Source organism: Cohnella thermotolerans DSM 17683 (assembly GCF_000429825.1).
GTDB lineage: Bacteria > Bacillota > Bacilli > Paenibacillales > Paenibacillaceae > Cohnella > Cohnella thermotolerans.
This window is the reverse complement of record NZ_KE386955.1, coordinates 174,204-230,887: the sequence shown is the minus strand read 5'-3', so window position 1 is coordinate 230,887 and position 56,684 is coordinate 174,204. Positions and strand designations below refer to the sequence as shown.

General features: G+C 61.2%; 59 protein-coding genes (1 of these 59 only partly in view). 50 read left to right on the top strand and 9 right to left on the bottom strand.

Features of this window, described 5'->3' with window-relative positions:
* Nucleotides 1-650, top strand: the 3' portion of a protein-coding gene (locus G485_RS0118780) for a cytochrome c biogenesis CcdA family protein (protein WP_027093788.1). 61 nt of this gene lie to the left of the window's left edge; the window shows 650 of its 711 coding nt (coding positions 62-711); its start codon lies off the left edge, out of view; its stop codon occupies nucleotides 648-650.
* A gap of 28 nt (nucleotides 651-678) precedes the next feature.
* Here G485_RS0118780 and splB read toward each other — a convergent pair whose 3' ends face one another.
* Nucleotides 679-1,755, bottom strand: coding sequence for a spore photoproduct lyase (gene splB, locus G485_RS0118775; RefSeq protein WP_027093787.1), 1,077 nt, complete (start codon nucleotides 1,753-1,755; stop codon nucleotides 679-681).
* A 154-nt stretch (nucleotides 1,756-1,909) separates the two neighbouring features.
* On the opposite strand from splB, the gene mntR reads away from it, so the two are divergent.
* The 3 genes from mntR (at nucleotide 1,910) to G485_RS0118760 (ending at nucleotide 4,588) form a co-directional block, all read left to right on the top strand.
* Nucleotides 1,910-2,332, top strand: coding sequence for a transcriptional regulator MntR (mntR, locus tag G485_RS0118770; protein ID WP_027093786.1), 423 nt, complete (start codon nucleotides 1,910-1,912; stop codon nucleotides 2,330-2,332).
* Between the two features lie 145 nt (nucleotides 2,333-2,477).
* On the top strand, nucleotides 2,478-3,461 hold the full coding sequence (locus tag G485_RS0118765) for a patatin-like phospholipase family protein (RefSeq protein ID WP_027093785.1): 984 nt from the start codon (nucleotides 2,478-2,480) through the stop codon (nucleotides 3,459-3,461).
* Nucleotides 3,462-3,601: 140 nt separating this feature from the next.
* Nucleotides 3,602-4,588 carry a globin-coupled sensor protein gene (locus tag G485_RS0118760; protein ID WP_240489203.1) on the top strand — a complete coding sequence of 329 codons (987 nt, stop codon included), beginning with the start codon at nucleotides 3,602-3,604 and terminating at the stop codon, nucleotides 4,586-4,588.
* Nucleotides 4,589-4,645: 57 nt separating this feature from the next.
* Here G485_RS0118760 and G485_RS0118755 read toward each other — a convergent pair whose 3' ends face one another.
* Both G485_RS0118755 and G485_RS0118750 read right to left on the bottom strand, forming a co-directional pair.
* Complete coding sequence (locus G485_RS0118755; RefSeq protein ID WP_027093783.1) at nucleotides 4,646-4,975, bottom strand: hypothetical protein; 330 nt, start codon at nucleotides 4,973-4,975, stop codon at nucleotides 4,646-4,648.
* 86 nt (nucleotides 4,976-5,061) lie between these two features.
* A complete protein-coding gene (locus tag G485_RS0118750; RefSeq protein ID WP_420805803.1) occupies nucleotides 5,062-5,946 on the bottom strand; it encodes a DUF1385 domain-containing protein in 885 nt (294 codons plus the stop codon).
* 247 nt (nucleotides 5,947-6,193) lie between these two features.
* Here G485_RS0118750 and G485_RS27310 point away from each other — a divergent pair, with 247 nt between their 5' ends.
* The 5 genes from G485_RS27310 to G485_RS0118725 all read left to right on the top strand — a co-directional run bounded on the left by G485_RS27310 (nucleotide 6,194) and on the right by G485_RS0118725 (nucleotide 10,424).
* Nucleotides 6,194-6,790: a YqhR family membrane protein gene (locus tag G485_RS27310; RefSeq protein WP_051318401.1), complete on the top strand. Its 597-nt coding sequence runs from the start codon at nucleotides 6,194-6,196 to the stop codon at nucleotides 6,788-6,790.
* A gap of 115 nt (nucleotides 6,791-6,905) precedes the next feature.
* The gene (gene aroQ / locus G485_RS0118740; protein ID WP_027093781.1) at nucleotides 6,906-7,355 is read left to right on the top strand and encodes a type II 3-dehydroquinate dehydratase; all 450 of its coding nucleotides are present in this window, start codon (nucleotides 6,906-6,908) and stop codon (nucleotides 7,353-7,355) included.
* A gap of 19 nt (nucleotides 7,356-7,374) precedes the next feature.
* Nucleotides 7,375-8,448, top strand: coding sequence for a M24 family metallopeptidase (locus G485_RS0118735; protein ID WP_027093780.1), 1,074 nt, complete (start codon nucleotides 7,375-7,377; stop codon nucleotides 8,446-8,448).
* 34 nt (nucleotides 8,449-8,482) lie between these two features.
* A complete protein-coding gene (gene efp, locus G485_RS0118730) occupies nucleotides 8,483-9,040 on the top strand; it encodes an elongation factor P (protein WP_027093779.1) in 558 nt (185 codons plus the stop codon).
* 130 nt (nucleotides 9,041-9,170) lie between these two features.
* Nucleotides 9,171-10,424 (top strand): aspartate kinase, encoded by a 1,254-nt coding sequence (locus G485_RS0118725; protein WP_027093778.1) that lies wholly within the window; start codon nucleotides 9,171-9,173, stop codon nucleotides 10,422-10,424.
* Nucleotides 10,425-10,587: 163 nt separating this feature from the next.
* Here the strand turns inward: G485_RS0118725 and G485_RS0118720 are convergent, their stop codons facing one another.
* Nucleotides 10,588-11,046: a DUF441 domain-containing protein gene (locus G485_RS0118720; RefSeq protein WP_027093777.1), complete on the bottom strand. Its 459-nt coding sequence runs from the start codon at nucleotides 11,044-11,046 to the stop codon at nucleotides 10,588-10,590.
* Nucleotides 11,047-11,169: 123 nt separating this feature from the next.
* Nucleotides 11,170-11,988, bottom strand: a complete 819-nt coding sequence (gene comA, locus G485_RS0118715) for a phosphosulfolactate synthase (RefSeq protein ID WP_027093776.1) — start codon at nucleotides 11,986-11,988, stop codon at nucleotides 11,170-11,172.
* Nucleotides 11,989-12,195: 207 nt separating this feature from the next.
* On the opposite strand from comA, the gene G485_RS0118710 reads away from it, so the two are divergent.
* From G485_RS0118710 to spo0A, 26 genes are all read left to right on the top strand, one after another.
* Nucleotides 12,196-12,459, top strand: coding sequence for a YqhV family protein (locus G485_RS0118710; RefSeq protein ID WP_027093775.1), 264 nt, complete (start codon nucleotides 12,196-12,198; stop codon nucleotides 12,457-12,459).
* A gap of 98 nt (nucleotides 12,460-12,557) precedes the next feature.
* Nucleotides 12,558-13,694, top strand: a complete 1,137-nt coding sequence (spoIIIAA, locus tag G485_RS27305; RefSeq protein ID WP_051318400.1) for a stage III sporulation protein AA — start codon at nucleotides 12,558-12,560, stop codon at nucleotides 13,692-13,694.
* Nucleotides 13,687-14,205 carry a stage III sporulation protein SpoIIIAB gene (spoIIIAB, locus tag G485_RS0118700; protein WP_027093774.1) on the top strand — a complete coding sequence of 173 codons (519 nt, stop codon included), beginning with the start codon at nucleotides 13,687-13,689 and terminating at the stop codon, nucleotides 14,203-14,205. The genes spoIIIAA and spoIIIAB overlap by 8 nt, the downstream gene beginning before the upstream one ends.
* Before the next feature lie 15 nt (nucleotides 14,206-14,220).
* On the top strand, nucleotides 14,221-14,424 hold the full coding sequence (spoIIIAC, locus tag G485_RS0118695) for a stage III sporulation protein AC (RefSeq protein ID WP_019007235.1): 204 nt from the start codon (nucleotides 14,221-14,223) through the stop codon (nucleotides 14,422-14,424).
* Nucleotides 14,425-14,456: 32 nt separating this feature from the next.
* Nucleotides 14,457-14,846: a stage III sporulation protein AD gene (gene spoIIIAD / locus G485_RS0118690; protein ID WP_027093773.1), complete on the top strand. Its 390-nt coding sequence runs from the start codon at nucleotides 14,457-14,459 to the stop codon at nucleotides 14,844-14,846.
* Nucleotides 14,847-14,876: 30 nt separating this feature from the next.
* Complete coding sequence (spoIIIAE, locus tag G485_RS0118685; protein ID WP_027093772.1) at nucleotides 14,877-16,130, top strand: stage III sporulation protein AE; 1,254 nt, start codon at nucleotides 14,877-14,879, stop codon at nucleotides 16,128-16,130.
* Between the two features lie 22 nt (nucleotides 16,131-16,152).
* The gene (locus tag G485_RS28585) at nucleotides 16,153-16,863 is read left to right on the top strand and encodes a stage III sporulation protein AF (protein WP_027093771.1); all 711 of its coding nucleotides are present in this window, start codon (nucleotides 16,153-16,155) and stop codon (nucleotides 16,861-16,863) included.
* Nucleotides 16,864-16,879: 16 nt separating this feature from the next.
* Nucleotides 16,880-17,536 carry a stage III sporulation protein AG gene (spoIIIAG, locus tag G485_RS0118675; RefSeq protein WP_027093770.1) on the top strand — a complete coding sequence of 219 codons (657 nt, stop codon included), beginning with the start codon at nucleotides 16,880-16,882 and terminating at the stop codon, nucleotides 17,534-17,536.
* A 36-nt stretch (nucleotides 17,537-17,572) separates the two neighbouring features.
* On the top strand, nucleotides 17,573-18,394 hold the full coding sequence (locus G485_RS0118670) for a SpoIIIAH-like family protein (RefSeq protein WP_027093769.1): 822 nt from the start codon (nucleotides 17,573-17,575) through the stop codon (nucleotides 18,392-18,394).
* A gap of 583 nt (nucleotides 18,395-18,977) precedes the next feature.
* A complete protein-coding gene (gene accB, locus G485_RS0118665; protein ID WP_027093768.1) occupies nucleotides 18,978-19,469 on the top strand; it encodes an acetyl-CoA carboxylase biotin carboxyl carrier protein in 492 nt (163 codons plus the stop codon).
* 62 nt (nucleotides 19,470-19,531) lie between these two features.
* Nucleotides 19,532-20,899, top strand: coding sequence for an acetyl-CoA carboxylase biotin carboxylase subunit (gene accC / locus G485_RS0118660; protein WP_027093767.1), 1,368 nt, complete (start codon nucleotides 19,532-19,534; stop codon nucleotides 20,897-20,899).
* A 117-nt stretch (nucleotides 20,900-21,016) separates the two neighbouring features.
* Nucleotides 21,017-21,424, top strand: a complete 408-nt coding sequence (locus G485_RS0118655) for an Asp23/Gls24 family envelope stress response protein (protein WP_027093766.1) — start codon at nucleotides 21,017-21,019, stop codon at nucleotides 21,422-21,424.
* 154 nt (nucleotides 21,425-21,578) lie between these two features.
* Entirely contained in the window at nucleotides 21,579-22,145 is a 567-nt protein-coding gene (gene amaP / locus G485_RS0118650; RefSeq protein WP_027093765.1) for an alkaline shock response membrane anchor protein AmaP, read from the top strand.
* 15 nt (nucleotides 22,146-22,160) lie between these two features.
* Entirely contained in the window at nucleotides 22,161-22,391 is a 231-nt protein-coding gene (locus G485_RS0118645; RefSeq protein WP_027093764.1) for a DUF2273 domain-containing protein, read from the top strand.
* A gap of 48 nt (nucleotides 22,392-22,439) precedes the next feature.
* Nucleotides 22,440-22,937 (top strand): transcription antitermination factor NusB, encoded by a 498-nt coding sequence (gene nusB / locus G485_RS27295; protein ID WP_051318399.1) that lies wholly within the window; start codon nucleotides 22,440-22,442, stop codon nucleotides 22,935-22,937.
* Nucleotides 22,934-23,791 carry a bifunctional methylenetetrahydrofolate dehydrogenase/methenyltetrahydrofolate cyclohydrolase FolD gene (gene folD, locus G485_RS0118635; protein WP_027093763.1) on the top strand — a complete coding sequence of 286 codons (858 nt, stop codon included), beginning with the start codon at nucleotides 22,934-22,936 and terminating at the stop codon, nucleotides 23,789-23,791. The genes nusB and folD overlap by 4 nt, the downstream gene beginning before the upstream one ends.
* 50 nt (nucleotides 23,792-23,841) lie before the next feature.
* Nucleotides 23,842-25,206 carry an exodeoxyribonuclease VII large subunit gene (gene xseA, locus G485_RS0118630; RefSeq protein WP_027093762.1) on the top strand — a complete coding sequence of 455 codons (1,365 nt, stop codon included), beginning with the start codon at nucleotides 23,842-23,844 and terminating at the stop codon, nucleotides 25,204-25,206.
* Complete coding sequence (gene xseB / locus G485_RS27290) at nucleotides 25,196-25,504, top strand: exodeoxyribonuclease VII small subunit (RefSeq protein ID WP_027093761.1); 309 nt, start codon at nucleotides 25,196-25,198, stop codon at nucleotides 25,502-25,504. The genes xseA and xseB overlap by 11 nt, the downstream gene beginning before the upstream one ends.
* A gap of 9 nt (nucleotides 25,505-25,513) precedes the next feature.
* Nucleotides 25,514-26,428: a polyprenyl synthetase family protein gene (locus tag G485_RS0118620; protein WP_027093760.1), complete on the top strand. Its 915-nt coding sequence runs from the start codon at nucleotides 25,514-25,516 to the stop codon at nucleotides 26,426-26,428.
* A gap of 374 nt (nucleotides 26,429-26,802) precedes the next feature.
* Entirely contained in the window at nucleotides 26,803-28,692 is a 1,890-nt protein-coding gene (gene dxs, locus G485_RS0118610) for a 1-deoxy-D-xylulose-5-phosphate synthase (RefSeq protein ID WP_027093758.1), read from the top strand.
* Between the two features lie 10 nt (nucleotides 28,693-28,702).
* On the top strand, nucleotides 28,703-29,551 hold the full coding sequence (locus tag G485_RS0118605; protein ID WP_027093757.1) for a TlyA family RNA methyltransferase: 849 nt from the start codon (nucleotides 28,703-28,705) through the stop codon (nucleotides 29,549-29,551).
* 189 nt (nucleotides 29,552-29,740) lie between these two features.
* On the top strand, nucleotides 29,741-30,208 hold the full coding sequence (locus G485_RS0118600) for a hypothetical protein (protein ID WP_027093756.1): 468 nt from the start codon (nucleotides 29,741-29,743) through the stop codon (nucleotides 30,206-30,208).
* A complete protein-coding gene (ahrC, locus tag G485_RS0118595) occupies nucleotides 30,205-30,654 on the top strand; it encodes a transcriptional regulator AhrC/ArgR (RefSeq protein WP_027093755.1) in 450 nt (149 codons plus the stop codon). The genes G485_RS0118600 and ahrC overlap by 4 nt, the downstream gene beginning before the upstream one ends.
* Nucleotides 30,655-30,690: 36 nt before the next feature.
* A complete protein-coding gene (gene recN, locus G485_RS0118590; RefSeq protein ID WP_027093754.1) occupies nucleotides 30,691-32,376 on the top strand; it encodes a DNA repair protein RecN in 1,686 nt (561 codons plus the stop codon).
* A 144-nt stretch (nucleotides 32,377-32,520) separates the two neighbouring features.
* Nucleotides 32,521-33,837, top strand: coding sequence for a SpoIVB peptidase (spoIVB, locus tag G485_RS0118585; RefSeq protein WP_035157213.1), 1,317 nt, complete (start codon nucleotides 32,521-32,523; stop codon nucleotides 33,835-33,837).
* Between the two features lie 257 nt (nucleotides 33,838-34,094).
* Complete coding sequence (spo0A, locus tag G485_RS0118580; RefSeq protein ID WP_027093752.1) at nucleotides 34,095-34,910, top strand: sporulation transcription factor Spo0A; 816 nt, start codon at nucleotides 34,095-34,097, stop codon at nucleotides 34,908-34,910.
* A gap of 115 nt (nucleotides 34,911-35,025) precedes the next feature.
* Here spo0A and G485_RS0118575 read toward each other — a convergent pair whose 3' ends face one another.
* Entirely contained in the window at nucleotides 35,026-35,754 is a 729-nt protein-coding gene (locus G485_RS0118575; protein ID WP_027093751.1) for a FadR/GntR family transcriptional regulator, read from the bottom strand.
* Nucleotides 35,755-35,912: 158 nt separating this feature from the next.
* Between G485_RS0118575 and G485_RS0118570 the strand changes: the two genes are divergently transcribed.
* The 8 genes from G485_RS0118570 to G485_RS0118535 all read left to right on the top strand — a co-directional run bounded on the left by G485_RS0118570 (nucleotide 35,913) and on the right by G485_RS0118535 (nucleotide 45,410).
* Nucleotides 35,913-37,328 (top strand): FAD-linked oxidase C-terminal domain-containing protein, encoded by a 1,416-nt coding sequence (locus G485_RS0118570; RefSeq protein ID WP_027093750.1) that lies wholly within the window; start codon nucleotides 35,913-35,915, stop codon nucleotides 37,326-37,328.
* Entirely contained in the window at nucleotides 37,321-38,709 is a 1,389-nt protein-coding gene (locus tag G485_RS0118565) for a (Fe-S)-binding protein (RefSeq protein WP_027093749.1), read from the top strand. Before G485_RS0118570 ends, G485_RS0118565 begins: the two co-directional genes overlap by 8 nt.
* A gap of 387 nt (nucleotides 38,710-39,096) precedes the next feature.
* The gene (ggt, locus tag G485_RS0118560) at nucleotides 39,097-40,647 is read left to right on the top strand and encodes a gamma-glutamyltransferase (protein WP_051318409.1); all 1,551 of its coding nucleotides are present in this window, start codon (nucleotides 39,097-39,099) and stop codon (nucleotides 40,645-40,647) included.
* Nucleotides 40,648-40,664: 17 nt separating this feature from the next.
* Complete coding sequence (locus tag G485_RS0118555; RefSeq protein WP_027093747.1) at nucleotides 40,665-41,852, top strand: amidase; 1,188 nt, start codon at nucleotides 40,665-40,667, stop codon at nucleotides 41,850-41,852.
* Nucleotides 41,849-42,067, top strand: coding sequence for a hypothetical protein (locus tag G485_RS0118550; RefSeq protein ID WP_027093746.1), 219 nt, complete (start codon nucleotides 41,849-41,851; stop codon nucleotides 42,065-42,067). The genes G485_RS0118555 and G485_RS0118550 overlap by 4 nt, the downstream gene beginning before the upstream one ends.
* Nucleotides 42,068-42,180: 113 nt before the next feature.
* Entirely contained in the window at nucleotides 42,181-43,344 is a 1,164-nt protein-coding gene (locus tag G485_RS27285) for a peptidylprolyl isomerase (protein ID WP_051318398.1), read from the top strand.
* A gap of 250 nt (nucleotides 43,345-43,594) precedes the next feature.
* The gene (locus tag G485_RS0118540) at nucleotides 43,595-44,290 is read left to right on the top strand and encodes a response regulator transcription factor (protein ID WP_027093745.1); all 696 of its coding nucleotides are present in this window, start codon (nucleotides 43,595-43,597) and stop codon (nucleotides 44,288-44,290) included.
* Entirely contained in the window at nucleotides 44,280-45,410 is a 1,131-nt protein-coding gene (locus G485_RS0118535; protein ID WP_035157186.1) for a sensor histidine kinase, read from the top strand. Before G485_RS0118540 ends, G485_RS0118535 begins: the two co-directional genes overlap by 11 nt.
* 91 nt (nucleotides 45,411-45,501) lie before the next feature.
* Here G485_RS0118535 and yicI read toward each other — a convergent pair whose 3' ends face one another.
* Entirely contained in the window at nucleotides 45,502-47,826 is a 2,325-nt protein-coding gene (gene yicI / locus G485_RS0118530) for an alpha-xylosidase (RefSeq protein WP_027093743.1), read from the bottom strand.
* A gap of 130 nt (nucleotides 47,827-47,956) precedes the next feature.
* On the opposite strand from yicI, the gene G485_RS0118525 reads away from it, so the two are divergent.
* On the top strand, nucleotides 47,957-48,874 hold the full coding sequence (locus G485_RS0118525; RefSeq protein ID WP_027093742.1) for an AraC family transcriptional regulator: 918 nt from the start codon (nucleotides 47,957-47,959) through the stop codon (nucleotides 48,872-48,874).
* A gap of 58 nt (nucleotides 48,875-48,932) precedes the next feature.
* On the opposite strand, the gene G485_RS0118520 is transcribed toward G485_RS0118525, so the two are convergent.
* Nucleotides 48,933-49,253, bottom strand: a complete 321-nt coding sequence (locus tag G485_RS0118520) for a DUF2627 domain-containing protein (RefSeq protein WP_027093741.1) — start codon at nucleotides 49,251-49,253, stop codon at nucleotides 48,933-48,935.
* Nucleotides 49,254-49,438: 185 nt separating this feature from the next.
* Between G485_RS0118520 and lpdA the strand changes: the two genes are divergently transcribed.
* The 5 genes from lpdA (at nucleotide 49,439) to lipB (ending at nucleotide 55,368) form a co-directional block, all read left to right on the top strand.
* Nucleotides 49,439-50,875 carry a dihydrolipoyl dehydrogenase gene (gene lpdA / locus G485_RS0118515; protein ID WP_027093740.1) on the top strand — a complete coding sequence of 479 codons (1,437 nt, stop codon included), beginning with the start codon at nucleotides 49,439-49,441 and terminating at the stop codon, nucleotides 50,873-50,875.
* Nucleotides 50,876-51,025: 150 nt separating this feature from the next.
* Nucleotides 51,026-52,057, top strand: a complete 1,032-nt coding sequence (locus G485_RS0118510) for a thiamine pyrophosphate-dependent dehydrogenase E1 component subunit alpha (RefSeq protein WP_027093739.1) — start codon at nucleotides 51,026-51,028, stop codon at nucleotides 52,055-52,057.
* Nucleotides 52,057-53,043 (top strand): alpha-ketoacid dehydrogenase subunit beta, encoded by a 987-nt coding sequence (locus G485_RS0118505; protein WP_027093738.1) that lies wholly within the window; start codon nucleotides 52,057-52,059, stop codon nucleotides 53,041-53,043. Before G485_RS0118510 ends, G485_RS0118505 begins: the two co-directional genes overlap by 1 nt.
* A 21-nt stretch (nucleotides 53,044-53,064) precedes the next feature.
* Nucleotides 53,065-54,441, top strand: a complete 1,377-nt coding sequence (locus G485_RS0118500; protein WP_027093737.1) for a dihydrolipoamide acetyltransferase family protein — start codon at nucleotides 53,065-53,067, stop codon at nucleotides 54,439-54,441.
* Between the two features lie 219 nt (nucleotides 54,442-54,660).
* Nucleotides 54,661-55,368, top strand: coding sequence for a lipoyl(octanoyl) transferase LipB (gene lipB / locus G485_RS0118495; RefSeq protein ID WP_027093736.1), 708 nt, complete (start codon nucleotides 54,661-54,663; stop codon nucleotides 55,366-55,368).
* On the opposite strand, the gene prli42 is transcribed toward lipB, so the two are convergent.
* Nucleotides 55,331-55,426, bottom strand: coding sequence for a stressosome-associated protein Prli42 (gene prli42 / locus G485_RS30125; RefSeq protein ID WP_156922479.1), 96 nt, complete (start codon nucleotides 55,424-55,426; stop codon nucleotides 55,331-55,333). The genes lipB and prli42 overlap by 38 nt on opposite strands.
* Nucleotides 55,427-55,510: 84 nt before the next feature.
* Between prli42 and G485_RS0118485 the strand changes: the two genes are divergently transcribed.
* Entirely contained in the window at nucleotides 55,511-56,644 is a 1,134-nt protein-coding gene (locus G485_RS0118485) for a M20/M25/M40 family metallo-hydrolase (protein WP_027093735.1), read from the top strand.
* The last annotated feature ends 40 nt before the right edge of the window (nucleotides 56,645-56,684 follow it).

Below are 56,684 nucleotides of genomic sequence, written 5' to 3'. Positions count from 1 at the left end.
GCTGCTTGCCCTTGTATCCGTCCTATTTATCGTACATAACCGGGATTTCGGTGGCCCAGCTCAAGACGGACACGAGCCGCGACGTCCGGGTCAAGACGATGGCGCATACGTTTTTCTTCATCCTCGGGTTCTCCTTCGTTTTCTTTACGCTCAGCTATACGGCCAACGCGTTCGCTTCCACGTTCCGCGAATACCAGGACCCGATTCGCCAAATATCCGCGGTGCTGATCATTCTGATGGGCTTGTTCCTGCTCGGCGTGTTCCAGCCGCAGCTGCTCATGAAGGAGCGGAAGATGAACATGAACTGGCGCCCCGCGGGCTACCTCGGTTCCTTCATCTTCGGCGTCGGCTTCTCGGCGGGCTGGTCGCCCTGCGTCGGTCCGATTCTCTCGTCGATTCTCGCGCTCGCCGCAAGCCATCCCGGCACCTGGGCGCAGCTTACGGCGGCGTATTCGCTGGGCTTCGGCGTGCCGTTTTTCGTGCTCGCATTTTTCATCGGGACGACGCGGTGGATCCTGAAATATTCGGGCACGCTGATGAAGATCGGCGGGGCGCTCATGATTTTGATGGGCGTGCTGCTGTTCACCGACCGGATGACGTACATTACGATCTGGCTCAACCGGATTACGCCGGAATGGCTGAAGTTTTAACCGAAGCCGATTGTCGGCAAACCGGAGCTTAGGTGAAATACTCGATTTTGGCCGCCGGAAACGTCTCGAAGATCCGCTCGGTCAGAAATTCCCTCAATGCGTCTGCCTGTTCGTCCGGGTAGACGTATTTGTGCTGTCCCCAACGCCCCCACTTTTTCTTCCGGATCGCTTCGTCCATTTCCAGCTTCGTCTTCGGATAGCGCTTCTCGATGATCGACTTGGCCGTTCGCGTAAACCGGTGCTGGATCAGCTCGAACGTCAGATCGGCCGCCGCTTCCGGAGGCAGCGTCAGGCCGAGCTTCTCCAGCAGCTCCGCGTAGCCTTCCCGCCAGCCGTCGTACCAGATGATCGGCGCGACGATGAAGCCGAGCGGATAGCCGGCTTTCGCGACGCGGCCCGCCGCTTCGATTCGTTCCGCGAAGCGGGAGGTGGCCGGCTCGAAGTTGCGGATGACGTAGTCGGCGTTGACGCTGAACCGGATGCGCGTATGGCCGCGATGATCGAGCCCGAGCAGCGGGTCGACGTGGTGGAATTTCGTCACGAAGCGCAGCCGGCCGAGCGGCTCCTTCGCCATGAACGCGATGGCGTCGGCGAGCGAGCCGGTCAGGTGCTCCAATCCGACGGGATCGGACGTGCAGGCCGCTTCGAACCGGGTGATCTCGGGCGCGCGCTCCTCGATGTACGTTTTGGCCGCCCCAAGGATGTCCTCCATATTGACGTAAACGCGCACGTAAGGCTTCGCGCCCAGCGTCGTCTGTAAGTAGCAGTAATGGCAATGCCCCATGCAGCCCGTCGACAGCGGCAGGGCGTACTCCGCCGACGGCTTGGACGTGTCGAATTTCAACGTCTTGCGGACGCCGACGACAAGCGTTCGCTTTGCGATTTTGTATTGCTCGAGCTCCGTCTCGCCGGGAAGCCCCGTAATCCGGTTATGCGAAGTCGTCATCCGGTAGGGAAGACCGCGTTCCCGAGCCCAGTCCATGATGCGCCGTCCCTTCGGATAATCGAGTGAAGCGGGCTCGAAATAGACGAGCTCCGGTACGAACAGCGGCGTTTCTCTAATCTTCCTCGGAGGCTCCGTCGTCTGCGTCGTCTGCGTGGTCATGCGGTTGTCCACTCCTTTCGTACCCGTAGTTTGCGTTCCGCGCCTCCCCGGCAATCCGACGTAATTTGCCAGATTAAGACTTGCCCCTCTTCCTCGGCTCGGTGTATGATACTAAGAGTTATGACCGCGAGGAAAGAGGAAAGGGGGAGCCGCTTTGCCGACCCCGAGCATGGAAGATTATTTGGAACGCATTTATCGCCTGATCGATGAGAAGGGGTACGCGCGCGTCTCGGACATCGCCGAAGGGCTCGAAGTGCATCCGTCTTCCGTCACGAAGATGATTCAGAAGCTCGACAAGGATAATTATTTGATCTATGAGAAGTATCGCGGTCTTGTCTTGACGAACAAGGGCAAGAAGATGGGCAAGCGCCTCGTCGACCGGCACCATCTGCTCGAGACGTTCCTGAAGATGATCGGCGTCCAGGAAGAGAACATTTACCGGGACGTCGAAGGCATCGAGCACCATCTGAGCTGGGACTCGATCACTTGCATCGAGACGCTGGTCGAATATTTGAAGCGCGACGAGAACCGGAGCGAAACGATGCTTCGGATTCGGGCCGAGCTCGATAACGAATAAGTCATATCCGCGAACGAACGTCTGCCTGCCGGCAGGCGTTTTTCATTGGTTTCGGACAGACGGCTTCCGGCGTTATGGGAAAAGCCGCGCCCCGCATAAGATGCATCGATGAGCGATGCGGCTTTTATCGAACGGGGGAGTCCGGATGAAAGTGAACGGGGTGTTCGAAGGCGGAGGGGTGAAAGGCATTTCCTTAGTGGGAGCCGTGCGGGCGGCGGAGCTGAACGGCGTGTCGTTCCACAAAGTGGCGGGCACGTCCTCCGGCGGCATCGTAGCCGCCCTGCTTGCGACGGGCTATACCGCGGAAGAGATGAAGCGGGCCATTCAAGCGGTGCCGTTCACTTCTTTTTTGCGCCGTTCCCGTTTTTTCAACGTTCGATTCATCGGTCCGGCCGTGCGCCTGCTTCTCAAAAAAGGGCTCTATTCCGGCGACGCCCTGGAAGAGTGGGTTCGCGGCTTGCTCGCGGCCAAGAACGTCCGGACGTTCGCGGACCTGCCGCTCGGCAAGCTGCGGATCATCGCTTCGGACATTACGAACGGCAAAATTCTCGTGCTGCCCGACGGTATCGCGGAATACGGCATCGATCCGCTTCGTCTGGAGATCGCCAAGGCGGTCCGCATGAGCGCAAGCATCCCGTATTTTTTCGATCCCGTCATCCTCCTTCAGTCCAACCGGCACCGCTATTTCAAGCGGCGGCGGAAGGCCGAAGTCAAATCCACCTACATCGTCGACGGCGGACTGCTGAGCAATTTTCCGCTGTGGGTGTTCGACCGGGACAACGACTCGGGCAAGGAGCCTCCGCTTCCCGTCGTCGGGTTCCAAATGGTCGGCCGGCGCGACGCCAAAGCCCGCCGGATCGGAGGGCCGATCTCCATGTTCCAGGCGATGTTCGAAACGATGCTGAACGCCCACGACGAACGGTATATCGAGGAGCATAACCGGATTCGGACGATCAAAATCGCCACGCTCGGCGTAGGCACGGCGGATTTCTCCTTGTCGCCGGAGATGAGCGAGAAGCTGTACGAGTCGGGCTTGGAAGCGGGGGACCGCTTCTTCAAGCAATGCGACCGCCAGACCGGCACGCTGCCGGTTGCCGGCTCTTCGTCTCCGCAAATCCGTCTCAAATAGAGGCTCTTAGGAAAATATTTCTTCCTTGCCACTTGAATAGAGAATATAATATTTGTTATGGCCCTGAGCCGCAAACGTCATCCTTATCGAAGAGAGGTGCCATTGTTTTGATCTCCTTAACTCCACGGCGACAACAGCAAGTGAATTACATCGGCATAACCGAAGAGGATTTGGCCCGGCTTCGGCAGCATAAGGAAGCTTTCGAGCGGATCGTCGATCGACTCGTCTCCGACTTGTACGAGCATATCACGTCGTCCGAGGAACTGATGGCCATTATTGCGCGCCACAGCACCGTCGAACGGCTGAAGGAGACCCAGCGTTGGTACTACATGTCGATGACCGACGGCGTTCTGGACGAAGATTATATCCGCAAGCGTTTGTTCGTCGGACAAGTTCACTCCCGCATCGGCTTGACGACCGACTGGTATTTGGGGACTTATTTGAAATATTTGGACTTGTCCGCTTCCTATCTCCGGACCGTTACGGAAGATTGGCCGTCCGTCGTCCATTCGCTCACCAAGATGTTCAACCTCGATTCCCAGCTCGTTCTTGAGGCGTACGAGCACGACGAGAAGCAAAAAATCCAGACGCTGGCGAACAACCAGACGACGCTGCTGCAAGGGATCGGCGTTGCCGTCCAGGATTTGACGAAGATGATCGCGCGGCTTGCCGACAACAGCGGGAAAATGGCCGAGACGACCCAACTGACCGCGGTTACGCAGGAGGAGTCTCACCGGCAGCTTCTGGAGCTGGGCAGCGAAGTGGAGAACATCCAGCAGCTCGGTTCGCTGATGAAGGAGTTTTCCGACCAGACGCATCTGCTCGGCCTTAACGCCGCCATCGAGGCCGCCCGAGCGGGCGAAGAGGGGCTCGGCTTCCAAGTCGTCGCCAACGAAGTGCGCAAGCTGGCGACGCAATCCAAGGACGCTTTGCAGGCGATCGACGCGAAGCTGAAGTCGATTACCCACGTGCTGTCGCAAGTGCAGGACAAATCGCTCAAGACGACCGTCTACGCGCAGGAGCAAGCGGCGGGAGCGCAGGAGCTCGCCGCGTTCGTCGAGACGATCGAGCGGCTCGCGCAGGAGCTTGACACGCTTCAGAACGTCGAGTCCGTCCGGACTCATTGACAGCATAAACGCTCCGCATCGGCGTCGGCCGATGCGGAGCGTTTGATTTTCTCGCATCTAATGGTATGTGGGCGGTTCGTCGTCCCGCTTCTTGTTGCCTTCGATCACCCGGAAGGGGGCGTTGCGGCGCTTCGATTTGTCCGCCGGCCCCGGCCGGGTCTCCCGTACGGGCCGGCGTTGCCGGCTCTTGGCGGCCGCCTTGCGGAATCGGGCCGCATCGGACGACGCCCGGAAGCGCCTCGGCGGGAATTTGTACAGAAGGAACACGATGGCGATCAACACGACCGGAATAAGCAGCGTGCGGGCGCCTTGCCTGATTTGTTCCACGACTCCGATCGCGAACAGCACGAACAGAATGGCGGATAACGGACCGATTCGTTTGCGCATACGATCACTCCTTCGCGTTTATGTTCCGCACCCGCTTTGCCCGATATACCCGACTTGCGCGAGAGGCGTACGGTGCCCGTTCGGGGTCAAGCCGGATGAAGCTCGCGGTCAAGCTCCCGCATCCGGTTGAAGGAAGCGATGGAGACGGCGACCTGATCGTCGGTCGGCTCTTTGGTCGTCAGCAGCTGCAGCCACAAGCCCGGGTAACCGAGGAAGCGCAGGACGGGAACGTCGCGCAGGGCGTTCGTCCATTTGAGCACTTCGTACGAGATGCCGAGGACGACCGGGAGCAGGACGATCCGAATCCAGATGCGTTCCCATACCGAATCCCAGCTGAAAATCGGGAAGGAATACAGAATGACGCCGACCAGCACGGTGAAAATGAGGAAGCTGCTGCCGCAGCGGTAGTGAAGCCGGCTGTGCTTCTGCACGTTCTCGACCGTCAGTTCGTCGCCCGCTTCGTAGCAGCTGATGACTTTGTGCTCCGCGCCGTGGTATTGGAACAGCCGCTTGACGACCGGCGTCTTGGAAATCATCCACAAATAGAAGAGCAACAAGGCAATTTTGATAACGCCTTCCAAAAGATTGTGCAAAAATTTATTGTCGAACGCCCGTCCGAAGATTTCGCTTTCAAGAAAGGCCGGGACGGAGACGAACACCAGCTTGCCGACCACGAAGGACAGCACGCCGACGACCGCGACGCCGAGAATCATCGACAGGCTCCATTTCTCCTTCTTCGGGGCGGCGTCCTCCGGCGAGGTCTCGTCTTCGGCGTACGCTTCAGCGGAGAAATTCAAATGCTGCGAGCCTTTGGCGGCGGATTCGACGATGCCGACGATGCCGCGAATAAACGGTATTCGCTTCAACCACTTCAGGATATTCGGACTCGAAGTTCTCGGTACCTCGTAGAAAGCGATCTCCTGGTTCTTCCTGCGGACGGCGGTTACGTTCACGTGGCGTCCCGCAAACATGACGCCTTCGATAACGGCCTGTCCTCCGTATGCTACGTTTGCTTGCCGTGCCAAGCCCATCACCTTCTCTGTCGCTTAAACTCTGGGGAAGCCGGCTCCCCAAGCTACCCTTATTTTACAAGATTAACGCCCGCAATGCTACAGGAAACGGCTGCTCGCAGGCTCAGCGACCCCATGCGGCGGTTAATCGTCCCCCGGGTGACTCATAATAACCCGCAACGAGCCGCAAACGAACGGAGGGACGTACATGTCGCCAAATGCTGAAAAGCAAGATCGCGCCGGCGGCGCCCGGGACGGGGAGGAGCCGGTAAGACCCCGAACCGCGAGGTCGGCGCTGCGCAAGGAGGCCTCGCCGCATCCCGCCTTATTCTCGATGCTCATCGGCTTTTTCGCCGGCGTGCTGTGGGGCTTCATTCGCTGGTTCGCCGTCGGCCTTCATTTTACGAAGGTCCCGCAGGCGTTTCTGGCCGATCCTTTCGTGCGCCGCAGCTTGCTGGGCAGCGCCGGATGGGAGTGGATCGGCTTGCTGTTGTTCATCGTTATGTCCGTCTTCGCCGGGCTGATCTATTGGCTCTTCTTCGGCCGATTGAGCGGTCCGTGGCCCGGAATCGCGTTCGGCGCCTTGTGGTGGGTGATGCTGTTCTACGTCGTCGGTCCGCCGACCGGAACCGTCGAGGCCGCGGCTGCGCTCGGCTGGAGGACCCTTGTTGCAGAGCTTTGTCTCTATCTCGTCTGGGGACTGTTCATCGGCTACAGCATCGCCTTCGAATATCACGACGAAGCCGCAAGGGAGCCGACGGCCAAAGCGTCCCAAGGAGGGAGAGAACCGCAGCCCGCCTCCTAATCCGCTGGTCGACCGGCCGCGCGCTATGATACAATAATTTGGCGATCATTGCCGGGCCGGCCGGGCTTTCGGCCGCAGCCGCGGCGGAGGCGGACGAGACGGAGGAGAGCTTGATATGGCCAGCATATTGGTATTGAACGGTCCGAACTTGAACATGCTCGGCATTCGCGAACCGGGCGTTTACGGCGCGTCGACGCTGAAGGACATCGAAGATAGCTTGCGGGCGCTCGCCGGCAAGCTGGGCGTCGAGCTGAGCTTCTATCAATCGAACCACGAAGGCGCGCTGCTGGACGAGATCCATGCGGCGTACGGGCGCCATGACGGCATTCTGATCAATCCCGGGGCCTATACCCACACGAGCTACGCGCTGAGGGACGGTCTGGCCGCGGTCGGGCTGCCGGTGGTGGAAGTGCATCTGTCCAACATCCACAAGCGCGAGGCGTTCCGGCACGTGTCGGTAACGGCTCCCGTCTGTCTCGGACAGATCGCGGGCTTCGGACCGCTCGGCTACGAGCTCGGGCTGCGGGCGCTGTGCCGGCATCTGGGACTCGAGACCGCAAATTGATCAGGAGGTGGAGAAGAACATGCCGAACGAAAGAGTGAGAAAGCTGAGGACGGCGATCGGCGAACTGGGCGCGGAGGCGATGCTCGTCACGAACGGCGTCAACCGCCGGTATTTGACCGGCTTCACCGGCTCGGCGGGCGTCGTGCTCGTTACGGCCAGCGATGCGGTGCTGCTGACGGATTTCCGCTACCGGGACCAGGCGCCAGCCCAGGCTGCCGGTTTTACCGTCGTCGAGCACGGCCCTAACGTGTACGACGACGTAGCCGGGCTGCTTCGCAAGTGGGGCGTCTCCTCGCTGTTGTTCGAGGAGCGGGACGTGAATTACGCGACGTACGCCGTCTTGAAGGAGAAGTTCGGTTCCACCGAGCTGAAAGTGTCGGGCGGCGCCGTGGAGAAGATCCGCATGATCAAGGACGAGAGCGAGCTCGCGATCATGCAGGAAGCCGCCGATTTGGCGGACCGGACGTTTTCGCACATTTTGCCATTTATTAAACCGGGCGTGTCCGAAGCCGACATCGCGCTGGAGCTCGAATTTTTCATGCGGAGCCACGGGGCGACCTCCACGTCGTTCGAGACGATCGTCGCCTCGGGAGAACGTTCCGCCCTGCCTCACGGCGTGGCGAGCGACCGCATCATCGGCCGGGACGAATTCGTCAAGCTCGATTACGGCGCCTACTACAAAGGATACTGCTCGGACATTACCCGCACGGTCGTGGTCGGGCGTCCGAGCGCCAAGCACCGCGAAATTTACGACATCGTGCTGGAAGCGCAGCTCCACACGCTGGAGAATCTCCGTCCCGGACTGACGGGGCGAGAGGGCGACGCCTTGACGAGAGACGTCATTACAAGGTATGGTTATGGTGAATATTTCGGCCATGGGACAGGTCACGGGCTCGGCATGGAAATTCATGAAGCGCCCCGGCTGTCCAGAACCGAAGACACGATTTTAACCCCCGGCATGACTGTCACGGTCGAACCTGGCATTTATCTCCCCGGCTTCGGGGGCGTTCGCATCGAAGACGACGTCGTGATGACGGATGACGGGATTAAAATACTTACTCGCTCGCCGAAGGAACTGATCGTTCTGGATTAGGGGAGCCACGTTTCCACAGGAGGGAATTTTTGCAGTGATTTCCGTTAACGATCTGAAGACAGGACTTACCATCGAAGTGGACGGAGAGCTTTGCTCCGTTCTCGACTTCCAACACGTGAAGCCGGGCAAGGGAGCCGCGTTCGTCCGCACGAAGATGAAGAATCTGCGCAACGGCAACGTCGTCGAGAAGACGTTCCGCGCTGGCGAGAACGTCGTTCGCGCGCACGTCGAGAACCGTGCGGTGCAATATTTGTACAACTCCGGCACCGAGTATACGTTCATGGACAACGAGACCTACGACCAATTCACTCTGGACAAGAAGCAGCTCGAATGGGAGATCAACTTCCTGACCGAGAACATGACGGTGAACATCGCCAGCTACCAAGGCGAGATCATCGGCATCAATCTGCCGAACTCCGTCAACCTGAAGGTCGTCGAGACCGAGCCGGGCATCAAGGGCAACACCGCGACCGGTGCGACCAAGAACGCCAAGCTGGAGACGGGCCTGAACGTGCAAGTGCCGCTGTTCATCAACGAAGGCGACGTGCTCACGATCGACACCCGCGATGGCAAATACGTGTCCCGCGCCTAAGACGGGACTCAGCCCATCCTTGCCTCCGCATTTCCATGCGGCGGCGAGGATTTTTTTCATTTCTGGGCCATCCGACTTATGCTATAATATAATGCTGTATGCAGAAGTTTTATCGGGGAGTGAAACCGCGTTGTCGTTAATCGTAATGAAATTCGGCGGCAGTTCCGTGGGTACGACGGAACGGATGCAGCGCGTGGCGCAGCGGATCGTCGACAAGAAGCTGCAGGGCCACCGAGTCGTAGTCGTCGTGTCCGCGATGGGAGATACGACGGACGATCTGATCGATAAGTCCAGGGAATTGAACGCAGAGCCGCCCGCAAGGGAGATGGATATGCTGCTCACGACCGGCGAGCAAATATCCGTGGCGCTGCTTGCGATGACCATTCATAAGCTCGGCCATGCCGCCAGATCGTTTACCGGATGGCAGGCGGGCATTTCGACGGAAGCCGTTCACGGCAAAGCGCGCATTACGGACATTGCGCCGAAGCGTCTGCTGGCTGCGTTGGACGAAGGGGATATCGCGATCGTCGCGGGCTTCCAGGGCATGACCGAAGACGGCGAGATCACGACGCTCGGCCGCGGCGGATCGGATACGACGGCCGTCGCGCTGGCGGCGGCGCTGCAAGCGGACGTATGCGAGATTTACACCGACGTGGACGGCGTCTATTCGACCGACCCCCGCGTCGTCAAATGCGCGCGCAAGCTCGATGTCATCTCCTATGACGAGATGCTGGAGCTGGCGCATCTGGGCGCGGCGGTGCTGCATCCGCGCGCCGTCGAATACGCGAAGCACAATCAAGTGCGTCTCGTCGTACGTTCGAGTTTTACCCAGAATGAAGGAACGCTCGTGAGGGAGGAAGCGGCAATGGAACAAGGAGTCGTCGTTAGCGGCATCGCATTCGACAAGAACGTCGCGCGCATCAGCATTCTCGGAGTGGAGGACGTGCCGGGCGTATTGGCGAACGTATTCGGGGCGCTCGCGCAGGAAGGCATCGACGTGGACATCATCGTTCAAAGCGGCGTTCAGAACGGCAAGGCGGACTTCTCGTTCACGCTGTCGCTCTCCGATCGTCCGAAGGCGATGGCCGTCATCGAGAACATTCGCAGCGTCGTGCCCTATCGGGACGTTTCCTTCGAGGAAGGGCTCGTCAAAGTGTCGATCGTCGGCGCCGGCATGGTGTCGAATCCGGGAGTGGCCGCGAAGATGTTCGACGTCATCTCCAAGCAGGGCGTCAGCATCAAGATGGTGAGCACGTCGGAGATCAAATGCTCTTGCGTCATCGCGGCGGAGCCGCTGCAGGACGTCGTCCGGGCGCTGCACACCGCTTACGGCCTCGACACGGCGGAAGCCGCATTCGTCGGCGGTCCTCAAGAACGCCGGTAAGCAGGGCAGCGGCGCATTTGAGCGCTGTAAGCTAGAAAATCAATCTCAGTCTGATTTGAGAAATGGCGATGCAGGGATACACTCCCTACGTCGCCATTTCTTCATTTTCAGGCGAGTGTCCATCAAGTGCGCCAAGATGCATCCGCTTTTTTCCAAATTACGCTCATTTATTCGTGAACAGCTGGAGAATTTTCAAAATGAACGCCGTAATGCCGGCCGCCATAAGCGGACCGACGGGAATGCCGCGCAGCAGCACGATGCCGGCAATCGAGCCGATGACGAGCCCGACGATGAGCTGCGGATCGACCTTAAGCATTTCCAGGCCTTTGCCGTTCAAATAGGTGGCTGCCGCTCCCCCCAGCAGCGCGACCCAGCCTGTCCAGGACGTAAAGGCGCCCAGCACGTCCTTCACCTGAACTTTCCCCGACGCGAACGGAACGAGCACGGCCAGCGTCAGGAAGAGCAGCCCGAATTCCAGCCCCCGCCGCTCGATGGAGGGCAAGTACCGCTCCAGATGGACAAGCTTGACGATGAGCAGCACGCAAGCAGCGGTCGTGATGATCGGAGAACGCCCGATCAATCCGATAATGATAAGCGCGACAAGCACCAAATCCCCGTTCATGGATAGCATGCCCTCCAGGCCGGAACGGCGTCCGGGAAATTCGTAGGCGCGATTTGCCTCCTTATCAGAATACGGAACGAGCCCCCCGCTTAGAACGCCGCGGGAAGCTCGCCTGCCGCCGCTTTAAATTACATAATGAGAGATCGACCGGTGCAGGCCGAACGTGTCGCTGCGCAAGCCGCGCCGCATCGTCTCCAGCGACAGCGCCTCCTGGGGCGCGACGTTGCCCAGATTCGCTTCCGGCCCGAGGATGGTCAGCAGGGCCGCCTGCTGGTCCTTCCGGGGCGCTTCCCACATCAGCTTGCCCGCGTCCGGCAAATGGCGCTGCAGCATGCGAAGTTCGTCTTCGCGGCAGCCGCCCTTCTCGTCGTAGAGCCCGACCCCGACGCCCGACTCCCTTGCCTCGACCGTCACCAACTCCGCTCCGCACTGGAGGTCCGCTTCGATCGTCCGGCGCAAGTCGTCCAGAACGATGCGCGAACCGGACGTTTTTTTACCGTACTCGGTAAACACCCGCAAGCCCCGCCTCGTCGCTTCCCGAATGAGACCGTCCCGCTGCTGCCGGCTCAGCTCGATCGTGCCGTCCGAGATCTCCACGCCGTCGAATCCGAGCTCCAGCACCGCCGCGAAAAAACCGGCTTCCTCATGGAGCCTGACCGCCGCCTCCAGCAGCGTTCCGCCCGGAAATACGGCGATTCCGACGCTCTGCGCCCTCGCGATTTTGTCTTGGATGAGCGAGTACGAATAGAGGGGCGAGGTGCCGAAGCCGACCTTGATGAAGTCGATATAATCTCCCGCGGTGGCGAGCAAGTCCGCGAACGCGTGGGGACCGAGCCCCTTGTCGATGACCATCGTCATGCCGGAAGTGCGGGGCTTGCCGCTCCGCGATTCGCTCGGGTCCCGCAGCGCCGCCGGCCATGACGCGTCGATTTTGGTCTCCATATTGCAACTCTCCTCGTATGAAGTTGAGTTTACCGTCCAAGGCGTCCGGTAAGCTATGCAACGGCAATATATGCGCGCCGGCTTGGGCGGGTGCCCTTTGAGGCAAGGGCGAACAGGAGCGGTCAGGGGAAAAAGGGAAAGTTGTCCGGCCCGGAAGCATAGAGTAGAACACGGACAAACTTGGGCCGAAAGGGGGGAGGGCGACAAATGGACAAAACGGTGTTCAGCATGGCGCTGCTACGCATCGTCTCCGGAAGCCTAGAGATTACCGCCGCAATCGTCATGCTGAAGTTTAACGATATCCAGAAGGCGCTGGTCGTCAATTCCATGCTGGCGCTGGTCGGACCGCTGGTGCTGCTGACGACGACGACGATCGGGCTGGTCGGGCTGTCGGACAAGCTGTCTCCCATGCGCTTTTTGTGGGTGGCGGCGGGCGTCTCGTGTTTGCTGATCGGCATTTTGAAGAAGTGACGGCACGGTCGGGAAGGGCCAAGCAGGCATAAAAATATCGTCCAAGCATACATATGAATCAGCTATGGACTTCGTCTCGGGGAAAGGGGGAAATCCCGATGCCGCCCGTCTTGTTTGAATGGTTGCCGTATCAACTGAGATCGTTGCTGTCCGGGCTGCCGGATGCCGTGCTCGAGACGCTCGAGGAGATCCGCATCCGGGAGAACCGCCCGCTGGAGATCGGGTACGGAGGCCGCTTCGCGTTCGTGCGGGGCGACGGCTCCGTCGCCGACGATTATCGCGCGGGGTACAAGCCGAGCCGGGAAGATTGCAAGGCGCTGCTGGAAAAAGTAACGGATCATTCGCTATATGCGGTGGAAGAGGAGTTAAGACGGGGCTATGTGACGGTGGCCGGGGGTCACCGGATCGGACTGGCCGGCCGGACCGTGCTCGAAGGCGGGGCGGTCCGGCATTTGCGGGACGTCACCAGCTTCAACGTGCGCATCGCCCGGGCGCGGCCCGGCTGCGCGGCCCGGCTGCTGCCCGCGTTGCTGGACAAAGCCGCGAGAACGGTCCGCCACACGCTGATCGTCTCGCCTCCGCAGCAGGGCAAGACGACGCTGCTGCGCGATCTGGCGAGAGCCGTCAGCTCGGGGGAGTGGAACGATCCTTCGGCCCGAAGCTGGGGGGGCCGGAAGGTCGGCATCGTCGACGAACGGTCGGAGATCGCCGCTTGCGAGCGGGGGGTGCCGACGTTCGACCTCGGCCCCCGCACCGATGTGCTCGACGCCTGCCCGAAAGCGGAAGGCATGATGATGCTCGTCCGCTCCATGTCGCCGGAAGTCGTCGTCGTCGACGAGATCGGGCGGCCCGAGGACGCGGACGCGCTCAGGGAGGCGCTTCATGCAGGCGTTCGGGTGCTGGCGACGGCGCACGCGTCGGATCTGTCCGACGTGTTCAACCGTCCGGTTCTCGCCTTGCTCGCCCGCGAAGGCGTGTTCGGGGCCTACGTTCTATTGTCGCGAGCCGGCGGGCGTGTGGAGCATCGGGTGTACGGCGCGCTGGAGGCGGAGGAGGCGCGGCGGCGGGGGCTGCGGCAATGGGCCGCCGCGCCGCGGGACGCCCCTGCCCCTGCGCCGGCTCCGGCCGCTTCCCGGTCGGCGGGCGGGGCGCTGGAAACCGCGATCAAAGCCCGGCCGCTTCCGCCGATCCGATCTCCGGATCGGCTCGAAGGCGAGGGAGAGGGCCATGCTTAAGCTGCTCGGAGCGGTTCTGGTGCTGTTCGCCGGGACGATGATCGGCTACCTGCAAGCGGCAAGGTTCGCCGAGAGGCCGAGGCAAATCCGCTATTTGCTGCACGCGCTCCAGCGGCTTGAGACGGAGATCGGCTACGGGCAAACCCCGCTCCCGGACGCGCTGCATCGGGTTTCGCTCGCCATTCCTCCCCCGCTCGCCGGAATGTTCGCGGCGATTGCCGCCGAGCTTCGGGCGGGAACCGGCGTGACGGTGCGGGAGAGCTGGGAGAACACGTTCTCATCCGGCTGGCCGTCGACCGCGATGCGCGGCGGCGAGCGGGAGGCGCTGCTGCGGCTCGGCGGCACGCTGGGCGGGAGCGGCAGGGAGGACCAGCTGAAGCATGTCCGCCTTGCCATGCTGCAGCTGCAGACGGAGGAGGCCGCGGCGAGAGAGGATCAGCAGCGGTACGAGAAGCTGTGCCGGAGCCTGGGGGTGCTGGGGGCCGCCCTGGTCGTCATCCTGATGATGTAGTAGGGGGCCGAATCGATGAATATCGACGTCAGCACGATTTTCCAGATCGCCGGCATCGGCATAATCGTCGCCATGATCCATACCGTGCTCAAGCAGATGGGCAAGGAGGATATGGCGCATTGGGTCACTGTCATCGGTTTCGTCGTCGTTTTGTTTATGGTGGTGAGATTGTTGAACGATCTTTTCCAGGAAATTAAAACGATCTTTCTGTTTCAGTGAACGGTTAGCGACCATCATGGCAGGTGAGAGCGGTGGAAATTCTCCAGATTGTCGGCATCGGGCTGCTAACGACCGTGCTCATTCTCGTCATCCGGGAGCAGAAGCCGATGTTCGCCTTTCTGCTCTCCGCGTTTGTCGGCGTCGCGATATTTCTGGCCCTGATCGGCAAGATCGACAACGTCGTCTCGGTGCTGGAGGAGCTTGCGGACCGTTCGGGCATTCCTTCCGTGTATTTGAAGACGATGCTCAAAATTATCGGCATCGCCTACGTCGCCGAGTTCGGGGCCCAGATCGTCCGGGACGCCGGCATGGAGAGCATCGCGTCCAAGATCGAATTCGCCGGCAAGATGCTCATCCTCGTCATGGCGGTGCCGATCATCAGCGTCATTATCGAAACGGTTCTCAATTTGATGCCGGCATGAAGCGCGGCTGCGGAAGGGGGGGTGAAGCGCATGCGCCTCAAGCTTCCGCCGAATCGAAGAGCGGGTCTCGCGTCGCTGGTGCTTCTGCTCTCCGCCCTTCTGCTATCCTGGCTTCCGTCGGCGGTCTTCGCCGAATCCGATCCGTCCCCGTCGCCGCAGGCTGCAGCGCCCGGTACGGACGCGAGCGGACTCGCGGACGAATTGGCGAAGCAGCAAGCCGAAGACGTCGACATGCGGCAGATCGAGCAATTTTGGAACAAGCTGAGAGGGGAATACGGGGGCTACTTTCCGGAAGGGAAGGCGCCCGATCTCCGGCAGCTGATGTTCCCCTCCGGGGAACGTTGGGAATTGTCAAGCGCGCTGACGGGGCTCATCCGATTTTTCCTGCATGAAGTGCTCTACAGCGGGAAGCTGGTCGTGACCATCGTCATGCTTGCGGTGTTCACGATGATTCTCGAGACGATGCAGAACGCCTTCGAGCGGAATGCGGTCAGCAAGGTCGCGTATGCGATCGCGTACATGGTGCTGCTCGTCATCGCCGTCAACAGCTTCCGCAGCGCGACCCAGTACGCCGCCGAGGCGATCGGCAACATGGTGCAGTTCATGCTCGCCATGGTGCCTCTGCTGCTGACGCTGCTCGCCAGCACGGGAGGCGTTACGACGGTCGCCGTGCTTCATCCGCTCATCGTCTTCATGATCCATACGGTGGGCACCTTGATTCATCTGATCGTCTTTCCGCTGCTGTTTTTCTCGGCCGTCCTGCATCTCGTCAGCACGATTACGGACCGCTACAAAGTGACTCAGCTCGCCAATCTGCTCCGCAGCATCGGCGTCGGGCTGCTCGGCGGCTTGCTGACGCTGTTCCTCGGCGTGCTGTCCGTGCAGGGCGCGACTGGAGCGGTCGCCGACGGCATCGCGCTGAAGACGGCCAAGTTCGTCACCGGCAACTTCGTGCCCGTCGTCGGACGCATGTTCTCCGACGCGGCCGACACCGTGCTGTCGGCCAGCTTGCTCGTCAAAAACGCGGTGGGCCTCGCGGGCGTCGTCATTCTGCTCTTTCTGTGCGCGTTTCCGGCCGTCAAAATCTTGACGCTGTCGCTCATCTACAGCGTCTCGGCGGCGGTGCTGCAGCCGCTCGGCGACACGCCGATCGTGCAATGCCTCCAGACGATCGGCAAAACGCTCATCTTCGTCTTCGCCGCGCTGGCTTCGGTAGGCCTGATGTTCTTCCTCGCGGTGACGATCATCCTGACGGCGGGCAACGCGTCGGTCATGCTACGCTGAGCCCCGGAGAGGAGGAGTAGCGATGATCGCGGCCTTGTCGGGTTGGCTGACGCAGGTCGTCGCCGTCGTTCTGCTCGCGTCGCTGGTCGACCTGCTGCTTCCGAACCGGACGATGCAGCGCTACGTGAGGCTGGTGGCGGGACTGTTCGTGCTCCTGACGGTGGCGACGCCCGTCCTGCAATGGTTCCGAAACGACTTCGGAACGAAGCTGGCGTCGGGCCTCGAGAAGGTGCAATGGCCGTCCGGCGCAAGCTCCGCCGAGCTTGAATTCATCGAGGCGGAAGGCCGCCGGCTGGGCGAGGCCCGAAACGAACAAGCGGTACGGCTCGCGACGGCGCAGCTGGCCGCCGATATCCGGCAGGCGGTGGAAAGCTCCGGAATCGGCTCCGTTAAGACGGTGGACGTCAAGACGGAGCCGAACGGGGCGGGCGGCAGCAAGGTGGCTGAAGTCGAGCTCGTGCTGGCGGCGGAGGACGGGCAGCCCGGGACGTCCGGCAAGGGGAAGGCGACCGGCGCAATCGCCGACGTCGAGCCCGTCGAGCCGGTCGCTCCGGTGGATATCGACATCGGCGCGGACGGCCGGGATGTCCCGGCCGGGGCCGACGAGGCGGATGCCGCGCAGCCGGCCGACGGCGAGCTGTTCCGCCGCGTCGCGGAGCTTCTGTCCAATCGGTTCGGCATCGGGCAGGATCAGGTAAGGGTATGGCTGGATGCATCCGGCGCGTCTTATTGAAGGGAGGGGAAGCCGCATGGCCAAATGGCTGCAGCAGCTGGAATCGTTCATCGGAGGAGGTCCGGGAGGACCCCGCCGCGTCAAGGCGTTCCGGTGGCTGGTCCTGATCGGGCTCATCGGCGCTGCCTTGTTGCTGGTCGCTTCTCTCCTCAACGTCAAGGCGGTGGATCCGTCCCGCTCCCCCGACATCTCCCCGCCCGGGGACGGCGACGCGCCGGGGCAGCAGCAAGAGACGTTCCTGACGGGGGGCGGAGACGACAGCAAAGATCCATTCCTCGACATCGAATCCTCGCTGGAGAGCCGGCTGAAGCAGATGCTGGAAAATATCGTCGGCGTCGGCACGGTGGATGTGATGGTAAGCGTGGATTCGACCGAAGAGACCGTCGTGCAGTTGAACGAGAAGGAGACCCAGCAAATTACGAACGAGACGGACCGCAACGGCGCCACCCGCCATATAACCGACATTAACAAGGAAGGCCAAGTCGTGCTGTACGAAGTGTCGGGAGGACAGTCTCCGATCGTCGTCAAGAAGGTAAAGCCGAAAGTCCGCGGCGTCTTGATCGTCGCCAAAGGGGCGGAGAACGCGACCGTTCACCGGCTCATCGCCGAAGCCGTCGCCCGGGGACTCGACGTTCCGACCCATCGGATCTCCGTCGTGCCGCGCAAGCAATAAACGTTTTATCAACTCGATTCGGGAGGTTATGCGTTTATGAACAACAGAAGGCAAACCATTTGGCTGGTTTCGATGCTGAGCTTGATGGTCATTTTATCGGCGTACTACTTGTTCACGGAAGACGTGACGCCCGCCACGCAAACCGCCGACAAAGCCGGCGGATATCAGGCGACCGGTTCGGCCGGCACGTCCAAGACGAACGCGGAAGGCGTGCAGGTTACCGAAGTCGACGGCGCCTCCGGAGCGGATGTCGGCACGGACGCGAATTCCTCGCAGGCGGGAACGGACAAGGACGCGTCGGCTACTTCCGACAACGCGGCGACGGCGGACCAAGGCGCGCAAACGGACGACGGTAAAGCGGCCGGCGAAGCGACGGACAAAACGTCGGCGGAAGCCACGGGCGGCAATACCGACAAGAACGCTCAGCCTTCGGACGGCCAGGCCACTTCCGGCGGACAGGACGACCAAGCGGTGCTCGAGCAAATGAACAACCTGACGGGCCGAGCTTATTTCGACGATATTCAGTTGAAAAGACAGGAGCAATTCGACCGGGAGGAAGAAAGGCTGAACGCCATCGTCGCCGACACAAGCAAGCATACCCGGGACGAGACCGAAGCCGCTTCGGCGGATCTGAGCCGGCTGGAAGCGACCGAAGAGCGCATTTCCAGCCTGGAAGAGAAGCTGCTGAGCGAATACGAGAACGCCGTCGTCGAACAAGAAGACAACAGCAACTTCAAAGTTGTCGTGCAGGCCGACAAGCTCGATAAAACCCAGGCGGTCAGCATCGTGGAGACGGCCACCAAGGAGCTGGGCGTCGCGCCGGATCGCGTCACCGTCCAATACATCGCCAATCCGTAATTCGCCGAATGAGCCCGGGCAACCGGGCTCTTCGGCTTTTGTTCCGCCGGACGTCGGCCGGTTCGGCGCACGGTCGGCTTCGCCGGGCAGGGGCTTCTACGCTTCGTTGTGTCCGTTGCAGGACCCCATCCCATTATCCCTGTCGGTCAGGCAAAGGACTGCCGGGCGCAGGGAGCAGGTGAGGATAGGTTGCGAAAGGCGAAACGGGAGGAACGGCGGGCTGCGGCTTACCTGTTGCCTCCGGTATATTCGTTTGTCTCCCTTCGTCATCCGCAATCATCTTCGGCGCCTCCACTGGTCTCCCATCGGGCCTTTGCAATCCCCCTTCGCCATCCCGTTTGTCCGGTCTTATCCTTAGGGGATGGGATAGTGGGAGGAGCCGCGAAAAAAGGCCCGGGACGCGAAAAATTTCCCGGCGGAGCAGCGGACATGGACCGAGGCGCCTCCAGCCCGGAACGTCCCCCGGCAAAACTTGGGCGCGCGAGGGTGGACGTGACTCTCTCTTGTGTTATAATAACTCTGTTATACGAACGATGGAAAATGCCTTAACGGGAACCCCCAAGCCAAGGAGTGTCCGAAAAACATGTTCAAGCTGAGTGAAATCAAAGAACTGATCAAATTGGTGGATCAAACGTCCATTCATGAATTGGAGATCGAGAACGAAGGAGCCAAGCTGGCGATCCGCAAGCCGGGCAAGACGGAAGTCGTCAACGTGCAGGCCGCGCCGATCGCGCCGGCATACGTTCCCGCACCGGCCGCTCCCGCTCCCGCCGCGTCTCCGGAGCCCGCAACTGCGGCGCCTGAATCCGACGGAGCGGCGGCAAGCCGGGCCGGACTTCATACGATCGTCTCCCCGATGGTCGGAACGTTCTACCGCGCGCCGTCTCCGGACGCGCCGCCTTTCGTCCATACGGGCGACAAAGTGACGGAGAAAACGGTCGTCTGCATTCTGGAAGCGATGAAGCTGATGAACCCTCTGGAAGCGGAAGTGAGAGGCGAAATCGTCGAGATTCTGGTCGAGAACGGCCAGCTTGTCGAATTCGGCCAGCCGCTGTTCCTCGTCAAGCCGGAATAATCGTCGATTGTGCTTAAGCTTTTTAAAGAGACGCCGGTGACATCAAAGGGGGATTTCTTGCCTTGAAAATTCAGAAGATATTGGTGGCGAACCGCGGCGAGATCGCCGTCCGCATCATTCGCGCGTGCCGGGAGCTCGGCATCGCGACCGTGGCGGTTTATTCCGAAGCGGACCGCGAATCGCTTCACGTCCGCCTGGCCGACGAAGCGTACTGCATCGGGCCTACCGCCTCCAAAGACAGCTATTTGAACCTCACGAACATTATGAGCGTCGCGACGCTGACGGAATGCGACGCCATCCATCCCGGATACGGGTTTCTGTCCGAGAACGCGGATTTCGCCGACATTTGCGAATCTTGCAACATTGTCTTCATCGGACCGTCCGCGGACGCGATCAGCCGGATGGGCGACAAGTCCGTCGCCAAGCAGACGATGAAGGAAGCGGACGTTCCGGTCATTCCCGGCTCGGACGGCCTGGTGGAGAGCGTCGAGGAGGCGGTCGCCGTCGCCCGTTCGATCGGCTATCCGGTCATTATCAAAGCGACGGCCGGCGGAGGCGGGCGCGGCATTCGGCTCGCGGAAGATGAAGAAGCGCTCGTCCGCGAGATTACGACCGCCCAGCAGGAAGCGCAGAAGGCGTTCGGCAATTCCGGCGTCTATCTCGAGAAGTATTTGACGGGCATGAAGCACGTCGAAATTCAAATTATCGCCGACAAGCATGGAAACGTTTGCCACCTTGGCGAGCGCGACTGCTCGGTGCAGCGCCGCCGGCAGAAGCTGGTCGAGGAAGCGCCCTGCCCGGTCATGACGCCCGCGCTGCGCGAACGAATGGGGCAAGCCGCCGTTCGGGCGGCCAAAGCCGTCGATTACTCCGGAGCGGGGACGATCGAATTTTTGCTCGGGCCGGACGGCCAGTTCTACTTCATGGAAATGAATACGCGCATCCAGGTCGAGCATCCGGTCACCGAGATGGTGACGGGCATCGATCTGATCAAGGAAATGATCTCGATCGCGGAAGGCAATCCGCTCTCCTTCACCCAGGACCAAGTCCGTTTCGACGGCTGCGCGATCGAATTCCGCATCAACGCGGAGGACCCGGACCGCAACTTTATGCCGTCTCCCGGCCGAATCGGCTTCTATTTGCCGCCGGGAGGCCCCGGCGTGCGCGTGGACAGCGGCGCTTATCCGCAATATATGATTTCGCCGCACTACGATTCGATGGTCGCCAAGCTGATCGTGTGGGCGCCGACCCGCGCCGAAGCGATCGCCCGCGGCCGGCGTGCGCTCGGCGAATTTATGGTGGAAGGCGTCAAAACGACGATTCCGTTCCATCTGAAGCTGCTCGAGCACCCGATTTTCAACAAGGGCACCTTCGATATCAAGTTTCTGGAGGAGCACGATATCAACGATCCGGCCGAATTCGAAAGTTAAAATCGGTTCGACGGATACGAGGTTTGTCATAAATCTTCGGCAATGCTATAGTATGAATAGTGAAATGGATGCCGCTTGACCGCGGCATTCATCGCATGGAGGAGGTGGATTTGAGAGATGGAAACATTGGTGCCTGATTACGAACGGACCGAGATGGGAACCATTCAAATCGCTCCAGAAGTCATCGAAGTGATCGCCGGGCTGGCGACGGTCGAGGTGGAAGGCGTAGCGGGAATGAGCGGAGGCATATCTTCCGGCATCGCCGAGCTGCTCGGCCGCAAAAATTTGTCCAAAGGCGTCAAGGTTGAAGTCGGACAGCGCGAAGCCGCCGTCGACGTCAACATTATCGTGGAATTCGGCAGGAAGATTCCTGAGATTGCCGCGGAGATCCAGCGCAACGTCAAGCGTTCCATCGAGACGATGACGGGCCTTAACGTCGTCGAAGTGAACGTACATATTCACGATGTGCATTTCAAGCAGGCTGAGAAGCCGGAGGAAGAAGAATCGCATACGCGAGTCCGATAACGCGGCCGCTCAGGTTTGATCCCTTGGCGGGCGCGACGCCTTCGGCTAGCGGATGCCGGCGCCGTGGTGCCGTCCCCTTGAGCGGGGACGGTCATCAGGCGCTTTTTCCGCAAGTCGGGGGCCATTTGTTTGTCATGACTGGAGGAGACGTCCGTTGATCAAAGTGTTGGACAGGCTGCTATTGTTCGTTTACAGCTTGGCGGTCGGAGCGGCGGCCGTCGTGGCGATCGTCGCCGCGTGCGGAGGCTTCGACATAAACTTTCTGAAGGACACGGTCGTCGAGGAAGCCGCCGGGGGAGACGCCGTCGTGCAGACGACGGTCATCGCCGCCGCCGCCGTGCTTCTGCTCATCAGCCTGCGGTTTTTCGTCGTCTCCGTCAGACGGGGCGGCAACCATTCGCCTTCCATCAATCAGCGCACGGAGCATGGCGACATCCGAATCTCCGTCGAGACGGTCGAGAACATCGCGCTCAAGGCGGCTTCCCGCACCCGCGGCGTGAAGGATTTGCGAGCCCGCATACGCGCCGCCGAATCCGGCTTGCAAGTGACGATCCGCGCCTTCGTGGACGGCGAAACGCCGATTCCGACCTTGTCCGAAGAGATGCAGAAGACCGTCTCCGAACAAATCGAGGCGACGACGGGCATTCCGGTAGCGGACGTCTCGATCTTCATCGCCAACGTGACACATGCGCCAGCCACGTTCAAAAGCCGCGTGGAATAGGGAGGATCGCCGCCAATGTGGAAAAACTGGTGGGAGACCTACGGCGGGCGCACGACCGGCGTAGCCGCGGGACTTTTTTTCTTTCTTATCTATTCGCTTTGCGGGTTTTGGGATATGCTGTTCTGCGCGTTGCTTGCCGGCATCGGCTATTGGATCGGCAAGAATCGAGACGACAAACGCGGACCGATCGTGCCTTGGGGGCGTCTGACCGACTGGTTGACGGACCGTTGGCCGTGGCCCCGCTGACTGCGGATCGCATTTTTTTGATTACACGAACATTGGACCGGAGGATTCATGAGACGCAGATTGGCTAGAGAAATCGCGGTACAAAGCTTGTACCAAATAGAGATGAACGGCGTCGACGGACAGACGGCCGTCGATATCGTGATGGAGGAAGCGCGTCACGACAACGAGATCGAGGCGGACGTCAGCGGCTTAAGCGGCATCGACGCGTTCACGCGCGAATTGGTGGCCGGCGTGCAGGACAAGCGGGCGGAGATCGACCGCGCGCTGGAGCGCGCTTTGACCGGCTGGCAAGTGGACCGCCTGTCGCGCGTCGACCTGCAAATTTTAAGGTTGGCCGCATTCGAGCTGCAGTTCCGGCCGGACGTGCCGCCGAAAGTCGTCGTGAACGAAGCGATCGAGCTGGCGAAGCATTTCGGCACGGAGGAGTCGGGCAAATTCGTCAACGGCGTTCTCGGCCGAATGATCCGCGAGCGCCAGGGCCAAACGGCGGCGGAGGAGCGCGGGCAGACGGGGACGAAGACGAACCAGGAGGGAAATGCGGAGTGAGCGGGCAAATCATCGACGGCAAACGCATATCGGATACGATTCGCGAGGAGATCAAGCGGGAGACGGCCGAGCTTGCGGCCCGCGGCATTCGGCCCGGGCTGGCGGTCGTGCTCGTCGGGGAAGATCCCGCATCCCAGGTGTACGTGAGGAATAAGGCGAAGGCATGCGAGGATCTCGGCTTCTATTCGGAGGTTCACCGGCTTCCGGCCGATACGTCGCAGGAGAACCTGCTCGCCCTGATCGGCCGGTTGAACGAGCAAACCGGCATTAACGGCATTCTCGTGCAGCTGCCGCTTCCGAAGCATATCGACGAGAAGGCGGTCATCGACGCCATCTCGGTGGACAAGGACGTCGACGGCTTCCATCCGGTCAGCGTCGGCAACCTGACGATCGGCGACGATTCGCTGCTCCCTTGCACCCCGGCCGGCGTCATCGAGCTGCTGAAGCGGACGGGCAACTCGCCCGCAGGCAAGCACGCGGTCGTCATCGGCCGAAGCAACATCGTCGGCAAGCCGGTCTCCCTTCTGCTGCTGCGGGAGAACGCGACGGTTACGATCGCCCATTCCCGCACGCCGGATCTGCCTGCGCTCGCGCGGCAGGCCGACATTCTCGTCGCCGCGGTCGGCGTGCCGAAGCTCGTCAAGAAGGATTGGGTGAAGCCCGGCGCTGTCGTGATCGACGTCGGCATCAACCGGCTGGAGACCGGGAAGCTGTGCGGCGACGTTGACTTCGACGACGTGGCACAGGCGGCCGGCTGGATTACGCCGGTTCCGGGAGGGGTCGGCCCGATGACCATTACGATGCTGATGTCCAACACGCTGAAGGCGGCGAAGCGGGCGCACGGCATCGGGTAACGAAACTATTCTATTGCTGGCGTTCCGGCGAGGAAGCGAGGCGGGGAGAGATGGAACCGGCACGCGTGCTGAGCATTCGCGACGTCAATCGATATATCAAGATGAAGCTGGAAGGGGACTCGCAGCTTCAGGACGTGTGGTTGCGGGCGGAGATTTCGAATTTCACGCGCCATTCCAGCGGTCATATGTATTTTACGCTCAAGGATGAGAGCGGACGCTTGAAAAGCGTCATGTTCGCCTCCCACAACCAGCGCCTGCCGTTCATGCCGAAGGACGGCATGAAGGTGCTGGCCAGGGGAGGCGTGTCCGTCTACGAGAGGGACGGGCAGTACCAGTTTTACGTGACGGCGATGCAGCCGGACGGCATCGGCAGCTTGTATCTCGCGTTCGAGCAGCTCAAGCGCAAGCTCGAAGCGGAAGGGCTGTTCGCGGAAGCGGCCAAACGCCCGATTCCGCGCTATCCGAAGGCGATCGGCGTCATAACGTCGCCGACGGGAGCCGCCGTGCGCGATATTCTCATTACGCTGCAGCGGCGTCATCCATCGGTGCCGGTTTACCTGTATCCGGCATCGGTTCAGGGGAAGGCGGCGGCGCCTTCGATCGTCCGGGCGATCGCCGCGATGAACCGGCTTGCCGAAGTCGACGTGCTCATCGTCGGCCGGGGAGGCGGCTCGCTCGAGGAGCTGTGGGCGTTCAACGAAGAATCGGTCGCCCGCGCGATCCGGGCTTCGGCCATCCCGATCATCTCGGCGGTCGGCCACGAGACGGACTTCACGATCGCCGATTTCGCGGCGGATCTTAGAGCCGCCACGCCGACCGCGGCGGCGGAACTGGCCGTTCCTCATGCCGCCGAGCTGCGGCAAGGGATTCGATCGCTGGAGCTGCGCATGGCGAAGTCGCTCCGGCTGCTGCTCGCGAGCAAGCGCGAGCGCTGGCAGCGGGCGGCGCGCTCGCCCTTCTTCACGCAGCCTCGCCGGGCGCTGCTCGCGAGGGCCGAGCAGCTCGACCGGTTGCGCGACCGCCTGCGGTATCGCGCGGAAGGGCATATCGCGCGGGCCCGCGAACGGCACGCGCGGCTGGCGGGCCGTCTGTCCGCGGCCAGTCCCGCGGAGCAGGCGGCCTACGCGCGCAAGCGGGCCGAGCGGGCCGCGCGCGGGCTCGAGCTCGCGATGCGCGGCTTGCTGCGCGAGCGGCAGAAGGGCTTCGGCGCGCTCGTGCGCCAGCTGGACGCGCTAAGCCCGCTCAAGGTGATGGCCAGGGGCTACAGCCTCGCCTACGACGAGAACGAGAAGACGCTCATTCGCAGCATCGCCGACGTCCAGCCCGGCGATTTGATCAAAGTGCGGCTGGCGGACGGCAAGCTGGATTGTCAAGTATGGGGATTGCACGGGGAGGAGATCGCGGATGGGAACTAATGCGGAGACGAACGCGGCGGGGGACAAGCAGACGCCGGGAGGCGCGGAAAGCGCGATCTCGTTTGAGGAAGCGATGGAGCGGCTGGAGCGGATCGTCGCCCGGCTGGAGAACTCGGACGTTCCGCTCGAGACGGCGATCGAGCTTTACCAGGAAGGGATGGCGCTGTCTCGCATTTGCGGGCAGAAGCTCGAGCAGGTCGAACGGCGCATCGAGATGCTGGTGGAAGACGAGAACGGCCTGCAGCGCAAGCCGTTCGCTCCCGTGCGCGAGGAGTTCAGTGCCGACAAAGGAGAGTAGCCGGAAGTGATGCAACAGGAATCGATGGCGATCGGCCTCTATATGCAGAAGCGGCGGGAGAGGGTCGAAGAGGCGCTGAAGAACGCCATTCCCGCCGATTGGCGCATTCCCGCCCGCTTGCGGGAAGCGGCTCTTTATTCCCTGGAAGCGGGAGGGAAGCGTCTTCGGCCGATTCTTGCGCTCGCAGCGGCCGAAAGCGTATCCGGCGACGAGAAGGACTGCGAACGGGCGATGCCGTTCGCGACGGCCGTGGAAATGGTGCATACGTATTCGCTTATCCATGACGATTTGCCGGCTATGGACAACGACGACTATCGCCGCGGCCGCCCGACGAACCACAAGGTGTTCGGGGAAGCGATGGCGATACTGGCGGGAGACGGCTTGCTGACGCACGCTTTCTACGTAGCCTCGCAGGCGGTCGCCCTGGGCGTTCCGGCGGACCGCACGCTTGCGGTCGTCGCCGAGCTCGCCCGGTTCGGGGGGCTGCCCGGCATGGTAGGCGGCCAGGCGGACGACATGCAGGGCGAGCAGGGCATCACCTCGCTCGAGCAGCTGGAGAACATTCACCTGCACAAGACGGCCGACCTGATCGCTTTCTCGCTGCGTGCCGGAGGGCATGCGGCGGAGGCTGGCGGCCGGCAGCTGGACGCGCTCGGGTTGTTCGGGCGCAACGTCGGCCTCGCTTTTCAAATTCAAGACGACATCCTGGACGTGACGGGGGACGAAGCCAAGCTCGGCAAGCCGCTCAAAAGCGACGAGCGCCAAGGCAAAGTCACCTATCCTTACCTGATCGGCCTGGAAGAGAGCCGCAAGCGCGTATCTTCGCTCACCGAGGAGGGGATCGAGGTGCTGTCGGCAGCGGGTCTGGCGCGCCCGGATTTGCTCGTCGGCATCGCCCGTTCCATGATGCGGCGGGATCATTGATCGCCTCTTAAGCAGCCCCGAGACGCCGATCGGATCGGCCTGAAGCGTTCCTTCTCCCGCGAGCCGCGGGAGAAGGAACGTTTTTTTGCGACAGCAGAGCGGTTAACGCTGGAACCCGGCTTTTCCGCGCCGCGGTTCACAGGATGAAGACGCTCGTGCAAAGAGTTGCCGTCGTTTTTGTCGCCCCGAAGCCGCGTCCGCAGCATGCGAATCGCCGTCCGCGTCGAACTTTCCCGAAAATGGAAGTCTTGGCCTTGGGCTTTGAATTCCGAGTATGCTATAATAGGCGTAATATCCAACATCAAGGAGACGGAACCGTTCGCTTCGGCCCAATGAAGCGAAGCACGTCAAATTCGGGGAAAGCGGTGAACTACGTGCTGCTCGATCACATAGACAGTCCAGCGGACTTGAAAAAGCTCGCTTTGTCCGAGCTTCCGCAACTGGCACAGGAAATCCGACAATTTCTCATCGAGAAGCTGTCCGCGACCGGAGGCCATCTGGCGCCCAATTTGGGCGTGGTGGAGCTGACTCTGGCGCTGCATTATTTGTACGACAGTCCCAAGGACAAATTGATTTTCGACGTCGGCCATCAGGCGTACGTCCACAAGATGCTGACCGGACGGATGGATCGCTTCCATACGCTTCGCCAGAAGAACGGCTTGTGCGGCTTCGTCAAGCGGGCGGAGAGCGAGCACGACGTCTGGGAGGCCGGCCACAGCAGCACGTCCCTGTCGGCGGCCATCGGCATGGCGCTGGCCCGTGACCTGAAGGGCGAGAATAACAAAGTCATCGCCGTTATCGGCGACGGAGCGCTGACGGGCGGCATGGCGCTGGAAGCGCTCAACCATATCGGCCACGAGAAGCGCAAGCTGACCGTCGTGCTCAACGATAACGAGATGTCGATCGCGCCGAACGTCGGCGCCCTGCACAATTACCTCGGCAAAGTGCGCTCCGACAAAACGTACCGCAAAGCCAAGGAAGAATTTGAAGCGCTGCTGCGCAAAATACCGGCGGTCGGCGGCAAGCTGGCCAAGACCGCGGAACGTTTCAAGGACGGACTGAAATATTTGGTCGTGCCCGGCATGCTGTTCGAAGAATTCGGTTTGAAGTATTTCGGGCCCGTGGACGGACACGATGTCGAGAAGCTGCTGGACACGTTCCGCCAGGCCGATAAAGTGGACGGCCCCGTGCTCGTGCACGTACTGACCGTCAAAGGCAAAGGCTATTCGCCCGCCGAAGCCGATTCGCTCAAGTGGCACGGCATTACGCCTTACAAGATCGAATCCGGACAGGTCGTCAAGCCGGTCGGACCGCCGATGTATACGGAAGTGTTCGGCAACGCGCTGATCGAACTGGCGGAGAAGGACGAGCGCATCGTCGCCGTCACGCCGGCGATGCCGGCCGGATCGGGGCTGCTGGGCTTCGAGAAGCGGTTCCCGAACCGCATGTTCGACGTCGGCATCGCCGAGCAGCACGCCGCGACGATGTGCGCGGCGATGGCGTTGGAAGGGCTGAAGCCCGTGTACGCCGTTTATTCCACGTTCCTGCAGCGGGCGTACGATCAGGTCGTGCACGATATTTGCCGCCACAACGCCAACGTCATTTTCGCGATCGACCGCGCCGGCTTTGTCGGTCCGGACGGGGAGACGCATCAGGGCGTCTACGATATCGCCTTTCTGCGGCACATCCCGAATCTGGTGCTGATGATGCCGAAGGATGAGAACGAGCTGCGCCGCATGCTGAAGACGGCGGTCGATTACGACGACGGTCCGATCGCCGTGCGGTATCCGCGCGTGAACGGTCTAGGTGTTCCCATGGATGAAGATCCTCAGCCGATTCCGATCGGCAAGTGGGAAGTCGTCCGCGAGGGCGACTACGCGGCCGTGCTCGCGATCGGGCCGATGGTGCAAGTGGCCGAAGAAGCGGCCGAACTGCTCAAGCGCGAAGGGATCGGCATCCGCGTCGTGAACGCCCGGTTCATCAAGCCGCTTGACGAAGAGATGCTGCTGTCGCTGGCGCAGGAGAGGCTGCCTCTGCTCGTTCTCGAGGAGACGGCGGTGGCCGGCGGCTTGGGAAGCGCGGTGCTGGAATTTTACGCGCTGCACCAGATCCAATCGATGTCCGTCAGCTTGGCGGGCATTCCCGACCGCTTCATCGAGCATGCTTCCATTAAAGAACAGCGAATCGAAGCGGGGCTTACGGCCGAACATGTGGCGCAAGAGCTGCGCGCCAAGGTGGCGCGGGTGCGCCAGAAGGCGACGTGACCGAGAAGGCATGACAGCGATCGGGAAGGAACGTTTGGACGTGCTTTTGGTGGAGCAAGGGTACTTCGAAAGCCGGGAGAAGGCGAAAGCCGCCATCATGGCGGGACTCGTTCTGGTCGGCTCGGAGAGAATCGATAAAGCGGGCACGAAGGTGCCGCGGGATGCGGCGATTACCGTCAAAGGCGCGCCCCATCCCTATGTAAGCCGCGGCGGGCTCAAGCTGGAGAAAGCCATCCGGCATTTCGGCATCGACCTGGAAGGGGCGGTTATGCTCGACATCGGCGCCTCGACCGGCGGCTTTACCGATTGCGCATTGCAGCACGGGGCTTCGTTTGTTTACGCGCTGGACGTCGGTTATAATCAATTGGATTGGTCCCTGCGCCAAGACAAGCGGGTTTGCGTGATGGAGCGGACGAACTTCCGCCACGTGACGGCGGAGCACTTGCAAGGACCGCGTCCGGGCTTCGCGACAATCGACGTCAGCTTTATTTCGCTGAAGCTGATTCTGCCCGCCCTCAAGCCTCTGCTGGCGCCGGGCGGCGGAACCGTCGCGTTGATCAAGCCCCAATTCGAAGCGGGACGCGAGCAAGTCGGCAAATCGGGCGTCGTGCGGGATTCTTCCGTGCACGCCGCCGTCGTGAAGGACGTGCTCTTGTTCGCGAATGAGCTCGGATTCGAGCTGCAAGGCCTGACGTATTCCCCGATTACGGGAGGCGAGGGCAACATCGAATTTTTGGCGTACTGGAAGTTGGGCGACGCGGCTCCGTCTGAGGAGCAAGTCGCCGCCGGCAAGCTGGCGCAGCTTGCCGACCGCACGGTACAGGAAGCGGCTGCCGCGTTTCGCGGAATCCGCGATTAAATTCGCACATCATCCCTCGGGATTTCATGCCCGGAGCTGCCGAAGAACGGCCGGATTTGATAACGGTTCGCTCTAGCCGATCAGCTCCGGTTTTTTTCGGTTTTACCGGGATGGAGGAAAAGAATGGCCTTGCCTCGAAGTAGTTAGAACGGCCGTTCAGGCGACGTTCTCGCGAAGAGGTGGGCGGAGATGGCAAAATTCGGCGATTGGTTCGTCTTTTTGGTGGCGGTGTTTTTGCTCCTCTGGTGGATCTGGCGCCGCTTCAATCACTGGCTGCACGAGCCGCCCGGATACCGGCTTCGCAAGCTGGCCAAATCGGGAGAAGTCGAACCGGACGAGGCGGTGGCGCTGCTGGAGCAGCAGGGCTACGAAGTGCTCTCCGGCAAGCACCGGATTCCGCTCGGCGTAGCGGTCGACGACGGGCCGCTCCAGCCGACCCGCCTTTACTTCGATTACCTTGCGGCCAAAGAAGACAAGTATTACCTGGTTAAACTGGATAAATCGCGCCGGCCGATCGAATGGACGGCCAGCGGACTGAGGGAACGGCTGCTCGTCTACGCGCTGCTGTTCCCGGAATGCGAAGGCATTATTATTGCAAACCTGAAAGATCAATGGCTCCGAACGGTGCGGTTCCAAGTGGAGGATGAGAACGGATGAAAGGGCAAAGGCAGAGGAAAATCCGCGAATTGATCGGTTCCAGGGAGATCGAGACGCAGGAGGATTTGGTCGAAGCATTGCGCAGCGAGGGCGTGAACGTAACCCAGGCGACCGTCTCGCGGGATATCAAAGAGATGCAGTTGATCAAAGTGCCGCTGGAGGACGGCCGGTACAAATATTCCATGCCGCAGGACCAGCGGTACAATCCGGCGATGAAGCTCAGACGCGCGCTCGTGGACCATTTCGTCAACGCCGAGGCGGCGGACAACCTCGTGGTGGTCAAATGCTTGCCGGGAACGGCGAACACAATCGCCTCTCTGATCGACGGAATGGATTGGCCCGAAATTATGGGGTCGATCAGCGGGGACGATACCACCTTGCTGATTTGCCGTTCGAAGGAACAAGGGGCCCAATTGGTCGAGAAAATCCACGAAATGATTCGCTGATTGCCGTTGTCGCATCGCTAGGGGAGGGGTTGTTGCATGCTTCAGGAGCTGTCCATCCGCAATTTGGCCGTCATCGAACAGGTCACGGCCAAATTTCATCATGGCTTTCACGTCCTGACCGGGGAGACGGGCGCGGGCAAGTCGATCGTTATCGACGCGCTTGCCTTGATTGCGGGAGGCCGGGGTTCGGCCGATATGATTCGCCACGGCTGCGATCGGGCGGACATCGAAGCGGTGTTCGACTTGCCCGCCGGGCATCCCGTATGGGAGACGCTGCGCCGGCTTGGCATCGAGGCCGAGGAAGAGGAGACGCTGCTGATCCGCCGGGAATTGAACCTGCAGGGCAAATCTACCGCGAGAATTAACGGCCAAAGCGTGACGCTGTCGATGCTGCGGGAAGTCGGCGAGCATCTGGTCAACATTCACGGCCAGCACGAGCACCAGTCGCTGCTCCGCACCGAGCGTCATCTCGAATGGCTGGATCAATACGCGGGAGACGCGATTGCGGAAATCAAGAACGAATACCAGGTTCAATTCGATAAGTATCAGCGGCTTGTGCGCGAACGCAGAGAATTGGAAGACACTTCCCGCCAGCAAATGCAAATGCTCGACCTGTACCGCTATCAGTTGGAAGAGATCGCCGAAGCGCGGCTCAAGCCGGGCGAAGACGAAGCGCTTCAGGAAGAGCGGCGCAAGCTGACCCACGCCGAGAAGCTGGCGGAGTCCGCCGCCGAAGCCTACGATTTATTGAACGGACCGAAGGGGCTTGCGGCCATCTCCAGAGCCGTCTCCAAGCTTGAGGAGATCGTCAAGGTGGATCCCGGCACCGTACAGCCGCTGCTCGAACAGCTTCAATCCGCTTATTACGCAGCGGAGGATGTCGTTTTTCAATTAAGAAGCTATCGCGAAGGCATCGAATTCAATCCGCAGCGGCTTGCCGAGATCGAGGACCGTCTCGATCTGCTCCATGGGTTGAAGCGCAAGTATGGAGAGACGATCGCCGATATTATTGCCTATAAGGAGAAAATTCAATCGGAGACGGAGAAGCTGGACAATCGGGAGGAAAGGCTCAAGGAGCTGTCCGAGCAGGAACGCCGGCTGCACGGGGAGCTGACCGAACGGGCCGACTTGCTGTCCGCCATCCGGCGCGACGCCGCCAAACGGCTGTCCCGCGCGATCGAGAGCGAGCTCCGCGACTTGCAGATGGAGCGGGCGGTATTCGAGGTCAAGCTGGAGCAAGGCCCCTTGACCGCTACAGGCAGCGACAATGCCGAATTTCTGCTGTCGACCAACCCCGGCGAACCGCCCAAGCCGCTGGCCAAGATCGCCTCGGGCGGCGAAATGTCACGCGTCATGCTTGCGCTGAAGGCGATTTTCGCCCGCATCGACCGGATTCCCGTGCTCGTCTTCGACGAAGTGGACACCGGCGTCAGCGGCCGTGCGGCGCAGGCGATTGCGGAGAAGCTCTCGCTGCTGTCGGCTTCTTGCCAGGTGTTCGCCATTACGCACTTGCCGCAAGTCGCTTGCATGGCGGACCACTCTTATGAAATCAGCAAAAGCATCACGAAGGACGGACGGACCTCGACGTCCATCCGCGAGCTTCAAGGAGAGGAACGCGTGGAAGAGCTCGCCCGAATGCTGGGCGGTGTGGAAGTAACGGAAAAAACCCGACATCACGCGCAGGAAATGCTGGTCCTGGCCGAACGCCAAAAAAACGCGTAACGACGCGAAAAACGCCATATTCAAGGAAGCTTTTCGGGAACATAAAAGCAGGAGGGCGCGGTTACCTTATAGGTACGTTGCCGGCCGAATTCGGAGCCGGGAAAGACTGTAAGGGAGCGTGGGATTTTGAACCGGAAGCTCATCATGCGACGCAGCTTCGGCATCCTTCTCGTTATCTTCTTGTGTCTGGCTGTCACCTCCGCTCCGATTCGTCATTATGCCGCGTTTCCGAACGAGCTGCGGCTGTTCCAGGGACAGGCAAAGCATCTGAAATACGCGATGCCGGTGCATGCTCAGGCCAGTCTCAATCCGGAAGTGGCGGCGGTCAACGGCGTGAGCCGCTCGACGTTTCCGGTCGATTTGAACCGGCCGTTATCGATTGAACCGAAGACAAGCGGTGTGACGGAGCTTAAGCTCAAGCTTTTCGGCAAAATTCCTTTCAAAACGGTCAAACTGCAGGTTCTTCCGGATTTGCGGGTCGTACCCGGCGGCCAGACGATCGGCGTTAAGGTCAAAGCGGCCGGCATTATGGTCGTGGGCCATCATCTGGTGCAGACGGGACCGAACACCCGCCAGTCGCCCGGCGAAGACGCCAAGCTGAAGTTGGGCGATCTGATCGTCGCCATCAACGGACAAGCGCTGAACGATGTCACGAAGGTGGCGAAGCTTGCGAACGAAGCGGGCAAGTCGGGCAAACCGCTGCAGCTCGATGTCCGGCGCGGCAAGTTGCTTTTTAGAACGTCGTTGTCTCCGTCATTCGACCAGGAAGATCAGGTATGGCGGCTCGGTTTGTACATTCGGGATTCCGCCGCCGGCGTCGGAACGCTGACGTTCTATGCGCCCGATCAAGGCGTGTACGGCGCGCTGGGCCACGTCATTACCGATATGGACACCCAAACGCCGATCTCGGTAGGCAGCGGACAAATTTTGCAATCCAACGTGCTCTCGATATCCAAAAGCCAAAGCGGCGAACCCGGAGAGAAGCGGGCGACGATCAACAAGGAAGGGAAGACGCTGGGCAACGTCGAGAAGAATACTCCATTCGGGATTTTCGGCAAAATGAGCCACTTGCCCGATCACGGCTTGCACATGGAGCCGGTACCGGTGGCGTTCGCGGAGGAGGTGGAGGAAGGCCCGGCCGAGATCTTGACGGTCGTCAACGGCCAGAAGGTCGAGCGGTTCAACATTCAGATCGTGCACGTCGCCAAGCAGACGACGCCGGCCACGAAAGGCATGGTGATCCGCATTACCGATCCGAAGCTCCTGGAGCGAACCGGCGGCATCGTGCAAGGAATGAGCGGCAGTCCGATTCTGCAAAATGGGAAGCTGGTCGGGGCGGTCACCCACGTATTCGTGAACGATCCGACTTCCGGATACGGCTGCTTCATCGAATGGATGCTGCAGGACGCGGGAATTATGCTTCAACAGGGACAAGAGCAGGCGACATCTAAGGCGGTTTAGCGCCTTGGGTGTTTGCCTTTTTCAACCATCCGACGTTGGGCATTGTTGAAACGATTGTCGAAAAAATGCGAAAAAACACGTGAAATGACATAAAATATTTATTATATTCGATATCATAAAAAAAATAAAGAAAAAATTTCCGCGCAAGAAGGAATTGCTTTCCCGTATGTCGAATTCGGATACCATAGGAACGCATGAGCGTCCCGGAGCGTTTCCTGAACCCATCATCTCAATTGTCAGAAAGGGAGGACCAGACCTTGCAGCGGATTGAAGTATTTCTGGCTGACGACAACCGAGAATTTACTAACCTGTTGTCCGAGTATATTGAAGAACAGGAAGATATGACGGTCATCGGCGTGGCGTACAACGGAGAAGAAGTCATCCGCCAGTTGGAGGAGAATCGGCTCGTTCCGGACGTAATGATTCTCGACATCATTATGCCCCATTTGGACGGCCTTGGCGTTCTGGAAAAGTTGCGGGAGCTGAATTTGACGCCCAGCCCCAAGATTATTATGCTGACCGCCTTCGGTCAGGAGAACATAACGCAGCGAGCGGTTCAACTCGGCGCTTCATACTACATATTGAAGCCGTTCGATATGGATGTGCTGGCCAACCGGATTCGGCAATTGGCAGGCTCCGCCACGACGACCGCATCGACTTCCGTCATCACTTCGCCCATCGGTGCGAGCCGTTCCAATATCGTTCCGATCGGCAAGCCGAAAAATTTGGACGCCAATATTACGAGCATCATTCATGAGATCGGCGTTCCCGCTCACATCAAGGGTTATCAGTATTTGCGCGAAGCGATCACGATGGTGTACAACAACATCGAGATTCTCGGCGCGATCACGAAAACGCTGTACCCGGCGATCGCGGAGAAGTTCAAGACGACGCCGTCCCGCGTTGAACGCGCCATCCGCCACGCAATCGAGGTGGCCTGGACGCGCGGCAACATCGACAGCATCAGCCATCTGTTCGGGTACACGATCAACATCAGCAAGTCCAAACCGACCAACAGCGAATTCATCGCGATGGTCGCGGACAAGCTGCGGATCGAGCACAAGGTGAGCTGAAAGAAGGAAGAATAGTGAAAAAAAAGCCGACCCGGCGGGCAGATTGCCTTGCATGGGTCGGTTTATTTATAAGCAAATAGTTGCTGCGAACCGGACTTCTTGAACAACAGCCCGGCTATTCATTCGTCGACGCGCCCTTCTCTTCCAGCACCTGCTCGACTTTGGCGATATGCCGAGCCATGCGGGCTTCGGCCTGCTTCGCGTCGCCTTCGGCGATCGCTTCGAAAATGGCGCGATGCTCCTCGAGCAGCCGCTTCGCGGTGGAACGCTCGGCGTAAAACCAGAGCGCCCGCGTGTCCCGCATGCTGTCGTGAAGCCGATGGGCGAGCGACTCCATCAGCTGAATGAGCAGCGGATTGCCGGTTGCGGCGGCGATGCGCGCGTGGAACCGGACGTCGGCCTGCTCGTTAAACGCTTCGTCGTCGAGACGCGCTTCCATGCCGTCCAGGATCGCCGACAGCTGATCCACATCGTCCTGCGTCCGGTTGGCGGCCGCCAGCGCGGCGCAGCCGGTTTCCAGCAGCCGCCTCACCTCGAGAACGTGGCGAAGCGACAAAGCCCGGTCGGCCCAAGCTTCCGGATGGAGCATGGACGGATGCTTCGGCTCGGCGTTCGGCCGAACCGCTTTTACGAATGTGCCTCCGCCTTGGCGAATGTCGAGCATGCCCATCGCCTTGAGCGCGCTCAGCGCCTCCCGCACGGTCGAACGTCCGACGCCGTACCGCTCCGCCAGCTCCACCACCGAAGCCAGCCGGTCCCCTGGGGCAAGAGCGCCTTCCTCCAGCTGTTTTTTCAAATCGTTCATAACCCATTCGTGGCTTTTTAACGGACGTTGATCGTTCATAGTCGCTCCTTTGCCGCCATCAGCTTCGGTTCAAGACAAACGAACGAAAAATAACGGCTTCTCGCTGCTCTTATTTTAGTGTATACTACAAATCGACGAAAGTCATCAGATGACCTGATGAGATTGTTTCTATTGTTCCCGGAAAGGAAGTGTCCGGCTTGCTGCCCGAACCGGCCAAACGCGAACTGATCGCCATACTCGGCGATGACGGCTTCAAAGACGATCCGCAATCGCTCGTTACCCACTCCTACGACGGCACGCCGATGCAGCAGGCGCTGCCCGACGCCGTCGTCTATCCGCGCGGCACCGCGGAAGTGTCGGCGGTCATGAAAACGCTGTACAACCACCGCATCCCGGTCGTCAGCCGGGGGTCGGGCACCAATCTGTGCGGGGGGACCGTTCCCGTTCAAGGCGGCGTCGTCATGGTCATGCACCGGATGAACCGGATTGTGGGGATCGATCTGGAAAATTTGGCGGCGGTCGTCCAGCCGGGGGTGAATACGAAAGCGTTCGCCGCGCACGTGGAAAGCCTCGGTCTGTTCTATCCGCCGGACCCGAGCAGCATGGCCGTCTCGACGATCGGCGGCAACATCGCGGAGAACTCGGGCGGCCTTCGCGGCCTCAAATACGGCACGACCAAGGATTACGTCATCGGCCTCGAGGCGGTGCTGGCGAACGGCGATATTATCCGGACCGGCGGCAAGCTGATGAAGGACGTCGCCGGCTACGACCTGACGAAGCTGCTCGTCGGCTCGGAAGGCACGCTCGCGATCATCACGGAGGCGACGCTGAAGCTCATTCCGCCGCCCAAGGCGAAAAAGACGATGCTCGCCATGTACGCCGATCTGTACGACGCGGCCCGCACCGTGTCCAAAATTATCGAGAACCGCATCATTCCGGCGACGCTCGAAATTCTCGACAACCCGACGATCCGGGTCGTCGACGATTTCGCGAAGCTCGGCCTGCCTCGCGACGCGGAGGCGATGCTTCTGATCGAGCAGGACGGCGAGCCGGAGACGGTCGAACGCGACATCGCCCGAATCGAGGCGATCTGCCGCGCGGAACGCGCCACGGAGGTGAGCGTAGCGAAGTCGCCGGAGGAGGCGCTCAAGCTGCTGACCGCGCGGCGGAGCGCATTTACCGCGCTCGCCCGGCTGCGGCCGACGACGATTCTCGAGGATGCGACCGTGCCGCGGTCCAAAATCGCCGACATGGTGCTCGCCATCGGGCGGATCGCCCGCAAGCACAACGTCAGCATTTGCACGTTCGGCCATGCCGGCGACGGCAACCTGCATCCGACGGCGACGACCGACGCCAGGGATCATGACGAAGTGGTCCGCGTGGAAGAGGCGTTCGCGGAAATTTTCGAGGCGGCGATCGAGCTGGGCGGCACGATTACCGGCGAGCACGGCGTCGGCGTCGTCAAGGCGCCGTTCCTCGAGTGGAAGGTGGGGGCGGCCGGCATCGGCGCGATGAAAGCGATCAAAGCGGCTTTCGATCCGTACAATCTGCTGAACCCCGGCAAAATGTTCGCGAAGGAAACGCGCAAAAGGGTGGTGCTTCAGCGTGGCTAATCCGCAGCTTGCTTCCCAATTGAAAATCCGGCTGGACGAAGACCAGCTTACGAACTGCATGCGCTGCGGCTTCTGCCTGCCGGCTTGCCCGACGTTCCGCGAGACGGGCGTGGAGGCCGAATCGCCGCGGGGGCGGATCGCGCTTATGAAGGCGGTTGCCGACGGCCTGATGGAACCGGACGAAGCGTTCGAGGAGCAAATGAACCATTGTCTCGGCTGCCGGGCCTGCGAGCCCGCTTGTCCGGCCGACGTCAAGTACGGGCGGCTGCTCGAGCAGGCGCGCGACGCGATCGAGGATCATACGCGGCGTCATCGCCTGTGGGTGAAGGGCGTGCGGCGCCTCGTCTTCAAGGAGTTGTTCCCGAAGCAAAGCCGGATGCGGCTGGCGGGCAAAGCGCTGCACGCCTATCGGGTCTTTGGGCTGCAGCGCCTCGCGCGACGAACGGGCGCGCTGAAGCTTCTGCCGAGGCAGCTCGCCGACATGGAGCGCATTTTGCCGGCCGGCTCGGGCCGCGGTGTCGTCGAACGGATCGGCGAGCGGCATCCGGCCAAGGGCGAGAAGATCGCCACCGTCGGGCTGTTCCGCGGCTGCCTGATGGATACGCTGTTCACGGAGACGAACGTGCATACCGTCGAACTGCTGACGGAAGCGGGCTTCGAGGTCGTCATTCCGAAGACGCAAAACTGCTGCGGCGCCTTGCACGCCCATAGCGGGGAAGCGGAAGGCGCTCGCGACCTGGCCCGCCGCAATATCCGGGCGTTCAAGGAGGCGGGCGTCGACTTCATCGTCTCCAATGCCGGAGGCTGCGGGGCGATTCTGGTCGAGTACGACCATCTGCTGCACGAGGACTCGGATGATCGCGAAGACGCGGCCTGGTTCGCTGAACGGGTGAAGGATGTCAGCGAACTGATCGTCCGGTACGGGCGCGTTCCTTCGTTCGGCCCGCCGGAGTCGGAGTCCGGGGAGGAGCGCGCGGCTTCGGGGTCGGAGCGTACGGGGGCGGCTGACGCTCCGCTTCGCATCACGTACCAGGACTCCTGCCATTTGCGCAACGTCATGCGGTCGTCGGAAGCGCCGCGGACGCTGATGCGACGGGTCGAGGGCGTGGAGTTCGTCGAGATGTTCGAAGCGGACCGCTGCTGCGGCTCCGCGGGCATCTACAATTTGACGCAGCCGGAGATGGCCAACCGTATTTTGGAGCACAAAATGGAGCACGCAAACGCGACGCAAGCGCATTATTTGCTGACGAGCAACCCGGGGTGCCTGCTGCAAATGAAGCTAGGAGTCGAGCGCCATGCCGCAGGAAGCGGGATGCGCGTCTTGCATATCGTCGATTTCCTGCATGAGCGCATGAAGCGGGATTACCAGTCTACGGTCTGAACGAAAAGGGATTAGCCCGGCCAGCGGAAATTACGCTGCAAGCCCCGTGTGCCGGCTGCAATCCCGCTCGCTATAAGCGACAAAATCGGCTTGCAGCTCCGCGCGCCGGCACACAACCGTCCCCCCGCAGGCTCACATCCTCCGCGTCCCCTCTCCCCCCGCTTCTTCCCTTCATCCCCGCACTTTTTGTTCACGGAATGACATGAAAGCGCCTCCAATTAGTGATCGTACAAAAAGCGCGCCAATCGAATTGACCGCCTTTTCGGCGTTGATTAAATTAAGGTTACGTTTTTAGCCTTCATTCAAAACCGATTATCGACGAAACGCCGAAAGGGGAGGACGAATTTGTCTCATAGGTCCAGCAAACCGATAACCGGCACGAAGACGATGGTGGTCAGCCCTCATTATTTGGCATCCGCAGCGGGAGCCCGGATTTTGCAGAAGGGAGGCAACGCGTTCGACGCCGCCGTGGCGGTCAGCGCTTGTCTCGCCGTCGTCTATCCGCATATGACCGGGCTGGGAGGCGACGCCTTCTGGCTGGCGTACAGCCGCGCGGACCGGGCGGTCCGCGCATACAACGCGAGCGGCCGCTCGGGCCGGCTGGCAACCCGCGAGCGCTTTGCCGGCGAAACGTCCATTCCGCAGAGAGGAGCCCACAGCGTCATTACGGTGCCGGGGATGGCGGACGGCTGGGACGCGGTGCTCAAAGCGTACGGCCGGCTGTCCATGGCGGAGGTGCTGGAGCCGGCTATCGGCTACGCGATGGACGGATTTCCGCTGTCGCGCGACCAGCATGAGACGACGGCGAGCCGCTTCGGCGTTTTGCAGGAGCAGCCGGTTACGGCGGCCATCTATTTGCCGAACGGAAGCGTACCCGCGATCGGCAGCCGGTTCGTCCAGAGAGAGCTTGGGGCCAGCCTGCGGGCGATTGCCGCCCAGGGCAAGGACGCTTTCTACAAAGGGGAATTGGCCCGCAAAATCGTCCGGTACCTGAGCGAAAGGGATGGCCTGCTCACGATCGACGATTTCGCGGACCATTCGGGGAAGTGGGTCGAGCCGATTACCGGCACATACCGGGGCCATGAGCTGTATCAGGTTCCCCCGAACTCCCAGGGCTTCACCGGCATTATGGCGCTGCAAGCGCTGGAGCACTTCGATTTGCGGGCGGCCGGACATGGCACGTTCGATTATTACCATCCGATCATTGAAGCGCTCAAGCTAAGCTTCCGCGATCGCGACCGCTACCTGACCGATCCGGACTTCGCCGAGGTGCCGCTGAACCGCCTGTTGTCCAAGGACTACGCCGCACAATTGGCCGGGGCGATCGACCGCAGCCGGGCTTCCTCCGTCGCGACGCGGCCGGTCGGCAGCGATACGGCCTACGCCGCGGTCGTGGACGAAGACGGCAACGCCGTCTCTTTTATCCAAAGCCTGTACTTCGAATTCGGCTCCGCCGTCACGGCCGGGGACACCGGCATTTTGCTGCAGAACCGCGGCTCTTTCTTCTCGCTCGATCCCGGTCACGTCAACCGGCTGGAGCCGAACAAGCGCACATTCCATACGCTGATGCCGGCCATGGCTCTCCGGGAGGGCAAGCCGTTCCTGCTGTACGGCACGCAAGGCGGAGAAGGGCAGCCGCAGACGCAGACGGCCATCGTTACGCGCATCGTCGATTTCGGCATGGATCCGCAAACGGCGGTATCGGAACCGCGCTGGGTATGGGGAAGAACGTGGGGCGAGCAAACGCAGGATTTGAAAGTGGAGAGCCGGGTGTCGCCGGAGACGATCGACGCCTTGAAGCGGGCGGGGCACGCGGTCCGAACGGTCGGCGATTTCGACGGGATCGTCGGCCACGCGCACGCGATCGTCATCGACGAGAACGGCTTCCGTTCCGGCGGGACGGATCCGCGCTGCGACGGCGCGGCGGTCGGATGGTAGGAAGGGGAGAAGCGGGGATGAACGAATTAAACGCATATATTCGCCCGGATCTCTCGGTCGAGCCCGAGTCGGAAGGGCGGTTGACCGGCCTGACGTTTGCGGTGAAGGACGTGTTCGACATCTTCGGCCATACGAGCAGCGCCGGCAATCCGGATTGGCGAAGGACGCACGGCCCGGCCGAGCGTCACGCGCGCGCGGTCTCGCTGCTCGTTCGGGAAGGCGCGAGGCTGCAAGGCTCGACGATGACCGACGAGCTGATGTACAGCCTGCAAGGGGAAAATTACCATTACGGCACGCCGGTCAATCCGCGAGCGTCCGGCCGCGTTCCGGGCGGCTCGTCCAGCGGGTCGGCCGTAGCGGTGGCCGCGGGCGACGTCGATTTCGCTCTCGGCACCGACACCGGCGGTTCGGTCCGGATTCCGTCGGCCTATTGCGGCGTGTTCGGCTTCCGCCCTTGCTTCGGCGAGGTGTCGATGGACGGCGTTATTCCGCTTGCGCCAAGCTTCGATACGGTCGGCTGGATGAGCGCCGAATCGGGCGTCTTGCTCGAAGTGGGGCGGACGCTGCTGGAGAAGCAAGACGCGGACGCGGCAAACGCCGATTTCGAGGGGCTTCTGCTTCCCGAGGAAGCGTGGGCGATGGCCGACGACGATGCGAGGGAGACGCTGCTTGAACAGCTGGGGCGTCTCGCCGGGAGGATGCCGACCGAATGGGTGAAGCTTCCCGGCGGCGATCTGCAAGGTTGGGCCGAGACGTTCCGGACGATTCAGGGCATTGAAATCTGGGAGCAGCACGGGCGGTGGATCCGGTCCGTCCGTCCGGCATTCGGGCCGGGCATCGCCGAGCGCTTCGAATGGGCGAGCACGCTGGCTTCCTCGGACAAAGAGAAGCAGTACGAGAAGAAGCGCGGCATCGGCGAGGCGCTGGCGGCCTTGCTCGGAAGCGGCCGGCTGCTGGCGCTGCCGACCGCGACCGGTGAAGCGCCCCCCCTCGGATTGACGGGCGAGCGGGCGGAGCTGCAGCGGTCCCGGACGATGCAATTGACCTGCATCGCGGGTCTGTCCGGTCTGCCGCAGCTGACTGTTCCCTTCGTCTCCCGAAGCGGCAACCCGATCGGCCTGTCCTTCATCGGCGGCCGCCGGCGGGACTTGGCGCTGCTTCAATGGGTTCACGGGAAGCTGGGCGGAAGGAAGGGCGCGCCATGAGGGCGGCCTCGATCGTTTGGGAAGGCCGGGTGACGGCGGCCATCGAAACGCGAAGCGGCTATGTGCCGATCCGCACGGTGAACGAACGGCTCGGAACGGCCTGGCGCCTGTCGCTCGAAGCGATCCTTCGCAGCGGTCAATGGGAGCGGCTGCGCGCCTGGCATCGGGACAGCGGCGAGAAGAAGCTGGCGTCGCGCCAATCCGACAGTTCTTGATAGCGGACGTTGTCCGCTTTTTTATTTTTTTAAGTTATATTAATGTATTCCGCGGAAAATTTGTTATAGTGGAACAATGAGCTTTTTTTTTAACTAGAGGAGGTCAATCGAGCATGAGCGAAATGCACAAAGATCCGTCGCAGCCCAACCCGGCGGAAGAGTTGGAGCAAGCGGACAAGCCCGAAGCGGAGGATAAGGACGCTCCTCAGGAAGAGCTCGTTCACGAAGCCGAAGCGGAGCTTGAAGCCGGGAAGACCGCAGCAGCGGTTGCGCAGCCGGCGAAACCGATGAAAGCGTGGCCTTGGATGGCGATCGCCGTCATTGCCATCATCGCTCTCGTCGTCGTGCTTATCCGAGAATCCAACGGAGCCGGGATGAACGAGGCGGTCGGGGAGCTGGACGGCAAATCCATCACCCAGAAGGAACTATACGACGATATGGTCAAGACGATGGGCGAAGCCAAAGTCGGCCAGTCGCTGGACCAACTGATGACGTTCAAAATGATCTCCATCGAAGCCGAGAAAACAGGCAAAACGGTCAGCGACGCCGACGTCGACGCTTATATCGCGGAGATCAAGAAGCAGAACGGCATTGAATCCGACGAGGCGTTCAACCAGGCGCTCGCATCCAGCGGCATGACGCTGGATGCGTTCAAGGAGCAGGTCATTCCGCAGCTGGAGCTGCGCCTTATTTTCGACAAGATGCTCGCCCCGACGGAAGACGATTTGAAGGCTTATTACGAGAAAAACAAGGAAAGCTTCGGCACGCCGGAGCAAGTGAAAGCCTCCCACATTCTGCTGAAGACGAAGGCCGAGGCCGAAGAGGTGCTGCAGCAGCTGAAGCAAGGCGCCGACTTTGCGACGCTCGCGAAGGAGAAATCCATCGATACGGGCTCCAAGGACAATGGCGGCGATCTCGGCTACTTCGGCAAAGGCGTCATGAACGAGCAGTTCGAGAAGGCGGCTTTCGCCTTGAAGAAGGGCGAGCTGAGCGGCGTCGTCGAATCGCCGAACGGCTTCCACATCATCAAGGTGACCGATCATAAGGACGCCGTTATCCCGGCGTACGAAGACGTCAAGACGGAAGTGAAGAACAAGTACCTCGACGAGAAAATCAACGAAGGCGTGTCGGACTGGCTTGCGAAGACGAAGAAGGAGCTCGGCTACAAAAACTTCCTGACGAAGGAAGACGCCACCCAGGCCGTGGAATCGCCCGCGCCTTCCGCATCGGCATCGCCGTCTGCGTCCCCGTCCGCCAGCGCATCGGCCAATCCGTAATCCGGAAGCGCCGCGAGTTATCAACAAGACCGTTCCGCCAGGCAAACGCCATGGCCGCGAACGGTCTTTTTTTACTGTCACCGATTCGCCGTCCAGAGACGCCCAAGGGATATGATCCTCGCATCCGGCGGCAAATTCTTAACATTATCTTAAACCTTGCAAAAACGGCCGTGCGAGGGAGGACAAGCGGGGAGGGCTGGGCTATAGTAGGTAATGGGAACATTCCCGATTCCGGCATGGAGGTTCGAACATGGCACGCCGTATTCTGATCGTAGACGACGACCGCGAAATCGCGGGATTGATTGAAATTTATTTGAAAAACGAAGGCTTCGAAACGGCCAAAGCGCACGACGGCGAACAGGCGTTGGCGAGACTTGCCGAAGAACCGTTCGATCTGGTGGTGCTCGATATTATGATGCCGAAGCTGGACGGTCTGGAAGCTTGCCGGCGCATCCGCGAAACGCGCGAATTACCGATTCTGATGGTGAGCGCCAAAGCGGAGGACATGGACAAAATTCTCGGCCTCATGACGGGCGCGGACGATTATCTGATCAAGCCGTTCAATCCGCTCGAGCTGCTGGCGCGGGTCAAATCGCTGCTTCGCCGCTCTTACCAATACAACAAAGGAGTCGCCGACGACGCGGATGAAGCGGTCATCGAGGTCGGTCCGCTCCGCATCGACAGACGGTCCCACCTCGTCGAAGCCGACGGCAAGCCGATCCGGCTGACGTCGACCGAATTCGGCATCCTGGCGCTGCTCGCCGCAAGCCCCGGGCGCGTGTTCAGCGCCGAAGAAATTTTCCAGCAAGTGTGGAAGGAAAAATATTTCGAATCCAATAATACGGTTATGGTCCATATCAGCAAGCTAAGGGACAAGCTGGAGCAGGAAGCCGGCGACAAGCTGATCGTGACGGTGTGGGGGGTCGGCTACAAAATTGACGGCTAAATATACGGCGCGCTTGGCCTGGCGGCTGGTGCTGCAACTGCTGCTGAGCGCGCTGCTCGGCTTGATCACCACGTACGTCGTGCTCGCCGTGCTGCAAAGCCTCTACCGAAGCGGCGATTATTCGCTGCGGAGATATTTTAACGTACTCTTTAACATCCTCGGCGCTTTGCTGGGCGAATCGTCTCTGATTTACGTGGGGACGTTCCTGTTCTCCATCGTGTACATGGTCGTTTTCTCGTGGCGGAAATTCAGCTATATCGGGCAGATGCACCGGGCGATCGAGCACATCGCCGAAGGCCACTTCGACGCGGCCGTTCCCGTCCGCCAGCGGAACGAGCTGACCGATCTGGCGATGCAGACGAACCGTCTCGTCGAGCGCCTCAAGCGCTCGCTGGACGAGGAGCGGCGGGCGGAGCAGACGAAGAACGAACTGATCACGAACGTCTCCCACGATTTGCGCACGCCGCTCACGTCCATTCTCGGTTATTTGGGCCTGATCGAGCAGGACCGCTATCGGGACGAAGTGGAGCTGCGGCATTACGTCTCGATCGCTTACGACAAGTCGCAGCGGCTGCACGTTCTGATCAACGATCTGTTTGAGTACACGCGCATGCGGCACGGGGCGGTCTCCTTGCAGAGGGTACGGATCAATCTGGCGGAAATGATCGGGCAGCTGCTCGTCGACTATCAAATGCCGCTGGCTGAGGCAGGCATGACCGGCTCGGTCGCTTCATCCGGTCCGGATATTGTCGTCATGGGAGATCCGGTCAAGCTGGTGCGCGTCTTCGAGAACCTGCTGTCGAACGCGATGGCTTACGGCAAGGACGGGAAAAAAATCGATTTTGCCGTCTCGCGGCGGGAAGGGGAAGCGGTCGTAGAAGTGACAAATTACGGCGAGCCGATTCCGACGACCGACCTGCCGTACATTTTCGACCGGTTCTATCGCGTCGACAAGTCCCGCTCGGAGAACAGCGGCGGCTCCGGGCTGGGACTCGCGATCGTCAAAAGCCTGGTCGAGCTGCACGGCGGCCGGATCGAGGCGCGGAGCGATTCGAGCCGGACGTCGTTCCTCGTCTATTTGCCGCTCGCCGCGGCTGTGCCGGAGCCAAGCGAAATTTAGGATTTCGCCGGCCCGATGACGACGAACGGCCCTTGTACGCTTCGCCATGAAGCATACAAGGGCCGTTTGCAATTCGTCCTCTCGGGACGGCTTACAGCTTGATTTGAACGGCGGTGCCGACCGATGCCGGCACGACGACGACGCCTTCCGGAGTGGCTTCGAACGTTCCGCCTTCCACGGATTCGACGGAGTCGACGCCGCGAAGCAGCAGGCGCAAGCCGGCAGACGTGCCTTCCGTCGCGAACGCGATCGTGCGGCCGGTGCGGGTTGCCGCCGCTTTGAGCTTCTCGGCGCCACGGACGTCGGTGACGACGGAAGCGGCGGAAGCGCCGTCCTGAAGCGCGAACAGGTGGAACGTCACGCCGCTGGCGTAGTCGTAGTCCGGACGGTTCTCTTCGCTGCCGACCGGAATGAGCGAATTTTCGCGGGCGAACAGCGGCAGGCTCATATAATCGTACTTCTCGTTCCGCCAGACGCCGCCGCTTACTTTCTCGCCGGTCAGGAAGTGGGTCCATTCGCCTTTCGGCAAATAATAAGAGGAGACGCCCTCTTCGTTGAAGATCGGGGCCACGAGCAGGGAATCGCCCAGCATATATTGGCGGTCCAAATAATCCGCCGTCGGATCGTCGCCGAATTCGAGCACCATCGCGCGCATCATCGGGAGGCCGAGGCGGGACGACTGCACGGCTTGCCCGAACAGATACGGCATGAGGCGCAGCTTCAGCTTCGTGAAGACGCGAAGAACGTCGACGGCCTCTTCGTCGAACAGCCACGGCACGCGGTACGACGTGCTGCCGTGCAGGCGGCTATGGCTGGACAGCAAGCCGAACGCCACCCAGCGCTTGTACAGATCCGGCGTCGCGCTCTGCTCGAAGCCGCCGATGTCGTGGCTCCAGAAGCCGAAGCCGGACAAGCCCAGTGAGAGTCCGCCGCGCAAGCTTTCCGCCATCGACTCGTACGTCGCCTCGCAGTCGCCGCCCCAGTGCACCGGGAACTGCTGGCCGCCGGCCGTGGCGGAACGGGCGAACAGGACGGCTTCGCCTTTGCCGCGCTTCTCCTCCAGCACCTCGAAGACGACTTTGTTATATAGCTGCGTGTAATAGTTGTGCATTTGCATCGGATCGGAACCGTCGAAGTAGACGACATCGGTCGGAATCCGCTCGCCGAAGTCGGTCTTGAACGAATCGACGCCCATGTCGACCAGCGCGCGCAGCTTGTCTCCGAACCACTTGCAGGCGTCCGGATTCGTAAAGTCGACGAGACCCATGCCGTATTGCCACATATCCCATTGCCAGACGCTGCCGTCCGGACGCTTCAGCAGATAGCCGCGCTCCATCCCTTCGTCGAACAGCGGCGAACGCTGCGCGATGTATGGGTTGATCCAGACGCAGATGTGCAGCCCTTTCGCTTTCAGACGCTCAAGCATGCCTTTCGGATCGGGGAACACCCGCTCGTCCCATTCGAAGTCGCACCACTGGTACTCCTTCATCCAGAAGCAGTCGAAGTGGAAGACGGCCAGCGGCAAATCGCGCTGCGCCATGCCGTCGATGAAGCTGTTCACGGTCGCTTCGTCGTAATCGGTCGTGAACGAGGTCGTCAGCCACAGACCGAACGACCAGGCGGGAGGCAGAGCCGGCTTGCCGGTAAGCGTCGTGTAATTCGACAGAACGCTCTTCATCGAGTCCCCGCCGATCAGGAAGTACTCCAGCATTTCGCCCGCGACGCTGAATTGCGTTTTGGACACCTTCTCCGAGGCGACCTCGAAGGAGACGAGCTCGGGATGGTTGACGAAGACGCCGTAACCGCGGTTGGTGATGTAGAAAGGAATGTTCTTGTACGCCTGCTCCGATGCCGTACCGCCGTCCTGGTTCCAGATGTCGACGACCTGGCCGTTCTTGACGAAGGCCGAGAATCGTTCGCCCAGGCCGTATACGGTCTCGCCGACGGCCAGGTTGAGCTGCTCGCGGAAATGGTGGTTGCCGTCCGCGGCTTTGATATAAGCGGTCTGGCGCGTGCCGCTGCCCGTCAGCGTGCGGCCTTTGTACGTATACGTAATCCTGACGGGGTGCCGCTTCGTAATCGTCACCGTCGTGTCGCCGCTCGTCAAGCTGACGAAGTCGTCGTTGTTCACCACTTCCACCGGCGCATGGCCTTGCACGAGCAGCGGGAACGAGGAGGGGCCGGAGCGCTTTTGCCCCTTGTGGTGGTAAAACTTCGCTTTAATGACGTCCTTCATCGGCGAGGAGAATTCCATCGTCATGAGCGGCTCGTTCAGCGTGTTGCCCCGGTGCTCCAGGTGGCGGTGCGTGGCGAACACCGTGATCGCGTTCGCGCCGACGCGCACGTCGTGAATTTCGTAAGGGCTCAAAATTTCGTAGCCCGGCTTGGTCATCCAATATCCGTCGCTAAATTTCATGCGTGATGGCTTCCTTTCTTGGCAAGTGTCGTATAGCCGATTACAATGACATTATACTGATTTTTGAGCGTATTCTCTTGCAGTTTTACGCTTTCATTTAACACGATTCTGATATTTGGAGAGATCTTCGATGAATTTAAGGCATTTGCGCGAAAATCGCCGGCACGGAGAACCGGGGTTTCCGGTCGGGATCTACGCTATGGAGGATCAGTCCGGGCAGCCGCTGCTGGAAATGCATTGGCACGAGGAAGCGGAATTTCTTCTCGTCGAGAGCGGGCAGGCGTTGTTCCGCATCGGCGCCGCCGAGATCGAGCTGCGCGCCGGCGAAGCGGTCTTCGTTCCGGGCGGGGAACTGCACGGGGCTTTCGAGCTGGAAGGGGCGGCCTGTTCCTACAAGGCGATCGTCTTCGACATGGACTGGCTGATCGACGCCAAGGACGGCTTCTCGTCCCGGTTTTTGCAGCCGCTCCGCCGGGGACGCATCGCGCTGAACGTTCCGATTGCCGGGGATACGGAATGGGGAGCCAAAGCGCTGGAAGGGCTGGCGCGGCTGTTCGCGCTCGACGCTTCGCCGGACCCGGCCCGCGAGATGCGGGTCAAAGCCGGCCTTTATATGCTGCTGGCGGAATTCTGGACCTCCGGCGCGTGGAGCGCGCGTCAGGCCGAACTGCCGTCGGACGTTCGCGTCGTGGAGCGGCTCAAGGAGGCGCTGACGTATATCGACAACCATTACGGACGCAAGCTGACCGTCCGCGAGCTGGCCGCCGCGGCCGGCATGAGCGAAGGGCATTTCAGCCGCACGTTCAAGTCGTACATGGGCAAGACGCCGGTCGAGTATATCAATCATTTCCGGCTTCGGCACGCGGCGGCCCGTCTCGCCGGAGCCGATCTGACCGTAGGCGAAGCGGCGATCGAAGCGGGGTTCGACAACTTCAGCTATTTTAGCAAAATGTTCCGTTCCTTATTCCAATGCAGCCCTTCCGAGTACCGGCGGATCGCCCATTCGGCGGCCCAGGGCAGAGCGTCTTCCGGCGAGGCCGATCATTAAAAAACTCCTTCGCCGCCTGCCGGCGGGAAGGAGTCTGAAGATGGCAAAGTAGCGGCGCTTATTCGGCGGTGCTGCCGTTCCGTTCGCCCGCAGCGCCGGGAGGGCGCTGCCGCTTGGGCCGGAAGCGGGACGACAGGTAATTGTGCTTGCGGTCGCGGAAAAAAATCCAGCCGCCGATGAATCCCACGCCTAGAATAAACAAGACGAAACCGATTGCAAACGAAAGCCATGCAAACTTCGGCGTCGTCAATTCGACGTTCCCGAGCTGCGCGAAATAGTCGAATAAGGCGTCCTTCATAAGCAGGAATCCATAAGCTGCAGCCAATCCCGGTACGACAAGCAGCAAAATGGCGATCAGGCGGGAAATGACAAGCTTCACGAAACGGCCCTCCTTCCATCCCTTCTATCATACCGATTTTCTCCAAACCTGTCCACCTGTACCGAGCTTCGGAGCCGCTCCGTTTCCGGCTTTGTCCCGCGTCCGAAAAAAAGGTAGAATAGAGAGCGAGTCTACATAGGTCATGATGAATCAGGAAAAACGGATGCGATCGGAGGAATGCGACCATGCCCATCGAGGTGGATGTCGCCGTGCTGGGCGGCGGCCCCGGAGGCTATACGGCGGCGGTTCGGGCGGCCCAGGCCGGGAAGAGCGTCGCCATTATCGAGAAGGACAAGCTTGGAGGCACTTGTTTGCATAGAGGCTGCATACCGTCGAAGTCGCTGCTTCGCAGCGCGGAGGTGTTCGCGACGATTCGGGAAGCCGCCGCATACGGCATTCGCATGCCGAAAGGGGAAGCGGGCGTCGAATGGAGCGGCGTCATGTCCCGCAAAAGCGCGATCGTGGAGCAGCTTCACAGAGGGCTGCAGGCGCTGATGGCCCAGCACCGCATTCAGGTCGTGCGCGGCTCCGGCCGGATTATCGGCCCGTCGATTTTCTCCCCGCGCAGCGGGGCGGTGGCGGTCGAGCTGGCGGACGGGGAATCCGAGACGGTCGTGCCGCGCCATTTGATCGTCGCGACAGGCTCGCGTCCGCGGCGGCTGGAAGGCGTTCCGTACGACGGAAAGACGGTCGTGACGAGCGACGAAGCGTTGGAATGGCCGTCCTTGCCGGCTTCGGCGATCATCGTCGGCGGCGGCGTCATCGGCGTCGAGTGGGCGTCGATGCTGAGCGACTTCGGATGCAAGGTGACGCTGGTGGAGACGGCCGACCGGATCGTTCCCGGCGAAGACAGGGACGTCTCGAACGAGTTGGCCAAGCTGCTGAAGAAGCGGGGCGTGGTCATTTACGCGGGAGCGAAGCTGGACGTGTCGTCCTTCAAAGTAGCGGAAGGCTCGGTCGAGGCGGAGATTGCCGTCGGGAGCGGAAAGATTGCGCTCGCCGCGGAGCGCATGCTCGTCTCCGTCGGCCGTCAGGGCAACGTGGAAGACCAGGGCTTCGAGAACACGGACATCCGGACGGAGAACGGCTTCGTCAAGGTCAATCCGGCGACCCTGCAGACCGGCGAGCCGCACATTTACGCGATCGGCGACTGCATCGGCGGGGTGCAGCTGGCTCACGCGGCCATGCACGAAGCGGCGGTGGCGGTCGACCATCTGCTCGGGCGCGCGCAGGCGACGAGCCGGGCGGAGGGCCGCGACGTTCCCCGCTGCATCTACTCCCGCCCGGAGGCGGCCGCCATCGGCTGGAGCGAAGCGGCCGCCAAGGCGAACGGCTTCGACGTGAAGACGGCCAAAATTCCGCTGCGCATTCTGGGCAAGGCTCTCGTATACGGGGAACCGGAAGGCTTCGCGAAAGTCGTCGCCGACAAGGCGACCGGCGATCTGCTCGGCGTCCATCTGGTCGGGGCGCATGCGACCGATCTGATCGCCGAGGCGTCGCTCGCCAAGCTGCTCGACGCCGTGCCCTGGGAGATCGGCAGGGCGATTCACCCGCATCCGACGCTGTCGGAAGCGCTGCAGGAAGTGATGGCGGCGCTGGACGGCTCGGCCGCGCACGGCTGATCGGAAGGCAAACGGACGTTCAATCCGGGACATTTTCCTCTGCCCGCGGGTTGGACGTTCCTTTTTGGAACGGAAGAAGGTATAATGAGTTTTAAGTTCAAGTATTAAGACCAGGTTTTAACACTATATCATAGACTGGAGGAGCGATCCTTGACCCAGATCGGTTCCGTTCGGAACGAGACCCGTCACGCCGCGTTGGGGCTGACGGACGAGAAGGTCGTACGGATGTACGAAATCATGGTGCTGGCCCGCAAATTCGACGAACGGGCTCAATTGCTCCAGAGAGCCGGGAAAGTCAACTTTCACATCTCGGGCGTCAACCAGGAGCCGGCGCAGGTCGCCATGGCGTTCGCGATGGACAAGGAAAAGGACTGGTTCCTGCCTTATTACCGGGATTACGCGTTCGTGCTTTCCGCAGGGATGACCGTCAAAGAACTGATGCTGTCCTTATTCGCCAAAGGCGAGGACCCGAACAGCGCCGGCCGCCAGATGCCGGGCCACTTCGGCTGCAAGCGGCTGCGCATCGTCACGGGCTCGAGCCCCGTTACGACGCAGGTGCCCCATGCGGTCGGATTCGCGCTCGCCGCCAAGATGCGGGGAGAGCCGTCCGTCTCGCTCGTCTCCTTCGGGGAAGGCTCGAGCAATCAGGGCGACTTCCACGAAGGCTGCAATTTCGCGGGCGTCATGAAGCTGCCCGTCATTTTCGTCTGCCAGAACAACGGTTACGCCATTTCGGTTCCGTTCTCCAAACAGTCGGCCGGACGCATCAGCGACCGCGCGCTCGGCTACGGCTTCCCCGGCTACCGGGTCGACGGCTACGACCCGTTTGAAGTGTACCGCGTGTTCAAGGAAGCGCACGAACGGGCCCTCGCCGGCGAAGGCCCGACGCTCGTCGAAGTGATGACGTACCGCGTCTCGCCGCACTCCACGTCGGACAACGATATGGCGTACCGGACGAAGGAAGAGGTCGATTTTCACCGGGGCAAGGACGCCATTCCGGCTTTCCGGCAATATCTGGAGGAGCACGGGCTGTGGTCGGAGGAGCGGGAGAAGGCGCTGCTGGCCGACATCCGCAAGGAGATCGACGAAGCGACCGAATACGGGGAGCGCGCGCCTTTCCAACCGGTGCAGGACGCCTTCCGCTACGTCTATGCCGAAGCTTCGGCCGAGGAGGTGCGGTAATGCCGGTTATCGAATATATCGAAGCGATCCGGACGGCGATGAAGGAAGAGATGGAGCGCGACGAACGCGTCTTCGTCATGGGCGAGGACGTCGGGCTCAAGGGCGGCGTCTTCGGCGCGACCAAAGGGCTGCAGCAGCAGTTCGGCGAGCTGCGTTCGCTCGACACGCCGCTGGCGGAATCCGCCATCGCGGGCGTCGCGATCGGCGCCGCCATGGCCGGCATGCGGCCGATTGCGGAAATGCAATATTCGGACTTCATGTTTCCGGCCACGAACCAGATCATTAGCGAAGCGGCCAAAATCCGCTACCGCTCCAACAACGACTGGGACTGCCCGCTCGTCATCCGCGCGCCGATCGGCGGCGGCGTATTCGGCGGTCTGTACCATTCGCAATGCCCGGAATCGGTTTTCTTCGGCACGCCGGGACTGAAGATCGTCGCCCCCGCGACCGCCTACGACGCGAAAGGCTTGCTGCTGGCCGCGATCCGCGATCCGGATCCGGTTCTGTTCTTCGAGAACAAGAAGTGCTACCGGCTGATCGCGGACGAGGTGCCCGAGGGCGATTACACGGTGCCGATCGGCAAGTCGAACGTCATGCGCGAAGGCTCCGACATAACCGTCATCGGTTACAGCATGCCGCTTCACTTTGCGATGCAGGCCGCGGAGGAGCTGTCGCGGGAGGAAGGGATCGAAGCGCACATTCTCGACCTGCGCACGATTCAGCCGCTAGACCGGGAAGGCATTCTGGAGGCGGCTGCCCGCACGGGCAAAGTGCTGATCGTCCATGAGGACAACAAGACCGGCGGCGTCGGCGCGGAAGTGGCGGCCATCATCTCGGAAGAGCTGCTCTACGATCTGGATGCGCCGATCCGCCGCCTGTGCGGTCCCGACGTTCCGGCGATGCCGATCAATCCGCCCGGAGAGAAGCATTTCATGCTGAACAAGGACAAGCTTAAAGCCGCGATGCTGGATTTGGCCCGGTTTTAAAGCGCTGAAGGAGAGAACCCGATGCCGAAGCAAACGGTAGAAGTCATCATGCCGCAACTCGCGGAATCGCTCGTATCCGCCACGATCGACCGCTGGCTCAAGGAGCCGGGGCAGGAAGTGGAGATGTACGAGCCGCTGTGCGAGCTGATCACCGACAAAGTGAACGCGGAGCTTCCTTCGACGGCGAAGGGAATTCTCGTGAAAATATTGGTAGGCGCCGGCGAGACGGTCGACGTCGGCACGCCGGTCTGTCTGATCGAGACGGAAGCGGAAGCTGCGGCGGACAGCGCCCCCACTGGCGGGGCCGAATCGCCTGCGGCGGCCGCGCAGCCCGTCGAAGCCGCCTCCGCGCGGCCGGCGGCGCCGCTCATGCCCGCCGCGTTCGACCCCGACGCGCCGATGCGCCACCGCTATTCGCCGGCGGTGCAGAAGCTGGCGGCGGAGCACAGCATCGACCTGAGCCGTGTGCGCGGCACCGGCATGGGCGGGCGCATTACGCGCAAGGACGTGCTGGAAGCCGCCCGGAAGGGGACCGCGGGCTTCGCCGCGGCCGTCGCGCCGGCGGCCGCTGCGCCCGCCGAGCGCGAGGCGGCGAAGGTGCCGATGGACCCGAAGGTGCCGGTTCGCACGACGGGGCTGCACCTGTCCGAGACGATTCGCATTCCGACCGTCGAGGAAGAAGGGCAGGAGGTTCCGGGCCGGGGCGAGTACATTATCGACGTGACGCCCGTGCGCAATTCGATCGCCACGAAGATGCGCCAGAGCGCCAGCGAGATTCCCCACGGCTGGATGATGATCGAAGTCGACGTCACCAACCTCGTGCTGCTGCGCAACAAGCTGAAGGAGGAGTTCAGCCGGCAGGAAGGCATCAATTTGACGTACATGCCGTTCCTGTGCAAAGCGACCGTCAACGCGATCAAGGATTACCCGATCATGAACTCGGTGTGGGCGACGGACAAAATTATCGTCAAGCGCGACATCAACCTGTCGCTGGCCGTCGGGACGGAGGATTCCGTCATTACGCCGGTCATCCGTAACGCCGACCAGAAGAACATTGCCGGCCTCGCCCACGAGATTCACGATCTGGCCCGCCGCACGCGCGAAGGGAAGATCAAGCTCAGCGACTTGCAGGGCGGAACGTTTACCGTCAACAACACGGGCGCGTTCGGCTCCATCCTGTCGCAGCCGATCATCAATTATCCGCAAGCGGCCATTCTGACGTTCGAATCGATCGTGAAGAAGCCGGTCGTCATCAACGACATGATCGGCGTCCGCTCGATGGTCAACATTTGCCTGTCGCTCGACCACCGCATTCTCGACGGCGTCATTTGCGGAAGATTTCTGCAGCGCGTCAAGGAGAATCTGGAGAGCTACAATCTGGATACGAAATTATACTAACGTCGAGGAGGCTGCCTGTCCGCCCTATGGCCGGATGGGGCAGCTTCTTTGGTTGGAAGGCGTCGCTGCGGGAGTCGACGCCGCGGCAAGGGCCTGCGTGCGGTTCATGCGGCGTTGGCCGTTGGCCGTTTGCGGCTTGCACAGCGGTTGGGCTAAAATGAAAAGCGTAGGTTTTATTGAGTTGATGGGGATTCGGATCACCAAAAGGAGGCGCGGAGCTTGGATAAACGGTTGGAATTCGCTTATTTGTCGCGGACGGACTACGGCGAGGCCTGGGAGCTGCAGAAAAGTCTGGTGCGCCAGATCGACAAGGAAGAGAGGCCGGATACGCTGCTGATGCTGGAGCATCCGCCGACCTACACGATCGGCACCGACCGCCATCCGGAGCATTTGCTTTACGGCCCGGAGGAGCTGGAGCGGCGCGGCATTCAAGTGTTCCAAATCGATCGCGGCGGCGACATTACGTATCACGGGCCCGGCCAACTGGTCGGCTATCCCTTGCTGTATCTGGATGCGGTCGGATTGGATTTGCACGCCTATTTGCGCAATCTGGAGGAAGCCATCATCGGTTTGCTGGCCGAATTCGGCATCGAGGGCGGCCGGAAGCCCGAATATACGGGCGTGTGGGTAGGCGACGAGAAAATCGCCGCCATCGGCGTCAAATTCAACCGGGCGCGAACGAGAAAAGGCTTCGTGACGAGCCACGGCTTCGCGCTCAACGTGAAGCGCAACGTGGAGCAGGACGGGTTCCAGGGCATCATTCCGTGCGGGATTGCCGAATACGGCGTGACGTCGCTGGAGAAGCTGACCGGCGAGAAGTTCGATGTCGAGCGGATCGGCGAGCGGCTGCTTCCGCATTTCGGGCGGGTGTTCGGTTACGGCGAGATCGTCAGCTCAGAATCGATCCGAGCGACACCAGCACGGTAGAAGCGATCATGGCGAACAGCATGACGTAGACGACGATTTTGAACCACCGGTTGCTCATCGAATCATTCCTTTGACTTGGATTTGGAAAAAGAACATTCATCGGTATCTATTGTACCTTATACGGACGAGGGAGGAAAACGTCGTGGTGGAGCGGCAGCGAATCGTCGACGAATTTATGGAATTGGTCCGAATCGATAGCGAGACGCGCTTCGAGAAGGAGATCAGTGTCGTTCTCCGCGGCAAATTCGAAGCGCTCGGCCTTGCGGTGACGGAGGACGACGCGGCCGAGAAGACGGGCCACGGCGCGGGCAATCTGTTCGCGTGGCTTCCGGCGTCGGAAGGGAGGGAGAACGTTCCGGCATTGCTGTTCACGTCGCATATGGACACCGTGACGCCGGGGAAGGGAATCAAGCCGCGGCTGGACGACGACGGCTACATCCGGAGCGACGGAACGACGATTCTCGGCAGCGACGACAAGGCGGGCCTTGCGGCGATGTTCGAGGCGCTGCGCGTCATTCGCGAACGCGGGCTGCCGCACGGCCCGATTCAGTTCGTTGTCACCGTCGGCGAAGAATCGAGCCTTGCCGGCTCGCGGGCGCTGGACGCAAGCCGCCTGCGGGCGAGGTACGGGTTCGCGCTCGATTCGAACGGCCGGGTCGGCGACATCGTCGTCGCGGCCCCGACACAGGCGAAAATCGCGATTGCGTTTCGCGGCAAATCCGCCCATGCGGGCGTCAACCCCGAGGACGGCATCAGCGCGATCGAGGTCGCCTCGAAGGCGATTGCGCGCATGCCGCTAGGCCGCATCGACAGCGAGACGACCGCCAATGTCGGCAAAATCGAAGGCGGCGGGCCGACCAATGTCGTCTGCGATTACGTGAAGATCGACGCGGAGGCCAGGAGTCTTGTGCGGGAGAAGTTGGACGCCCAGATTGCCGCAATGCGCGAAGCGGCCGAATCGGCCGCCGCGGAATTCGGCGCGCAGGCGGAATTCGAGAGCAGGATCGTCTACCCGGCGTTTCGCTTCAGGGAGGACGACGAGGTGGTGCGGATCGCGAAGGACGCGATCGCGAGCATCGGGCTCACCCCGCGCCCGTTCCAATCGGGCGGCGGCAGCGACGCCAACGTGTTCAACGGCAAAGGGGTGCCGACCGTCAATCTGGCCGTCGGCTACGAGCATATCCATACGACGAAGGAGCGTATCCTGGCCGACAACCTGGTCAAGACGACGGAGCTCGTCCTTGCCATCGTCGGCGAGGCGCTGAAGCGCGGCTGATCGCCGGCGCGCAATATCGATTTTCGATATTGCAGCCCCG

Coding starts and splice junctions, on each gene's coding strand:
- splB (WP_027093787.1), bottom strand. CDS start 1,755: ATGACCACGCAGACGACGCAGACGACGGAGCCTCCGAGGAAGATTAGA.
- G485_RS0118765 (WP_027093785.1), top strand. CDS start 2,478: ATGAAAGTGAACGGGGTGTTCGAAGGCGGAGGGGTGAAAGGCATTTCC.
- G485_RS0118755 (WP_027093783.1), bottom strand. CDS start 4,975: ATGCGCAAACGAATCGGTCCGTTATCCGCCATTCTGTTCGTGCTGTTC.
- G485_RS0118750 (WP_420805803.1), bottom strand. CDS start 5,946: ATGTTTGCGGGACGCCACGTGAACGTAACCGCCGTCCGCAGGAAGAAC.
- G485_RS27310 (WP_051318401.1), top strand. CDS start 6,194: ATGTCGCCAAATGCTGAAAAGCAAGATCGCGCCGGCGGCGCCCGGGAC.
- aroQ (WP_027093781.1), top strand. CDS start 6,906: ATGGCCAGCATATTGGTATTGAACGGTCCGAACTTGAACATGCTCGGC.
- G485_RS0118735 (WP_027093780.1), top strand. CDS start 7,375: ATGCCGAACGAAAGAGTGAGAAAGCTGAGGACGGCGATCGGCGAACTG.
- G485_RS0118720 (WP_027093777.1), bottom strand. CDS start 11,046: ATGAACGGGGATTTGGTGCTTGTCGCGCTTATCATTATCGGATTGATC.
- comA (WP_027093776.1), bottom strand. CDS start 11,988: ATGGAGACCAAAATCGACGCGTCATGGCCGGCGGCGCTGCGGGACCCG.
- G485_RS0118710 (WP_027093775.1), top strand. CDS start 12,196: ATGGACAAAACGGTGTTCAGCATGGCGCTGCTACGCATCGTCTCCGGA.
- spoIIIAA (WP_051318400.1), top strand. CDS start 12,558: ATGCCGCCCGTCTTGTTTGAATGGTTGCCGTATCAACTGAGATCGTTG.
- spoIIIAB (WP_027093774.1), top strand. CDS start 13,687: ATGCTTAAGCTGCTCGGAGCGGTTCTGGTGCTGTTCGCCGGGACGATG.
- spoIIIAC (WP_019007235.1), top strand. CDS start 14,221: ATGAATATCGACGTCAGCACGATTTTCCAGATCGCCGGCATCGGCATA.
- spoIIIAE (WP_027093772.1), top strand. CDS start 14,877: ATGCGCCTCAAGCTTCCGCCGAATCGAAGAGCGGGTCTCGCGTCGCTG.
- G485_RS28585 (WP_027093771.1), top strand. CDS start 16,153: ATGATCGCGGCCTTGTCGGGTTGGCTGACGCAGGTCGTCGCCGTCGTT.
- spoIIIAG (WP_027093770.1), top strand. CDS start 16,880: ATGGCCAAATGGCTGCAGCAGCTGGAATCGTTCATCGGAGGAGGTCCG.
- G485_RS0118670 (WP_027093769.1), top strand. CDS start 17,573: ATGAACAACAGAAGGCAAACCATTTGGCTGGTTTCGATGCTGAGCTTG.
- accB (WP_027093768.1), top strand. CDS start 18,978: ATGTTCAAGCTGAGTGAAATCAAAGAACTGATCAAATTGGTGGATCAA.
- G485_RS0118655 (WP_027093766.1), top strand. CDS start 21,017: ATGGAAACATTGGTGCCTGATTACGAACGGACCGAGATGGGAACCATT.
- G485_RS0118645 (WP_027093764.1), top strand. CDS start 22,161: ATGTGGAAAAACTGGTGGGAGACCTACGGCGGGCGCACGACCGGCGTA.
- nusB (WP_051318399.1), top strand. CDS start 22,440: ATGAGACGCAGATTGGCTAGAGAAATCGCGGTACAAAGCTTGTACCAA.
- xseA (WP_027093762.1), top strand. CDS start 23,842: ATGGAACCGGCACGCGTGCTGAGCATTCGCGACGTCAATCGATATATC.
- xseB (WP_027093761.1), top strand. CDS start 25,196: ATGGGAACTAATGCGGAGACGAACGCGGCGGGGGACAAGCAGACGCCG.
- G485_RS0118620 (WP_027093760.1), top strand. CDS start 25,514: ATGCAACAGGAATCGATGGCGATCGGCCTCTATATGCAGAAGCGGCGG.
- G485_RS0118605 (WP_027093757.1), top strand. CDS start 28,703: ATGACAGCGATCGGGAAGGAACGTTTGGACGTGCTTTTGGTGGAGCAA.
- G485_RS0118600 (WP_027093756.1), top strand. CDS start 29,741: ATGGCAAAATTCGGCGATTGGTTCGTCTTTTTGGTGGCGGTGTTTTTG.
- ahrC (WP_027093755.1), top strand. CDS start 30,205: ATGAAAGGGCAAAGGCAGAGGAAAATCCGCGAATTGATCGGTTCCAGG.
- recN (WP_027093754.1), top strand. CDS start 30,691: ATGCTTCAGGAGCTGTCCATCCGCAATTTGGCCGTCATCGAACAGGTC.
- spoIVB (WP_035157213.1), top strand. CDS start 32,521: ATGCGACGCAGCTTCGGCATCCTTCTCGTTATCTTCTTGTGTCTGGCT.
- G485_RS0118575 (WP_027093751.1), bottom strand. CDS start 35,754: ATGAACGATCAACGTCCGTTAAAAAGCCACGAATGGGTTATGAACGAT.
- ggt (WP_051318409.1), top strand. CDS start 39,097: ATGGTGGTCAGCCCTCATTATTTGGCATCCGCAGCGGGAGCCCGGATT.
- G485_RS0118555 (WP_027093747.1), top strand. CDS start 40,665: ATGAACGAATTAAACGCATATATTCGCCCGGATCTCTCGGTCGAGCCC.
- G485_RS0118550 (WP_027093746.1), top strand. CDS start 41,849: ATGAGGGCGGCCTCGATCGTTTGGGAAGGCCGGGTGACGGCGGCCATC.
- G485_RS27285 (WP_051318398.1), top strand. CDS start 42,181: ATGAGCGAAATGCACAAAGATCCGTCGCAGCCCAACCCGGCGGAAGAG.
- G485_RS0118540 (WP_027093745.1), top strand. CDS start 43,595: ATGGCACGCCGTATTCTGATCGTAGACGACGACCGCGAAATCGCGGGA.
- yicI (WP_027093743.1), bottom strand. CDS start 47,826: ATGAAATTTAGCGACGGATATTGGATGACCAAGCCGGGCTACGAAATT.
- G485_RS0118525 (WP_027093742.1), top strand. CDS start 47,957: ATGAATTTAAGGCATTTGCGCGAAAATCGCCGGCACGGAGAACCGGGG.
- lpdA (WP_027093740.1), top strand. CDS start 49,439: ATGCCCATCGAGGTGGATGTCGCCGTGCTGGGCGGCGGCCCCGGAGGC.
- G485_RS0118505 (WP_027093738.1), top strand. CDS start 52,057: ATGCCGGTTATCGAATATATCGAAGCGATCCGGACGGCGATGAAGGAA.
- G485_RS0118500 (WP_027093737.1), top strand. CDS start 53,065: ATGCCGAAGCAAACGGTAGAAGTCATCATGCCGCAACTCGCGGAATCG.
- prli42 (WP_156922479.1), bottom strand. CDS start 55,426: ATGAGCAACCGGTGGTTCAAAATCGTCGTCTACGTCATGCTGTTCGCC.